The organism is Nostoc sp. (genome assembly GCF_036917615.1).
GTDB lineage: Bacteria > Cyanobacteriota > Cyanobacteriia > Cyanobacteriales > Nostocaceae > Nostoc.
Genome location: NZ_JBALCZ010000060.1, coordinates 57,672 through 115,342, shown reverse-complemented (window position 1 = coordinate 115,342; position 57,671 = coordinate 57,672). Strand labels below are relative to the sequence as shown.

At 43.0% G+C, this 57,671-nt stretch carries 54 protein-coding genes and 6 pseudogenes (2 of these 60 cut by a window edge); 30 read left to right on the top strand and 30 right to left on the bottom strand.

Going from position 1 to position 57,671, the window contains the following annotated elements:
* A protein-coding gene (locus V7K85_RS20985) for a HAMP domain-containing protein (protein WP_334816171.1) crosses the window boundary here: on the bottom strand, positions 1-4,360 show its 5' portion. It extends 2,282 nt beyond the left edge of the window; only the first 4,360 of its 6,642 coding nucleotides appear in the window; it begins with the start codon at positions 4,358-4,360; the stop codon falls past the left edge of the window.
* A gap of 264 nt (positions 4,361-4,624) precedes the next feature.
* Entirely contained in the window at positions 4,625-4,999 is a 375-nt protein-coding gene (locus V7K85_RS20980) for a hypothetical protein (protein WP_334816169.1), read from the bottom strand.
* Between the two features lie 109 nt (positions 5,000-5,108).
* On the opposite strand from V7K85_RS20980, the gene V7K85_RS20975 reads away from it, so the two are divergent.
* Positions 5,109-5,300 (top strand): hypothetical protein, encoded by a 192-nt coding sequence (locus V7K85_RS20975; RefSeq protein WP_334816167.1) that lies wholly within the window; start codon positions 5,109-5,111, stop codon positions 5,298-5,300.
* A 99-nt stretch (positions 5,301-5,399) separates the two neighbouring features.
* Here the strand turns inward: V7K85_RS20975 and V7K85_RS20970 are convergent, their stop codons facing one another.
* The 3 genes from V7K85_RS20970 to bchH are packed head-to-tail and all read right to left on the bottom strand — an operon-like array spanning position 5,400 to position 9,587.
* Positions 5,400-5,585, bottom strand: coding sequence for a type II toxin-antitoxin system HicA family toxin (locus V7K85_RS20970; protein ID WP_334816165.1), 186 nt, complete (start codon positions 5,583-5,585; stop codon positions 5,400-5,402).
* Positions 5,585-5,806: a type II toxin-antitoxin system HicB family antitoxin gene (locus V7K85_RS20965; protein ID WP_334816163.1), complete on the bottom strand. Its 222-nt coding sequence runs from the start codon at positions 5,804-5,806 to the stop codon at positions 5,585-5,587. The genes V7K85_RS20970 and V7K85_RS20965 overlap by 1 nt, the downstream gene beginning before the upstream one ends.
* Positions 5,807-5,855: 49 nt before the next feature.
* Entirely contained in the window at positions 5,856-9,587 is a 3,732-nt protein-coding gene (gene bchH / locus V7K85_RS20960; RefSeq protein WP_334816161.1) for a magnesium chelatase subunit H, read from the bottom strand.
* Positions 9,588-10,127: 540 nt separating this feature from the next.
* On the opposite strand from bchH, the gene V7K85_RS20955 reads away from it, so the two are divergent.
* Positions 10,128-11,069 (top strand): N-acetylmuramoyl-L-alanine amidase, encoded by a 942-nt coding sequence (locus V7K85_RS20955; protein ID WP_334816159.1) that lies wholly within the window; start codon positions 10,128-10,130, stop codon positions 11,067-11,069.
* A gap of 1,309 nt (positions 11,070-12,378) precedes the next feature.
* Here V7K85_RS20955 and V7K85_RS20950 read toward each other — a convergent pair.
* Positions 12,379-12,666 carry a hypothetical protein gene (locus tag V7K85_RS20950; RefSeq protein ID WP_334816157.1) on the bottom strand — a complete coding sequence of 96 codons (288 nt, stop codon included), beginning with the start codon at positions 12,664-12,666 and terminating at the stop codon, positions 12,379-12,381.
* A 130-nt stretch (positions 12,667-12,796) separates the two neighbouring features.
* On the opposite strand from V7K85_RS20950, the gene V7K85_RS20945 reads away from it, so the two are divergent.
* The 3 genes from V7K85_RS20945 to cysE all read left to right on the top strand — a co-directional run bounded on the left by V7K85_RS20945 (position 12,797) and on the right by cysE (position 14,714).
* Positions 12,797-12,955: a hypothetical protein gene (locus V7K85_RS20945; RefSeq protein ID WP_334816155.1), complete on the top strand. Its 159-nt coding sequence runs from the start codon at positions 12,797-12,799 to the stop codon at positions 12,953-12,955.
* Positions 12,956-13,319: 364 nt separating this feature from the next.
* Positions 13,320-13,811 (top strand): hypothetical protein, encoded by a 492-nt coding sequence (locus tag V7K85_RS20940; RefSeq protein ID WP_334816153.1) that lies wholly within the window; start codon positions 13,320-13,322, stop codon positions 13,809-13,811.
* A 138-nt stretch (positions 13,812-13,949) separates the two neighbouring features.
* Positions 13,950-14,714, top strand: coding sequence for a serine O-acetyltransferase (gene cysE, locus V7K85_RS20935; RefSeq protein ID WP_334816151.1), 765 nt, complete (start codon positions 13,950-13,952; stop codon positions 14,712-14,714).
* Positions 14,715-14,938: 224 nt separating this feature from the next.
* On the opposite strand, the gene V7K85_RS20930 is transcribed toward cysE, so the two are convergent.
* Positions 14,939-15,523 carry an Npun_F5749 family FMN-dependent PPOX-type flavoprotein gene (locus tag V7K85_RS20930; RefSeq protein ID WP_334816149.1) on the bottom strand — a complete coding sequence of 195 codons (585 nt, stop codon included), beginning with the start codon at positions 15,521-15,523 and terminating at the stop codon, positions 14,939-14,941.
* Positions 15,524-15,671: 148 nt separating this feature from the next.
* Positions 15,672-16,139: a transposase gene (locus V7K85_RS20925; protein WP_334816306.1), complete on the bottom strand. Its 468-nt coding sequence runs from the start codon at positions 16,137-16,139 to the stop codon at positions 15,672-15,674.
* Positions 16,140-16,257: 118 nt separating this feature from the next.
* Between V7K85_RS20925 and V7K85_RS20920 the strand changes: the two genes are divergently transcribed.
* A complete protein-coding gene (locus V7K85_RS20920; RefSeq protein ID WP_334816147.1) occupies positions 16,258-16,380 on the top strand; it encodes a hypothetical protein in 123 nt (40 codons plus the stop codon).
* Positions 16,381-16,399: 19 nt separating this feature from the next.
* On the opposite strand, the gene V7K85_RS20915 is transcribed toward V7K85_RS20920, so the two are convergent.
* Entirely contained in the window at positions 16,400-16,636 is a 237-nt protein-coding gene (locus tag V7K85_RS20915; RefSeq protein WP_334816145.1) for a hypothetical protein, read from the bottom strand.
* 209 nt (positions 16,637-16,845) lie between these two features.
* On the opposite strand from V7K85_RS20915, the pseudogene V7K85_RS20910 reads away from it, so the two are divergent.
* Positions 16,846-17,214, top strand: a pseudogene (locus tag V7K85_RS20910) (Dethiobiotin synthetase).
* Positions 17,215-17,290: 76 nt separating this feature from the next.
* On the opposite strand, the pseudogene V7K85_RS20905 reads toward V7K85_RS20910, so the two are convergent.
* Positions 17,291-17,901 (bottom strand): annotated as a pseudogene (locus V7K85_RS20905) (hypothetical protein).
* A 207-nt stretch (positions 17,902-18,108) separates the two neighbouring features.
* Here V7K85_RS20905 and V7K85_RS20900 point away from each other — a divergent pair.
* The 3 genes from V7K85_RS20900 to V7K85_RS20890 all read left to right on the top strand — a co-directional run bounded on the left by V7K85_RS20900 (position 18,109) and on the right by V7K85_RS20890 (position 20,444).
* On the top strand, positions 18,109-19,272 hold the full coding sequence (locus V7K85_RS20900; RefSeq protein WP_334816143.1) for a PIN domain-containing protein: 1,164 nt from the start codon (positions 18,109-18,111) through the stop codon (positions 19,270-19,272).
* Between the two features lie 300 nt (positions 19,273-19,572).
* Complete coding sequence (locus V7K85_RS20895; protein ID WP_334816304.1) at positions 19,573-20,025, top strand: Panacea domain-containing protein; 453 nt, start codon at positions 19,573-19,575, stop codon at positions 20,023-20,025.
* An 11-nt stretch (positions 20,026-20,036) separates the two neighbouring features.
* Positions 20,037-20,444, top strand: a complete 408-nt coding sequence (locus V7K85_RS20890; protein WP_334816141.1) for a hypothetical protein — start codon at positions 20,037-20,039, stop codon at positions 20,442-20,444.
* Here the strand turns inward: V7K85_RS20890 and V7K85_RS20885 are convergent.
* Both V7K85_RS20885 and V7K85_RS20880 read right to left on the bottom strand, forming a co-directional pair.
* Positions 20,441-20,650: pseudogene (locus V7K85_RS20885) on the bottom strand (dehydrogenase); the annotation flags it as partial. The gene V7K85_RS20890 and the pseudogene V7K85_RS20885 overlap by 4 nt on opposite strands.
* Positions 20,651-20,792: 142 nt before the next feature.
* Positions 20,793-21,179 (bottom strand): hypothetical protein, encoded by a 387-nt coding sequence (locus V7K85_RS20880; RefSeq protein WP_334816139.1) that lies wholly within the window; start codon positions 21,177-21,179, stop codon positions 20,793-20,795.
* A 477-nt stretch (positions 21,180-21,656) separates the two neighbouring features.
* On the opposite strand from V7K85_RS20880, the gene V7K85_RS20875 reads away from it, so the two are divergent.
* The gene (locus V7K85_RS20875) at positions 21,657-23,561 is read left to right on the top strand and encodes a chloride channel protein (RefSeq protein ID WP_334816137.1); all 1,905 of its coding nucleotides are present in this window, start codon (positions 21,657-21,659) and stop codon (positions 23,559-23,561) included.
* 907 nt (positions 23,562-24,468) lie between these two features.
* Here the strand turns inward: V7K85_RS20875 and V7K85_RS20870 are convergent.
* Positions 24,469-24,882, bottom strand: a complete 414-nt coding sequence (locus V7K85_RS20870; protein ID WP_334816135.1) for an AbrB family transcriptional regulator — start codon at positions 24,880-24,882, stop codon at positions 24,469-24,471.
* 394 nt (positions 24,883-25,276) lie between these two features.
* Between V7K85_RS20870 and V7K85_RS20865 the strand changes: the two genes are divergently transcribed.
* The 11 genes from V7K85_RS20865 (at position 25,277) to V7K85_RS20815 (ending at position 33,646) form a co-directional block, all read left to right on the top strand.
* Entirely contained in the window at positions 25,277-25,717 is a 441-nt protein-coding gene (locus tag V7K85_RS20865; protein ID WP_334816133.1) for an Rrf2 family transcriptional regulator, read from the top strand.
* 281 nt (positions 25,718-25,998) lie between these two features.
* A complete protein-coding gene (cbiB, locus tag V7K85_RS20860) occupies positions 25,999-26,970 on the top strand; it encodes an adenosylcobinamide-phosphate synthase CbiB (protein ID WP_334816131.1) in 972 nt (323 codons plus the stop codon).
* Between the two features lie 100 nt (positions 26,971-27,070).
* A complete protein-coding gene (gene pyrR / locus V7K85_RS20855; protein ID WP_334816302.1) occupies positions 27,071-27,613 on the top strand; it encodes a bifunctional pyr operon transcriptional regulator/uracil phosphoribosyltransferase PyrR in 543 nt (180 codons plus the stop codon).
* 52 nt (positions 27,614-27,665) lie between these two features.
* Positions 27,666-27,887: a transposase gene (locus V7K85_RS20850; RefSeq protein ID WP_334816129.1), complete on the top strand. Its 222-nt coding sequence runs from the start codon at positions 27,666-27,668 to the stop codon at positions 27,885-27,887.
* Positions 27,888-28,542: 655 nt separating this feature from the next.
* Positions 28,543-28,788, top strand: a complete 246-nt coding sequence (psaC, locus tag V7K85_RS20845) for a photosystem I iron-sulfur center protein PsaC (protein ID WP_015175986.1) — start codon at positions 28,543-28,545, stop codon at positions 28,786-28,788.
* 451 nt (positions 28,789-29,239) lie between these two features.
* Positions 29,240-31,120 (top strand): glutamine--fructose-6-phosphate transaminase (isomerizing), encoded by a 1,881-nt coding sequence (gene glmS / locus V7K85_RS20840; protein WP_334816127.1) that lies wholly within the window; start codon positions 29,240-29,242, stop codon positions 31,118-31,120.
* Between the two features lie 314 nt (positions 31,121-31,434).
* Positions 31,435-31,602, top strand: coding sequence for a hypothetical protein (locus V7K85_RS20835; RefSeq protein ID WP_334816125.1), 168 nt, complete (start codon positions 31,435-31,437; stop codon positions 31,600-31,602).
* On the top strand, positions 31,602-32,171 hold the full coding sequence (locus V7K85_RS20830) for a hypothetical protein (protein ID WP_334816123.1): 570 nt from the start codon (positions 31,602-31,604) through the stop codon (positions 32,169-32,171). Before V7K85_RS20835 ends, V7K85_RS20830 begins: the two co-directional genes overlap by 1 nt.
* A complete protein-coding gene (locus tag V7K85_RS20825) occupies positions 32,165-32,821 on the top strand; it encodes a hypothetical protein (protein WP_334816121.1) in 657 nt (218 codons plus the stop codon). Before V7K85_RS20830 ends, V7K85_RS20825 begins: the two co-directional genes overlap by 7 nt.
* Positions 32,822-32,905: 84 nt before the next feature.
* Complete coding sequence (locus V7K85_RS20820) at positions 32,906-33,100, top strand: hypothetical protein (RefSeq protein ID WP_334816119.1); 195 nt, start codon at positions 32,906-32,908, stop codon at positions 33,098-33,100.
* Positions 33,101-33,304: 204 nt separating this feature from the next.
* Complete coding sequence (locus V7K85_RS20815) at positions 33,305-33,646, top strand: anti-phage BREX system Lon protease BrxL (RefSeq protein ID WP_334816117.1); 342 nt, start codon at positions 33,305-33,307, stop codon at positions 33,644-33,646.
* 167 nt (positions 33,647-33,813) lie between these two features.
* Here V7K85_RS20815 and V7K85_RS20810 read toward each other — a convergent pair whose 3' ends face one another.
* The 10 genes and pseudogenes from V7K85_RS20810 to prmA form a co-directional block, all read right to left on the bottom strand.
* A complete protein-coding gene (locus tag V7K85_RS20810) occupies positions 33,814-34,200 on the bottom strand; it encodes a type II toxin-antitoxin system VapC family toxin (RefSeq protein ID WP_334816115.1) in 387 nt (128 codons plus the stop codon).
* Positions 34,200-34,478, bottom strand: coding sequence for a type II toxin-antitoxin system Phd/YefM family antitoxin (locus tag V7K85_RS20805; RefSeq protein ID WP_334816113.1), 279 nt, complete (start codon positions 34,476-34,478; stop codon positions 34,200-34,202). Before V7K85_RS20805 ends, V7K85_RS20810 begins: the two co-directional genes overlap by 1 nt.
* Positions 34,479-34,617: 139 nt before the next feature.
* Positions 34,618-35,274: a DUF3883 domain-containing protein gene (locus tag V7K85_RS20800; protein ID WP_334816111.1), complete on the bottom strand. Its 657-nt coding sequence runs from the start codon at positions 35,272-35,274 to the stop codon at positions 34,618-34,620.
* Between the two features lie 78 nt (positions 35,275-35,352).
* Positions 35,353-35,529: pseudogene (locus V7K85_RS36600) on the bottom strand (type II toxin-antitoxin system RelE/ParE family toxin); the annotation flags it as partial.
* Between the two features lie 122 nt (positions 35,530-35,651).
* Positions 35,652-35,795 carry a hypothetical protein gene (locus V7K85_RS20795; RefSeq protein ID WP_334816109.1) on the bottom strand — a complete coding sequence of 48 codons (144 nt, stop codon included), beginning with the start codon at positions 35,793-35,795 and terminating at the stop codon, positions 35,652-35,654.
* Between the two features lie 506 nt (positions 35,796-36,301).
* Positions 36,302-37,507 (bottom strand): zinc-dependent alcohol dehydrogenase, encoded by a 1,206-nt coding sequence (locus V7K85_RS20790; RefSeq protein WP_334816107.1) that lies wholly within the window; start codon positions 37,505-37,507, stop codon positions 36,302-36,304.
* A 40-nt stretch (positions 37,508-37,547) separates the two neighbouring features.
* Entirely contained in the window at positions 37,548-38,030 is a 483-nt protein-coding gene (locus V7K85_RS20785; protein WP_334816105.1) for an SRPBCC family protein, read from the bottom strand.
* A gap of 110 nt (positions 38,031-38,140) precedes the next feature.
* On the bottom strand, positions 38,141-38,941 hold the full coding sequence (locus tag V7K85_RS20780) for an SDR family NAD(P)-dependent oxidoreductase (RefSeq protein ID WP_334816103.1): 801 nt from the start codon (positions 38,939-38,941) through the stop codon (positions 38,141-38,143).
* A 277-nt stretch (positions 38,942-39,218) separates the two neighbouring features.
* Entirely contained in the window at positions 39,219-39,344 is a 126-nt protein-coding gene (locus V7K85_RS20775) for a hypothetical protein (protein WP_334816102.1), read from the bottom strand.
* Positions 39,345-40,033: 689 nt separating this feature from the next.
* Positions 40,034-40,954: a 50S ribosomal protein L11 methyltransferase gene (gene prmA, locus V7K85_RS20770; RefSeq protein WP_334816100.1), complete on the bottom strand. Its 921-nt coding sequence runs from the start codon at positions 40,952-40,954 to the stop codon at positions 40,034-40,036.
* Positions 40,955-41,007: 53 nt separating this feature from the next.
* Between prmA and V7K85_RS20765 the strand changes: the two genes are divergently transcribed.
* On the top strand, positions 41,008-41,157 hold the full coding sequence (locus tag V7K85_RS20765) for a hypothetical protein (protein WP_334816098.1): 150 nt from the start codon (positions 41,008-41,010) through the stop codon (positions 41,155-41,157).
* Here V7K85_RS20765 and serA read toward each other — a convergent pair.
* A complete protein-coding gene (gene serA, locus V7K85_RS20760; RefSeq protein ID WP_334816096.1) occupies positions 41,154-42,734 on the bottom strand; it encodes a phosphoglycerate dehydrogenase in 1,581 nt (526 codons plus the stop codon). The genes V7K85_RS20765 and serA overlap by 4 nt on opposite strands.
* A gap of 669 nt (positions 42,735-43,403) precedes the next feature.
* Here serA and V7K85_RS20755 point away from each other — a divergent pair.
* The gene (locus tag V7K85_RS20755) at positions 43,404-44,186 is read left to right on the top strand and encodes a Uma2 family endonuclease (protein WP_334816094.1); all 783 of its coding nucleotides are present in this window, start codon (positions 43,404-43,406) and stop codon (positions 44,184-44,186) included.
* 104 nt (positions 44,187-44,290) lie between these two features.
* Here V7K85_RS20755 and V7K85_RS20750 read toward each other — a convergent pair whose 3' ends face one another.
* Positions 44,291-45,145, bottom strand: a complete 855-nt coding sequence (locus V7K85_RS20750) for a bifunctional class I SAM-dependent methyltransferase/HIT family protein (RefSeq protein ID WP_334816092.1) — start codon at positions 45,143-45,145, stop codon at positions 44,291-44,293.
* A gap of 78 nt (positions 45,146-45,223) precedes the next feature.
* Positions 45,224-45,964: a Uma2 family endonuclease gene (locus V7K85_RS20745; RefSeq protein WP_334816090.1), complete on the bottom strand. Its 741-nt coding sequence runs from the start codon at positions 45,962-45,964 to the stop codon at positions 45,224-45,226.
* 149 nt (positions 45,965-46,113) lie between these two features.
* Between V7K85_RS20745 and V7K85_RS20740 the strand changes: the two genes are divergently transcribed.
* The 3 genes and pseudogenes from V7K85_RS20740 (at position 46,114) to V7K85_RS20730 (ending at position 50,603) form a co-directional block, all read left to right on the top strand.
* A complete protein-coding gene (locus tag V7K85_RS20740; RefSeq protein ID WP_334816300.1) occupies positions 46,114-50,139 on the top strand; it encodes a HEAT repeat domain-containing protein in 4,026 nt (1,341 codons plus the stop codon).
* Positions 50,140-50,154: 15 nt separating this feature from the next.
* Positions 50,155-50,307: pseudogene (locus V7K85_RS20735) on the top strand (type II toxin-antitoxin system HicA family toxin); the annotation flags it as partial.
* 71 nt (positions 50,308-50,378) lie between these two features.
* Positions 50,379-50,603: a type II toxin-antitoxin system HicB family antitoxin gene (locus V7K85_RS20730; protein WP_334816086.1), complete on the top strand. Its 225-nt coding sequence runs from the start codon at positions 50,379-50,381 to the stop codon at positions 50,601-50,603.
* Between the two features lie 59 nt (positions 50,604-50,662).
* Here the strand turns inward: V7K85_RS20730 and V7K85_RS20725 are convergent, their stop codons facing one another.
* Positions 50,663-50,998 carry a XisI protein gene (locus V7K85_RS20725; RefSeq protein WP_334816084.1) on the bottom strand — a complete coding sequence of 112 codons (336 nt, stop codon included), beginning with the start codon at positions 50,996-50,998 and terminating at the stop codon, positions 50,663-50,665.
* A gap of 173 nt (positions 50,999-51,171) precedes the next feature.
* Here V7K85_RS20725 and V7K85_RS20720 point away from each other — a divergent pair.
* Positions 51,172-51,648, top strand: a pseudogene (locus tag V7K85_RS20720) (hypothetical protein).
* Positions 51,649-51,876: 228 nt separating this feature from the next.
* On the opposite strand, the gene glgB reads toward V7K85_RS20720, so the two are convergent.
* The 3 genes from glgB to V7K85_RS20705 form a co-directional block, all read right to left on the bottom strand.
* Complete coding sequence (gene glgB / locus V7K85_RS20715; protein WP_334816082.1) at positions 51,877-54,168, bottom strand: 1,4-alpha-glucan branching enzyme; 2,292 nt, start codon at positions 54,166-54,168, stop codon at positions 51,877-51,879.
* Positions 54,169-54,366: 198 nt separating this feature from the next.
* Complete coding sequence (locus V7K85_RS20710) at positions 54,367-54,699, bottom strand: hypothetical protein (protein WP_334816080.1); 333 nt, start codon at positions 54,697-54,699, stop codon at positions 54,367-54,369.
* Positions 54,700-55,185: 486 nt separating this feature from the next.
* Positions 55,186-55,410 carry a hypothetical protein gene (locus V7K85_RS20705; protein WP_334816078.1) on the bottom strand — a complete coding sequence of 75 codons (225 nt, stop codon included), beginning with the start codon at positions 55,408-55,410 and terminating at the stop codon, positions 55,186-55,188.
* Between the two features lie 503 nt (positions 55,411-55,913).
* Between V7K85_RS20705 and V7K85_RS20700 the strand changes: the two genes are divergently transcribed.
* Entirely contained in the window at positions 55,914-56,612 is a 699-nt protein-coding gene (locus tag V7K85_RS20700; RefSeq protein ID WP_334816076.1) for a hypothetical protein, read from the top strand.
* 82 nt (positions 56,613-56,694) lie between these two features.
* Positions 56,695-57,671: the 5' portion of a peptidoglycan D,D-transpeptidase FtsI family protein gene (locus V7K85_RS20695; RefSeq protein WP_334816074.1), read on the top strand. The gene runs 862 nt beyond the window's last position; the window shows 977 of its 1,839 coding nt (coding positions 1-977); the start codon lies at positions 56,695-56,697; its stop codon lies beyond the right edge, outside the window.

Sequence of the window (57,671 nt, the reverse complement as noted above, 5' to 3'; positions counted from 1 at the left end):
GGCGGAGTTCACTTTGCTGGGTTTGGAGTTCTTCAGCTAAAGATTGCGACTGCTTGAGTAATTCTTCAGTTCGCATGGATGCTGCGATCGTGTTCAGGACGATCGCTATACTTTCGGTAAGTTGGTCGAAGAATGTCAGATGAATTTCGCTAAAGCGACGGAAGGATGCTAATTCTATGACTGCTGTCACCTGTCCTTCAAAAAGTACAGGTAACACCACCGCATTAAGTGGAGTTGCTTCTCCTAAACCAGAGGAAATTCTGACATAATCACTTGGCACTTCCGTTAGCAGAATTCGCTCTTTTTCTAAAGCGCATTGTCCCACCAAACCTTCACCTAAGTGGAAGCGGTTAGCCAGATGTCTGCGTTCGCGGTAAGCGTAGCTACTAATTAGTTTCAAATACGGTGTATTTTCCCCATACTCCATCAGGAAGAATACGCCATGTTGCGCTCCTACCAAAGGTGCAAGTTCTGAGAGAATTAGTTTAGATACAGTTTCCAAGTCTCGCTGCCCTTGGAGCATTCGGGTAAACTTGGCTAAATTAGTTTTCAACCAGTCTTGTTCGGTGTTTTTCTGCGTTGTCTCCCGCAAATTAGCAATCATCTGGTTAATGTTGTCTTTGAGGATGGCAACTTCCCCTAGTGCCTCGACGGCAATTGAACGAGTTAAATCGCCCTTAGTTACAGCTGTAGCAACTTCTGCCAGCGATCGCAACTGAGTTGTAAGTGTAGCAGCGAGTTCATTTACATTATCTGTCAAATCTTTCCAAGTTCCAGCCGCCCCAGGTACTTTCGCTTGTCCACCCAACTTCCCTTCGATTCCCACTTCCCGCGCTACTGTGGTTACTTGATTGGCAAACGTCGCTAAGGTATCAATCATTTCGTTAATTGTCTCTGCCAAAGTTTCTATTTCTCCCTTGGCATCTAACATCAGTTTGCGTTTCAAGTCACCGTTAGCAACCGCCGTTACAACTCTGGCAATACCACGCACTTGTGCCGTCAAGTTCCCCGCCATTGAGTTAACGTTATCCGTCAAATCTTTCCAAGTCCCTGCAACACCTTTGACTTGCGCTTGTCCGCCCAACTTCCCTTCAGTTCCCACTTCCCGCGCCACCCGCGTTACTTCACTTGCAAAGGAACTGAGTTGATCAACCATCGTGTTGGTGGTGTTCTTCAAATCTAAAATTTCGCCTCTGGCATCGACGGTAATTTTCTTAGAAAGGTCGCCATTAGCTACCGCCTTTGTAACTTCCGCGATGTTGCGAACTTGTCCGGTGAGGTTCTCCGCCATCGAGTTAACGTTGTCTGTCAAATCTTTCCAAGTGCCTGCAACTCCTCTAACGTAAGCTTGCACGCCCAATTTACCTTCCGTTCCCACCTCACGGGCAACCCTTGTCACTTCCGATGCAAAAGAATTAAGTTGATCCACCATTGTGTTGATGGTGTTCTTGAGTTCCAAAATTTCGCCTTTAACATTGACAGTGATTTTCTTCGAGAGGTCACCGTTTGCCACAGCTGTGGTAACTTCGGCAATGTTTCGCACTTGCGCCGTCAAACTTCCCGCCATGAAGTTTACACTGTCGGTCAAGTCCTTCCAAGTGCCTGCGACACCTTTAACTTCTGCTTGTACACCCAGCTTCCCTTCAGTTCCCACCTCTCGCGCCACCCGCGTCACTTCACTTGCAAAGGAATTTAGTTGATCCACCATTGTGTTGACGGTGTTCTTCAACTCTAAAATTTCACCTTTGACATCAACGGAGATTTTCTTAGATAAGTCGCCATTAGCTACGGCGGTGGTGACGGCGGCAATGTTTCGTACCTGTGCCGTTAAGCTTCCCGCCATAAAGTTCACACTGTCAGTTAAATCTTTCCAAGTGCCAGCCACGCCGCGCACATCTGCTTGCACACCCAACTTACCTTCACTTCCCACCTCACGCGCAACTCTTGTGACTTCACTTGCAAAAGAGTTGAGTTGATCCACCATTATATTGATGGTATTTTTGAGTTCGAGAATTTCGCCTTTGACAGCTACAGTAATTTTCTTAGATAAGTCACCGTTAGCGATCGCAGTTGCAACTTCGGCAATGTTTCGCACTTGGTCGGTGAGGTTCCCCGCCATGAAATTTACGTTGTCGGTCAAGTCTTTCCAAGTACCTGCCACTCCTCTAACTTCTGCTTGTACACCCAGTTTGCCTTCTGTACCCACTTCACGGGCAACTCTTGTTACTTCTGATGCAAAGGAACTAAGTTGATCCACCATTGTATTAATAGTGTTTTTCAACTCCAAAATTTCGCCTTTGACAGCTACAGTAATTTTCTTAGAAAGGTCGCCTGTTGCAACGGCGGTAGTCACTTCGGCAATGTTTCGCACCTGTGCCGTTAAACTTCCCGCCATGAAATTCACACTATCAGTTAAGTCTTTCCAAGTGCCAGCTACACCGCGCACTTCTGCTTGCACGCCCAGTTTACCCTCACTCCCTACCTCACGCGCAACCCTTGTTACTTCTGATGCAAAGGAATTGAGTTGATCCACCATTGTATTAATGGTGTTTTTGAGTTCTAAAATTTCACCTTTGACATCAACAGTAATTTTCTTGGATAAGTCGCCTGTTGCTACAGCTGTAGTCACTTCCGCAATGTTGCGTACCTGTGCTGTTAAACTACCCGCCATGAAGTTTACGCTATCAGTTAAATCTTTCCAAGTGCCAGCCACGCCCTTAACATCGGCTTGCACACCCAGTTTGCCTTCTGTACCCACTTCACGGGCAACTCTTGTTACTTCTGATGCAAAGGAACTAAGTTGATCCACCATTATATTGATGGTATTCTTCAATTCGAGAATTTCACCTCTAACATCGACGGTAATTTTTTTAGATAGATCACCATTTGCGAGCGCAGTGGCAACTTCGGCAATATTTCGCACCTGTCCGGTGAGATTACCCGCCATTAAGTTAACGTTGTCAGTTAAATCTTTCCAAGTCCCCGCCACTCCCTGGACTTGCGCTTGCACGCCCAATTTTCCTTCAGTTCCCACCTCACGGGCAACTCTTGTCACTTCCGATGCAAAGGAATTAAGCTGAACCACCATCGTGTTGATCGTGTTTTTCAACTCCAGTATCTCGCCTTTGACATCGACAGTAATTTTCTTAGATAAATCACCATTCGCTACAGCCGTTGTCACTTCCGCAATATTTCGCACCTGTGCCGTCAAGCTTCCCGCCATGAAATTCACACTATCGGTAAGGTCTTTCCAAGTACCCGCTACCCCGCGAACTTCTGCTTTACCGCCCAATTTGCCTTCTGCACCCACCTCACGCGCAACTCTTGTTACTTCTGATGCAAAGGAATTAAGTTGATCCACCATGATATTGACGGTGTTTTTCAACTCTAAAATTTCGCCTTTAACATCGACAGTGATTTTCTTAGAAAGGTCGCCATTCGCTACCGCCGTTGTCACTTCCGCAATGTTACGGACTTGGGCAGTCAAATTCCCTGCCATCAAATTAACGTTTTCGGTGAGATCCTTCCAAGTCCCTGCGACTCCTTTCACTTCGGCTTGTACGCCCAACTTACCTTCAGTTCCCACCTCACGGGCAACTCGCGTCACTTCCGATGCAAAAGAATTAAGCTGATCCACCATCGTGTTGACAGTGTTTTTGAGTTCCAGAATTTCGCCTTTCACATTCACAGTGATTTTTTTGGATAAGTCACCGTTAGCGATCGCAGTGGCAACTTCGGCAATGTTGCGAACTTGTCCAGTGAGATTACCCGCCATCAAGTTAACGCTATCAGTCAAATCTTTCCAAGTGCCAGCGACACCTTGCACTTCGGCTTGAACACCTAATTTACCTTCAGTTCCCACTTCACGGGCAACCCGCGTTACTTCCGATGCAAAAGAACCGAGCCGATCCACCATCGTGTTGACAATATTAGCAGTTTGGAGAAACTCACCTTGGAGCGGTCTGCCGTCAATTTCTGTAGCGATCGTTTGTGATAAGTCACCATTGGCGACTGAGTGAATAACACGAGTAGTTTCAGTTATTGGTTGGACTAAATCTGTAATTAGAGTATTGACAAAAGTAACACAATCTGACCAGGAACCACGAACATCTCCCAGAGAGGCGCGTTCGGCAATTTTGCCTTCTTTGCCGACAACATTACTAATCCGTTGTAACTCTGCCGCCATCCGCTCATTTTGATTAATAATATCATTGAGCGTATCAGCTATTTTCCCCGCCACACCAGTATGGTCTATGGGCATGCGAGCCGAGAAGTCACCCTGTTTAACAGCATTCAGCGTTCTTAGTAGCTGATTTAAATCTAGATTGTCGCTGTCTCTAGTTAACTGTTCGGTTGCCATAGCCTTATCTCTAAAGAATTTTCTGGGTTTTCGTGTTTAAAAGAGGTTTTCTTAAAGCAATTCGTGACTCTATATTCCGGTTTGCACCCGTAATGCATACTAACTTCTAATGATAACTGGGGAAAGGCAAGGAGGCAGGGGGCAGGGGGGAGTTTGCTATGGGGTTTGTGCAGTGTCTCCCCTACTAGAGCTTGTTGTTACCAAAAAAGACGCAATGAACCAGCGCTGTAGGCGGGTTGGCTGCGTCTTTTTTATTATTGTTGATTAACTTGCAACTGCAACTGGCTTTCTGCGGGAAGGACGCTTGCGTTCTGATTTTTTCTTTAGTCCAACCGCTTGGGCTTGGTCACTATCTGACCCATATTGTCCGCGGATTACTTCTTTCATGGCTAATATAGCATTGTGAAATTCCCATTCTGCTAATCGCGCTGCATCAGTAGAAGCACGGTATAAAGTTAGTTTTTCTGTTTCGGCTTGTTGCTGCGTCAACATCGTCTGATAAGCTTGCTGTAACTTTGCTACAGAGGCATCAGCACGGCTTGTGTCATAAGTACTGATGGTTTGCAAACCGTGTAATGAAGTAATATCTTGACCAATGGATTGAGAGGGCAAACGGCGTGTTCTATCTTGGGTAGGCATATATGCATACTGTTGTAAGGGATAAGTTTAATGTGCCCATTACAACAAAAAAACTAACAGTGAATGAGATTTTTAGATAGAACAAAGTTAAGGAAACGTGGGCTAATTTTTGCAAGTCGATGCAATAGTATTGTTAGCCGAAACAATGCCATTGTTAGTTGATGCGATCGCATTGTTAGTCGAAACAATCGCATTGTTAGTCGATACAATCCCATTGTTAGTCGATACAATACCATTGTTAGTCGAAACAATCGCATTGTTAGTCGATACAATCCCATTGTCAATCGATACAATTAAGTAGGTGGTTGGGAAAATTTATAAGTAAGCCCCCCCCCACAAGATTAGATAATTTATTTGTTGGAAATGCCTTAGTGTGAAACGTGTTACGTACCCTACAACACTAGGGTGGGGAAATCTCCAAATCTTTGCAAATCTTGATAGCTAGAATATCAACAATCTCAGTATGTCTTGGAACTGCCGAGGTTCTGTTGTTTGATGGATTGTAATAAATCGTATGCCTTCCACCCTCCCGAAGAAACAAACAGCCGTTCTCTTCCAAATGGCGAATCAATTCACGTCTTTTCACTATAATTTGACAGTAATCTGTTCACGGACGACATCTTTACCGGAGAGTTGTTGCTCTGCAAGTTCCCGATTTGATATTAGAATTAACTCTATCGCTTCCCGTAGACTTATTCTCGCTTCTTCCAGCGTTCTCTCTTGGACATTAGCGCCGGGTAACTCCTGGACGTAGCCGATATACCAATCATCTATCTTTTCAAATACAGCAGTGAAAGAATTTTCCATATAATTTGCTATTGAATGTTACTAGATATCAAATGCTAACGTACCCAATCTAAACTGTAACACCCTCTAATTCCTCGTCTGTCAACTCATACAACTGGCGCAATTTATCTAACTTCTCACCATCAGCTTCCCAGAAACCGCGCCCATGCGCCTCCAACATTCTCCCTAAAATATTCCGAAAAGCTTCAGGATTTGCCTTGCGTAATTTATCCGCCATCTCTGCATCTAACGCATAAGTATCTGCGGCTTGGTCATAAACCCAATCATCGGTAAAATCGGCAGTACCACCCCAACCAATCAACGCCGTCATCCGTTGGGAAATTTCAAACGCACCACCAGAACCTTGATTCGCCATCGCTTGTGCCCATTTGGGATTTACCAACTTAGTGCGGTATTCCATTCGCAGCAAATCATCTAAATTGCGGGGTGTAGTATCTTTCGAGAAACTTTCAACAAAGCTGGTTGTAACCTTCTTACCGCGTTGTTTTTCTGCTGCCCTTTTCAAACCGCCAGTATTAGCGTAATATTCTTGAATATCAGTTAAACCATATTCTACCGAATCGATTTCTTGAACAATGCGATCGCTTGTTTTTAACAAAGTGTTCAACACTTCCGGTCTAGCTTGACCTTTATCTTCTCTCCCGTAGCTAAAAACATTGCGACTTTGCCAAGTATTACCTAACTCCTCACCAGATTCCCAGTTACCATCAACCACGCGATCGTTCACCAAAGAACCAAAATCACCCGCCGGATTAGAAAACAATCTCGCCGATGCATTTTCCACACCTTGGGCTTTTAAAGCTAAAGCGTGTTTCCTGATAAAATTCTGATCATCCGGTTCATCAGCATCAGCCGCCCGTTGAAATAAATCATCCAACAATTCGATGATATTTACAAAACTATCCCGGAAAATTCCAGACAAATTACCCAACACATCAACGCGGGGATGTCCAACCTCCGCCAACGGCTTTAATTCATAACGAACAACTCTACCAGTTCCTTCCTTAACAGGTTCAGCCCCCACCAACTCCAACAGAATCCCCAGAGATTCACCCTTAGTTTTAATCGCATCCAATCCCCATAACATTACCGCGATCGTTTCCGGATATTTCCCATATTCATCCAAATGCTGGGCAATAATTTTTTGAGCAATTTCTCGTCCCCGTTCATACGCAGCAGGTGAAGGCATCCGATAAGGATCTAAAGCATGAATATTTCTCCCCGTAGGCAAAACACCAGCCCCATCCCGCAACAAATCACCACCAGGCGCAGGCGGAATATACTCCCCATTCAACCCCCTTAACAAATTCGTTAACTCATCCGTAGATTGCATCAACAAATCCCTTATTACTCTTCCCTCCTCTTCTCTTTCTTCTTTGCGTTCTTTGCGCCTCTGCGGTTCGTTTTCTTCCTCATCTTGCCCAAAATAAGCCTCCAAATACGACCCCAACTCCTCCTCATTCGGTGCTTCCCCCAAAGTATGTAACCCCGAAGAAAACAACCGATTTTCTAAAACCTGCAAATATTCATACAACTCCACCAAATAATCATTAAAAGCATGAACACTAAACATCCGCATATTCTCTGGAGTAAACGCAATCCCCAACCTTTTAGCATCCTCAAACGGACAATCAGCATCCAACCCAGAGTCCACAATTTTTTTACAAATCCCTTCCTTAAGAACATAATTCTTTTGTGGATCTTCGCGATACTCCGAAATCAAATCCCGCAATGCCACCAATTCCTTATACAAACCTGCACGCCCATAAGGCGGTACATTATGAGAAATTAACACCCCATAACCCCGACGTTTTGCCAACATAGACTCAGACGGATTATTCGCCGCATATATATATAGATTAGGCAAATTTCCTAACAAAATATCCGACCAAGAATAACCCGTATTACCCAGCGGAGAACCAGGCAACCATTCCACCGTCCCATGCATTCCAAAATGAACTAAAGCATCAGCCTTAAACTCATTTTGCAGCCATTTATAATAAGCAGCATATTGCGGATGGGGTGTTAAATCTCGTTCAAACATTAAGCGCATCGGGTCACCTTGTATCCCCAAAGGTGGTTGTACACCTATCCACACATTTCCTAATTGCACACCACCAATCTGGAATTCATCGCCATAGGTTTTAATACCAGTCTCCGTGAGAGATTTCCATTGTTTCTCGATGCGGGAGGTTTGCAGATATCCCAACCATTTTTCTAAAGTGCGGACGTTGACAGTACTTGTGGGGTGGGCATCTTGCCCGCCATTGTCTAGGGGCAGGCGAGACGACTGCCCCACAAGAGGATTAGCATCATCCGCCTCTTTCAAAGAGCGAATCAATTCTTCCCCATCATCAGGCAAATCTCCGACGGTGTAACCTTGTTCTTTGAGTGCATGGAGAAACTTCAGCAAACTACGCGGGACATTTAATAATGCAGCCGTGCCGACAGCACCATAACCAGGAGGAAACCCATATAAAATAATTGCAATCTTGCGTTCCGATGCAGGTTTTTGTCGCAAAGCCACCCAACTTTTTACCCTACCAATTAATCGCTGCACGCGTTCGGGAACCAGATAAATATTTTCGCCCACCAAACCACCAAGGGGAACGGTATCAATAGCCCCATCCAATTCTGGTAACGCGTACAACACCACACTTTGCAATCCGCCGACACCTTGGCGCGTCCACGAGTGAATATCTTGAATTAGCAGTGGTGCAGCAACAATATAAGGTACATTCTTGGCAGTGAGGATGCGCTTCGCTACTTCCACCTGACGGCCTGCTTCCATTGAACCAGCCGGGCCACCCACCAGAGGAAAGCCAATCGTCGAAACGATCGCATCCACTTTTACTGCTTCACTAGATAATGAGGCAGTCTCTATATTACCTAGTTGTCGTTGCTGAATTTCATAGTCGGTTGTCATCAAATCTCGTACCGCCACATGTCCTTCCACGCCATTGATGAAAATAGGTAAAGGAATTAACCCGGCTGATTCAAAACTGCGAATCAGTTGCGGAATGTAAGGTTGTTTGGTGATGACGTGTTTGCGGTAGAGTAAAATCCCTACAACGAATTTTGTAGAGACGCGAAATTTCGCGTCTCTACAGTTGTGATACCATTCCAGAAACTCGCAGGGCGATTCAAAAAACCCTTGATAGTCGGGATGGAGTAATCCGATATTGGGGGTTTCGACTAGCGCGGGAATGTCGCCGACTTTTAAACCCAAGTATTTTTCTGCCAGTGTCCAGAATAATGAAGCGACGTTTTCTGGGCCACCAGCATTCCAGTAACCATAAATAATTAACCAGTTGCGTAAGTCTTGGACTTTTTGCACTGGCACATATTTCAGTAGTTTGGGGCCAATTTTTAAGAAGCTGATGTAACCAGCGAGTTTGTCTTCTTCTCGTCCGTTGCTAAATTTGTCGAGGATGAATTTAACTGGTTTGGGCATTCCTTTGGGTTTGTCGCCAATGGCAAAGTCACCCAGCTTGGTTAAACTCATCAATTCCAAGGCTGACTCAAACACCAGGCGGATAGGAATTTGGGCAATGCGATCGCGCAACCACACAACCTGGTCATAATCAAATAGCAGGCTACCGAAAAACACATCAGCGTCATGAAGTGCTGCTTCTACCTCGGTGCGTTTGTTGGTAAGATCGCGATCGCTAAATACCCGAATATCCAACTCAGGACAGCGAGAGTTAGCCAAAAAAGCTGCTTTCCTGTACAAGTCAGCGTTGAACGATTCAAACCCAGCAACCAAGACGATGCGTTTCATGCCTGTAAGCTACGAAATATTTCTTTACTTAAATTTTAAACGTGCTTTCAGGCTGATTGTTAAATATCTATCGACAGATTCCGGTCAGTAATTCCTTGAGGTAGGGCGTAAATCCAGCTACCATCTCAATTAAGCAGACAAGTTGCTCTGAGCAAGTCGTTAAAGGTAGGCAAACTGACGCCGTGCTGTACTAGGTACATTTGTCATGGCTTTCTACTTTTACAAAGCGTTATTATCTGAATCATGGAGGCAATTGCTGCATTTCAATTTATTGCAAAAATTAACTGGTTATTCTCGATTTTGATAAATTATAATTGTTGTATTTTTGGTGAAAATACGCCTTTAAATCAGCGGATTTTATCACATAAAATTTGCTGTTAAGGTTCGCACAAAAACTGATGTTGTCTACCAGCGTAGTAATCCTTAAAAGAAGGCGGTCATGGCCAACAAGTACTTAAATAAATTTATTAACAAAACTTTGTCACTATAATTGTAAGAGTTTTGAACTAGTGTAAAAATAAGTAAGTTGAGGATAAAATCATGAAATTCGGAATTGATAGCGGGCACAATTGTCCACCAGACACAGGAGCCAAAGGGATAAAATTTGAGGATAATTTAACTCTAGATGTAGGTAATAGAGTTATAGCCAAGTTGAGAGCTTTGGGGAATGAAGTCGTAGTATGTAGACCAAGTAGTGCTAGTACAGTTCGGGAATCGCTTTCAAAAAGATGTTCTACAGCGAATGGGAGTAAAGTAGATATTTACGTCTCGATTCATTTTAACTGCTTTAACGGACAAGCTAACGGCACAGAAGTATTTGCAACTAGCGATACAGGTAGAAAAATCGCTAAACCTGTATTAGATGAAATCGTCAAATTAGGATTTTTTAATCGCGGCATTAAGAGTGGTTCCCACTTGTTTGTTCTGAAAAATACAGATATGCCTTCGATTCTTGTAGAAGGTTGCTTTGTGGATTCCCAAAAAGATATGAATCTTTTTAATCCGGAAGCAATGGCTAATGCGATCGTCAAAGGCTTAACTGGTAAAGTGTCAAGTGTTCCTGTTAACCCTGTACCAGATGAAGAAGGCAATGTAGATACCACTATTCAAAGACTGCAAAAAGCCTTAAATCAACTCAAAATAACTGATAAAAATGGTAAGGCGCTAGTGGAAGATGGCTTCACCGGAGCTAACACCAAATCTGCCGTAGAAAAATTTCAGACTATTGTCGGGGTTCAGCCGACTGGAATTGCTGACTCAGCTACATGGAATGCCATAAATCTAATTTTGGCAAAACGAATACTCAGACCAAACCATGCTGGTAATGCAGTTATCAGATACTTGCAATACCGTCTAGGTGTTGAAAATGATGGCGTCTATGGGCCGCAGACAGAGGTTGCAATTAAGAACTTTCAAAAGCAAAATGGTTTAGATGCCGATGGGATTGTCGGGCCTGCTAGCTGGCAGAAATTAATTGGTTAGGTTGATGGCGAATTGCTCATCTGGATTATAAAACTATAGCGATCGCAAATGTAAATTCCTGCATCCTATAGCTAATTCCACTTGAGATAGGGGGGTCAGCTACTGAAGCTAAAATCCCCCTTTAAGGTTCTACATCTTGATGATCAAAATTGCTCCAAAAAAATTTGACATCAGGGTGGATAAAAGAATCAAGGTCAACCTATTGAGTAAGTAAAAGGGTTAAAACCCAAAAGACACACTAACACTTAACCATTAAGAGAATGACCATAAAATTCCCTCATAAAGCTTTTTCTTTGCTAACAGCAACCGCACACAGGCAAATAGCAATACAATAGTTTTTCAACAGTCGTTCAAAGTAAAAATTGCGATGCTTTTGTGAACTTTGCCGCTGTTAGAGACATGAATTACGAAGATAACCTCACCCAGCGCTATAGAATCAAAACAGGTCGTCGAGGACGGCAAGTCAATCAACTGCTGGAAAATAAATAAGCTGTTACTGAAGAATAATTTAGGAGTTAAGAGCAAAGCCGGAGACTGCGAAAGCTTCGGTTAGGAGGATGCAGTACGGTTTTGGGGAGCCAGTCCGTTGTGGTGAGTCCAGCGCTGTAGGCGGGTTTCCCGCCGTAGGCGACTGGCGTTAGCGCAGCCTCTTCTCTACGAGAGGCTATGCCAACGAGTCATCTTCCAAAGGGAGACGCCAAGGGCGAACGAGCGTCACCCGAAGGGAGGTTCCCTTCGTTGTACTCCTACGGAGAAGCAAGCTACGCGCAGCGTCTCCGACAGGAGAAGGAACTGGCGTGGTTTTCCCCATGAGCGCGACATCGCCTGAAGCCGTTAATCTAAAATAATCAAAATAAATAACCAGGGCGTAAGAAGTCACCTATGCTGCTGACAGGAATATGTTCAACTTAACCAGGTTTACGTTTGATAACTATCAATCGCACTTGGTCACAGGTAATTTCCTATCGCTCTGGTGCTTTTTTGACGGTGAAGTTTCGCCAAAAATATAAAAGTTAAGGGCTTTTCAAGCCTATAACAATTGTTACTACCTTGTTGTATAAGTGGACACAATTTTTCTATGTTTAAAATTTATTTCCGATGTCATATTCAGTTTTCCGGGCGTAGTTTTTTAAGTAGTAGACTGTTGCTTCCGTAAACAACAAAGTTATGCCGTAAGTGAAAGCAATAATTAGGAAAGCCGTGAGTCCTCGATCAATCCAATTAAGAATTCCCCCTGATCCTAGTTGACTCAGCGAGAGTTTTAGACTGGCAAGGATAAAAATAGCGATCGCAGGGATTTGTTAAGATACTAAGGATGAACAGGGCTGTATCTTTTTCTGGGCGACGAAGAAACGATCGCAGCAACTGCTTTGAGTATAAGCAACTTGACAGCAATGATCAGATAGATCTGCAGCGCAATGTACAGATATTCCGAAACCGTTGCTGGCAATTTGAGAAACTGGGCAGACAAAATGATCGCCCACAGCCAGATTCCATCGCTGATTCTGTGATTAAGGGAGCTAAAAAAAGCATCGGCAGTATTTTTTTCTAAGTTCTTGGCGCGAGTGTTCGCTACCTCCAGCCAATATTTCAGCAATTTCAGTGCGATGAATAATCATACTGTGTGCAAAACTTTTTCATAATTTTAGAGCGAGGAACGAGCGTCACTGCGAATTGCGAATTGTTCGGTCATATTTGATTTTTGAAATATAGGTAGGGTGTGTTAGATGAAAGTACGGCACCGTCCAAAGGCTTTGGTGCGTTACAGACTTCGTCCTAAGGCAACGCCAGTTGCTACAACGGATAGCGTCCCTTGCGCGTCTCGTAGAGAAGCGGTAGCGAGTCATCTCCCTACAGCCCTTTGGGCATCCTACGGCAGGCGCTAGCCTCTCACGAATGGGAGAAGGGGAGACGATGCCGCGCAACGAGCGTCGGGAATCTCCCTTCGGGTGACGCTCGTTCGCCCTTGGCGTCTCCCTTTGGGAGATGACTCGTTGGCATAGCCTCTCGTAGAAAAGAGGCTGCGCTAACGCCAGTCGCCTACAGCGCTGGACTCACCGCAACGCACTGGCTCCCCTAGATAATACTTAGATTTTTTCACGCAATCAAATCGGATTACTATATTAGTCCTATATATCTGTGTGGATGTGCATATTTTAATGTGGCACAACCAACTGAAATTTCACGGGAATTTTCTCAGTAGAATATGTATATATCACTACTAATTTAACAGCCTGTTGGAGGGCTATTATGAAATACTGTCGCCCCCGACTTCAGTTTAGTGTCGGCTGGTTGTTGGCTATATTTAGCGCCATCACAGCTACCCCTGTAATAGCAGAGACAGCAAATTTTGGTACTTTCAATTTATCAACAAACTTTGATCCAGCACAAGGAAGAGTGCAGGGGTTTACAGGTGGTTCTTACTCATTGTCTGCGATAAGTAACCGCGATCGCGATCAAAAAGCCTGTATTGGCTTTGCCGATCCTACTCCAGATCATATTATGGTTTTGGAAAAGGACTTTACCCAACTGACAATACAAGTTGATAGCAACAACAACGACACGACTTTACTCATCCAAGGCCCAGATAAAATGACGATTCGTTGCGGCGATGACACTGGCAAAAGTAAAGATGCTAGCGTTAGCGATCGCAACTGGAAAAGTGGCACCTATCGGATTTGGGTGGGTACATTTAATCCTGGGGTGAAGCGCGATTATACTCTGACGGTGGAGCAGCAGTGAAGTAGGGAGCAGGGGAAGCAGGGGGAGAACAACTAACCAATGCCTAATGCCCCATGCCCTATTCGCAATTTTCAGGTGTAACACTTGAGAGGATAATATGGGAGAGTAGCTTGTTGTGCTTTCCGAGGGTGCTATCTCGTGCTATCTACTCTGCGTGCTGACTTTCGTATCATATTTGAACGTGACCCAGCTGCCCGTAACTGGTTGGAAGTTTTATTTTGTTACCCTGGTTTGCAAGCCCTGCTATTCCATAGGCTGGCTCACTGGCTGTATACTGTTGGTCTTCCCTTTATTCCCCGCCTGATTTCTCACTTGGCTCGGTTTTTGACTGGAATTGAAATCCACCCGGGTGCAGCAATTGGGCAAAGTGTGTTTATTGACCACGGAATGGGTGTAGTAATTGGTGAAACTGCGATCGTGGGAGACTATACACTAATTTATCAAGGTGTCACCCTTGGGGGTACTGGTAAAGAATGTGGCAAGCGCCATCCAACTGTGGGTGAAAATGTCGTAGTTGGAGCTGGAGCGAAGGTGCTGGGCAATATCCAAGTTGGCGATAATGTCCGTATTGGCGCTGGGTCTGTTGTTCTAAGGGATGTTCCTTCAGACTGCACTGTAGTCGGCGTGCCTGGGCGGATTATATATCGTTCAGGAGTCCGGGTTGCACCTCTGGAACACAATAACTTACCAGATTCGGAAGCTGAAGTGATTCGTGCTTTAGTAGACCGGATTGAGGCGCTGGAAGAACAAATACAAACTCTTCAGCGCACCAACTCTTGTGGAAGAACTCCTGTATTGGTAGGTTGTGTAGCTTCTAACCATGCTGATTTATCACAAGATGCTCCTGTATGTAATCTTAGAGATAAGGCAATACAGCAGTTTCTAGATGGTGCGGGTATTTAAAGAAAGTTAGGAGTTAGGAGTGAGGAATAAAAATTATCTTTGCACCTTTCAACTCATGACTCCTAGCGCTGGGTAGGTTGGATTGAGAAACGTAGACGCCCGGAGGGCGGCTTCTTGGAGGGTAACCCAACATTTTTCGTGGTTTGTTGGGTTTCACTACCCTGCCTTAAACCGCCTCCGGCGTCTACGTTCAACCCAAGCGTATTGACTCCTACCGGACAAAATTAAGGATTAATTTCTTCACAAAACCATTCTTGATTTTCATCGCGGCGATAAAATCTTCTATTTTGTGGTTCGCCCCGCAATTCTAAGTGGTCTACCTGCACTGGGTCGAGTAACAGTAGGCAAAAATTAGGCAATGGTTGCACGGGGTCGGGTGCTGGTGGCTCAAAGGCTTCTAATTCCAAAACTCTAGGTTTACCAGGATGAGGCCAAGCAAGCTGTAAACGCGCCGCATCGCTCAATTCTTGCCACATGCTGATCCGGGCTGGCTGTAAATCCTGGTGAGAATCATTACCGCTGACCAGGGTCAAACAGCCAGTGATGCGGAATTGTTCTCGTGTATTGGGGAAGTACCAGCAAACTTCTGCCCAAGGTTGTTGCTGTATCTGGTCGGCTTTAGCACTACGAGTATCGCTAATAAATTTTAGCTGGTTTGTATCTTCCAGAAAGTTGCGAAAGACTAGGGTACGATTAGCGGGGCGACCGTTCGGCTGTACCGTTGCTAGTTGGAGGTAACGGGAATAAACAAGGCTATGGTTGCGATCGAGTGCATGAGCGATCGCACCTCGCCAAGGAGCAAGAGACATTATACAATTCTGTTGGTAATCTAACGCCAGGTATTCTTGAACATACTACCACTTCAATCCTCTTGGTTGAACGCCAGTGATTCCTAAAAGTATTTCTCTAGCGCCAAGAAGCTTTAAGAGTTGGCTGCTGTAAAATATGTATATGAACCTATCCCACTAATAATATTTTGTTAATCCAGATGTGTATGGTAGCGAGGTCAATGAATGCGTCAAAATAAACCTTTCGACGTTCCCATCTGACAACCAGACGACGATATTTGCGCTGATACCAAGCAAAACAGCGCTCCTGCTGGAATCTCGGAACAGAGATTTTGAGAGGTCTTCCCTTGTTTTTCTTGGTTTTCCAGACTCGTTTGGGAATTTGAGGACGAATACCTCGTCTACGTAGGTCAACACGCTTTTGTCTTGAGTTGTAACCTTTATCAGCAGCCAACACTTTAATTTGCTTACGTGGTCTCCCCCGTTTTAATGTTTTAAGTTTGACTTTATCCAACAGGGGTATGACCTGTTCTCGCTCGTTACCATTGGCTGGGGTAGTGCAATTAGCTAAGGGCATTCCATTACCTTCAGTCAGTGCATGAATGAGAACACCCTTACCTTTGCCACCATAGGCAATTTCTTCACCTCCTCCCTATACGTATTTACTTATCTTTACATAGCTTGATTTTTTACCTCGTTCTACTTAGTGGTAATAATCTGATGAATGCGATCGCTATTACTGTCAAACTCCACAGATGATCAATTTAGAGACTACTTTTGATGATCATGTTGCTGTGAACGGGCGATCGCAGTCAGCAATTCTAAGCGATCGCTCACCGATAACTTGTATATTTGACTTTTTCAATCTGGCAAACTGATAATTTTTCCTTTTACATGTCAAAGGATTTCAGAAATCGCAAACTCATCATTTCTAGCAGCAATTTCTGTTGGAATGTTTGGCTCACTAACCATCACTTCCAGTTGTTCTTCAGGATTTTTTGCATCAGCTAATTTATCTTTTGTGTACTCTCTTTCTCGGATTTGCCGAGCAATACTTTCTAGCAGCCAAAGTTGTTCTTCCACAGATAAGGCACGGACAGAGCGCTCAATTTCTAGTAAATTTGGTGAGATCATTTTGCTTTTGATTCCAAGCGGTGCGTATTTTTCAAAGATATGATATTCAGTCTATCTGGTTAACCTAGAGCATCGCAAATTCCCGATCATTTTCCCCACACCTATCTTTTCATAAATCAAATGAGATTGCTATAAATAATCAGAAGCCAGTTTGATGACTTTTTAATTAAATATTCCTGCTGAAGCGAAATGTACGCTAAACTGACTACATGAATTACCAAACAGCTTGGAAACTCCTCATAGATCAGACAATCACAACCGAGGAAAACCCAGATGCGCTGTTAACGCGGATGAAACAGGGGAAACCACCGATACCCGGTCAGATCACCTAGATTTTGTTGGCATTGAAAGTGGTGTTTGAAGCCCTCAAAGATGCAAAGAGCCTAGATCGAGAACTGGCTTTGACCTTTTATCAGTTAAGCATTAAAGCGCAACACCTATTTGCCGCAGGGCGTAAAGTCGGGGTTGATTATCCGCCACTACTGAAGGAAGATTTGCTACGAATTTCCTTAGCATCTGAAAGTATCTTTTCGGGTATATGGCAAACCCTAGCTCCTGTAGGGTTGGAAAAGCTTTAGAAAGTATGAGCTAGACCTGATAAGCCAGGCTTGGGACTGAGCCAATGTGCAGCGTCTTCTTGTGTATCTATCTCGATTAACGAATTTGCAGTTCCCTTTCTAACTTGCCTAAGTCAGTTTTGAGAAAAATAGTCATTTGACCGGTAAAAGCTTTGCCAGTCTTGGGTTGGGCGATTTCTACCCAATATACATAGCGATCGCCTACTCGTAGTTCTCCCTTTAAAGCTTCCCGAATCGGAGTTTGGGCAAAACGCGCCGAGTTAATTACCTTTTGGTTGGGATACTCATACACTACCTGAGCGCGATCGTAGTCTTGATAAATCTCCAAGCCATAAATCACCCGTAAAGATTCCTGGAGACGCGCAAATGTCATGCCGTTAATGGCATCATACATGGCAATGCGCTCACTCCGAATTCTGCTACGGTCTTTGGAAAATTCTACCCTACGGGAGGCAATACCGACGCTTGAAAAGTGAACCGTTGAGCAGCAGTATCAGTCTTTTGCACAAACAATTGCTCTCCACTCCTGGGGCGGAGTGTGGGATGTACTTTAATCCAGGTGCCTACTTCCTCTGTACTTTGCCCTGGTAAAGCATTAACTTGGGAATCAAAAAGCGTTCCTACGTACAGCCAAGGTGCTAGAGAAAAAGGCAAAATCAAACAGTTAAGCAGAGATTTTTTGAGCATTTTGCTGTTCAGGACTTTCATGGAAATTTCCCCATTAGGGAGTAACCATAGTCTTCCCGTTTTTCAGCAAGATTATTTCAAGCGTCAACCCAACTTAAGACATTAAGGATCTTACTTATCAACGCTCTATCATAGAAAAAGCCAAGAATGGAATCGTTATGAGCATTAGGTCATACTCCTTTAAATAAATGGTTCTGAGTTAAAGATATGGAGCTAGATGAACTTAAAAATATTGTTAGATCGGGGCAGTTTAGAGCTATTACCTTAGATACATCAATTTTTGACGCTCAGGGTTTGAGGCTAGAATCAGGACTACTTAAGCAATTAGAACAATTTCGAGATAGTTCTACAAGACTGATTCTTTCTGAAGTGGTCAAAGAGGAAACTTTATCACATTTAATAGAAAAAGCAAGGGACGCACAAAAGGAAATTGAAAAATCCTTAAAACAAGCTAAGGAGCATTGGCGGGTTGAAGATCAGAAGATCGAAGTCATTAAAAAAACAATTTTCGGCGAACATAAAGCACAGGAAATTGCGTCTGAGCGATTTAGTCAATTTGTAGAAGTTACATCCCTAGAGATAGTTGAAGCGCAAGACTATGTAATGATTGGTGATTTGATACAGAAATACTTTCAAGCTAAACCTCCATTCTCAGAGACAGGGAAAAAGAAGAATGAATTCCCTGATGCTATTGCTTTAATGTCATTGGAGACATGGGCTAATAAAAATCGAACTAAAATTATTGTTGTCACATCTGATAATGATTGGAAAAACTTCTGCAAACGTTCTGAAAGGCTTCTTGCTATCGACGATTTTGCAGGGGCTTTGGGATTATTTCAACTTCAAGATGCTGACGATATCTGTAGATACTTATCAGAAAGATATGAAAAATGCGAACTTGAAGATGTAAAAGAAGTTATTTCTAATGCTTTGGAATATAGAATAAGCGCTCTCGATATTTCTCCAGAGGCAGATTCCGCTTACGTTTATGAACATGAATCCACAGAAATAACCTTTAATGAATTTGAATTTAAATTCCTTCAGTCTCCTAATTTAATATTTAGACCAGTTAAGTTTGATGATGAAAGCTTAGTAGTTGAATCTAAATTGAGTGTTGATGTCAATGTTGAGTGCAGCTTTTCCTTTTCTGTATATGATTCTATCGATGGAGATGACGTTTCAATGGGGAGTAGTACTGCAAGTATTCAAACTAATTTGGATGTGGATATATTAGTTTCGTTCATAGGTGATTTGGATAAAGTCGGAGCAGAAGTTGAAGTTGAAGATGTTGAAATTGAGATTACAGTGCCTGATGTCGATTTTGGGATGATTGAGCCAGATTGGATGGATGATGAGGATTATGATTACTGAAAAGCGGCATTATCGGAAGCCCTTGATGTGGTTGCAAAGGTTTGCAAGTAACCCTTTAACAGAAACGTTAGGCTGCTTCAAGTTTTTTTTGAAGCGTACTTAGAAGATTATCTATATGGCGAGTCCACCAAAAGTTATTGAGAGTTTTACGATTCACTGGTTAGAAGCTTAAAGTAGTACAATTAAACTATATGAAGCAGGGAAATTCTTCATAGCTCTTGCTGTGATAACTCTGTAAGCTGATGTATGAAAGCGAATAAAGGCTAGCTATTATCTAGCAGGCTGAAGGGGGTGGTTGTAGTGTTGTCATGTTTTAACCTAGCAGATTACTTTATCTGGTTAGCAAATGAAACAGGCTCTTTTATCAGTAATCTAAAACTGCAAAAGCTTGTGTACTATGCTCAGGCTTGGCATCTTGCACTCAATGACACTCCTTTATTCCAAGAGGATTTTCAAGCCTGGATACATGGACCTGTAATACCTGCGTTGTACCAGAAGTATAAGCTTTTTGGATGGCAACCAATTTTAGAGGATGCTAACCCGGAATTACCTCAAGAGGTTCAAGAGTTTCTAGATGAGGTTGCACAAGAGTACTTTGCCTGCGATGCTTATGAACTAGAGCAGATGACTCATGCCGAGGCACCCTGGAATTTGGCTAGAGGAAATCTACCACCTGATGCACCTTCCAACGAAGTTATTCAGAAACAGTGGATGAAGGAGTACTACGGATCTCGTGCCGAAGAAAAGGATTAATAAGACTGAGGTTGCCAAAGACGGCATATCAGGTATTAAACCAACAAAGACTGAAGCCACCTCAAGGCATCAGCTTTTCGTTTAAATATTATCAAGACAGTAACAGCAAGTTTTCTTGTAGCGAAAAAGAAGTAATTTACTGGCTGACCTTGCTTGATCGGTTAAAAGCTCTATCTTGCCTAACGGCTCAAGAGTTGTTAGTGAATCGTAGCAGTACCCTTAGATGTCATGCCATCAAGTGGGAACATACCAGCGAGAGGGCATTTGGTTTGCCGAATGAAGAACAATTAGTTAACATACCATATCAGTTTTCCATCTCCTCAAATGAACATGGCAGGGTTCATGGGTTCTTTATTAACGAGATTTTCTACATTGTTTGGCTAGATCCAGATCATCTACTGTACCCCGCAAAAAATTAAGGAATCATCGCCACTTTAATCACCTGACGCGTTTTCATCTCACAAAACACCTGTTCTAAATCTTTTAATGGCCGCTGTTCACTAATAAATAACTCAAAAAGAACTTTGCGACTAGCTAACAGTAATAACGCCGATCGCATATACTCTAGTGTATTATAAAATACGCCTTTTATAGTAAGTTCGCTGTAGTGTAGCCGTTCTGTGTTGTTGCACCAGTACGTATATTTAAGCAAACATAATGTAAAACCGTGTCCTATTTGGGGCGAATAAGACACGGTTTCACAGAAGTATTTACTTATAATATTACAAAAATCAAAGTAAGATTTGATTTATACCAAAGCAATCCATTTACTGAGATTTGTTTCCTAGTTCATTAACTTTCTCTGTTGTGGGAGAAATTTGGCGATCGTAATTTGTCCTTTCTTGAGTCAAAGCGATCGCACTAAAGAAAATCGCACTTCCTACAGCCAGGGCCACCATAGGACGCTTCAGCAAGACAAAATCTCTGATAATCCTAGCTAAAGGTCGGCTTTGACGACGTAGCGCTGAAGAAATCATCAATTGTCTCCAAGTAAACGGATCACGGACATAATGACCGCTTTGACAAACTACTAGCCGTTCCTGGCAATAGGGACAGCAAAACAAGCCCATGCGCGTTTTTACTGGTTTAGGCGTAGCATTTCTTTGGCAAATTGGGCAAGTAACATAATGATTATCAAAGGTGTGTATATTCATTTACCTCGTCCGCCTAGTCCATTTACTCGCTCTATCTATAACAATAGATATATTGAATGCCGATCAATACTTAGCAGACTTCCAAGTATGGTCTAACATTAGGCATAAATCATACATACATTGTATTACTACCAAGGATGGCTCAATGGTCGTAACCTGAGTATAGCTAGATTTAGGCAAGGATGACTCCTAGTTAATGTTTGCAGGTGCGTCCACCCAGCCCACAAAAACTCTGTTCTCTCTAGAAAGAATAGTGTTGGCGCTGACTCGCACCCCACTAGCCCTCGTTAACCCTCAAATAATAATTGTCTCCCATTTAACCATTCTCTCCACAAAAATTTTGCACAATGACATTTTTTGCTCAGGCTTTATAAATCAAGCAAATAAAGTCTACTTGTCTGGTTGCTAAATAATGGCTCACAATGAGAAGTAACAGACAAAAATTTAAATTTTTTCTTACATTTACCCCGTCTCTTAATGACTCTCTTGCCTCCCACTCAGCTGAGGAAGGTAACGGAACAACCTGCCTTTCCTACACCTTCCGCTCGTTTAGCTCACCTAATTAATCGTTTTCAACCATCCCCAGAAACCGTTGTGCTATTTTTAGCCGTGCTCATTGGTGGTGGTACTGGTATGGGTGTAGTCACCTTTCACTATTTAATCCAGCTGATTCACCAGCTGATGCTGGAAAATTTAATGGGTCAAATCGGCGTCTGGGGTGCTTGGACTTTAGCCTGCGTTCCCACCCTTGGCGGCTTAATCGTTGGCTTGATGCGCTGGCGCACTCAAGACTTTGGCCCTGAACTTTCATCTCTTATCGCCGCCTCTCAAGGAACAGAGATTAAGCGACCACTACGACCAGTTACGAAGATGTTAGCCGCATCTGTTTCTTTGGGGAGCGGTGCTTCTTTGGGGCCAGAGGGACCGAGTGTAGAAATTGGCGCAAATTTTGGGATGTTGTTGTCTGTGATCCTCAATGTATCTCAAGAGCGACAACGTTTGCTGTTGGGTGCTGGCGCGGCGGCTGGACTTGCTGCTGGATTTAATGCTCCCATCGCTGGAGTATTTTTTGCCCTAGAGGTGGTGATGGGAGCTACATCTTTCGCTACTTCTGCTGTAAGTGTGGTGCTGCTAGCAGCGGTGGTAGCAGCATTAATTGCCCAAATTGGTTTGGGGGCACAACCTGCTTTTGATTTACCTGTTTACCAAGTCCGCAGTCCCTTGGAACTACCCCTTTACCTTGGCTTGGGTTTAGGGGCCAGCCTAGTTTCTCTGGCTTATACTGAATCAATTAGGGGAGCAAAAGCCTGCTTTGCTGGGAAGGTTCCAGGTTTTGACATTTTGGGACGAATTCCTGAGGCGATTCATCCAATTATTGGCGGTGTGATCATTGGCGTAGTTGCTTTGCACTTCCCGCAAATTCTGGGCGTCGGTTATGAAACTGTAGAAGCGATGCTTCAGGATGTGGAGTTTCCACTCTACCTGTTGGTGGTGCTGTTGGTGATGAAGCTACTGATGACTGCAATTAGTGCGGGTAGTGGTTTCATTGGCGGTTTGTTTGCACCAGCAATGTTTTTAGGTGCTTCTTTTGGGTCAGCTTACGCCAAAATTTTAGCTGTGGTATTCCCGGCAATTTGCGATCAGATGGCGGCTCCCCCAGCTTACGCAATGGTGGGAATGGCAGCAGTACTGGCTGCTAGTGTCAGAGCGCCGTTAACAGCTATTTTAATGCTGTTTGAATTAACCCGCGACTACCGCATTGTTTTACCGTTAATGGCAGCTGTGGGTTTGAGTGTTTGGCTAGTAGAAAGGATTAAACCAACTTTTAACTCTAACTCTAACCTACAACAGATTGGTCTTTCGGAATTGAAAGATGAAAAAGCGGAAATTGTGCAGCAAATTTTAGTAGAAGATGCTATGTACCCCTGTCCAAAAAAGCTACGTGCAACTCTTGGGGTGTTAGATGCAGCGGTGGAAATGATCCGCGATCGCGCCCGGAGTGCTTTAGTAATTGATGAAGCAGAGCAATTAGTTGGTATACTTTCTCTGGAAGATATTAACCGTGCCCTTGCTCTTTGGCAAACTTACCCAAATTCGCTAACTGAAATTCCAGATAATTTATCCAGTCAAACCCTCATAGACATTTGTACTACTGAAATCCTTTACGCATGGCAGGATGAACTATTATCTGAGGCTTTAGACCGCATGACTCTTCGAGGTTTGCATCAATTACCAGTGGTAGCACGAGACAAACCCGATCGCATTTTAGGTTTACTAGAAAGAGAGCAAATTGCATTAACCTGCAATTTAGCAGTTACGCGCAAGGCACTTCGCCACTATTTACCAGTCTTACCCACTACAGATATAGTTATTAATAATTAGTCAAAGGTCTATCAATTTTGAATTTGAGATTTGGGATTTTAGATTTATGTTAGCGAGTCTTGTCTGCAACACACTACGCATAGCAAGATCCCCGTAGGAGTACGAGCGTATGAGTAGATTTGTTCCACCTACAAGGGGTGTGGTATGAACCAAAAAAAATCCAAAATCCAAAATCCAAAATCCAAAATCCAAAATCCAAAATTCACATCGTCAAGGGTTAAAAAATCTTGGACTTTTGATTGATAACTCTTGAGTGCCAATTTTAGATTAGACCTCTTGCAAAAGGCCCTAACACCCCACCTCCTAACCCCTAAGAGCTTGCTCTTAGGGGAGACAAAGCGTAGCTTTGGCTGTTTGGGGTTTTTATTTTTGATTTATGCAAGAGGTCTATTGAAGAAAAGCCGATAGCGCAGCGTAAAGCCTTCTCTTTTCCTTTGGAGACGCTAACGAGAGGCTTGTCTGCGACACGCCTCTCGTTCGCCAACGGCATGGCAACTCTTAGAGACGCTGTTCGCGTTCGCTTAGTACAGAACACCACAAAAAGCGTATGGAATTCAATCATTCGTAGGTTGGGTAGAACGTAGACATCCCAAGGGTGGCTTCCCGGACGATAGTGAAACCCAACATTAAGTCTGAATATTTCCGAACCCCTTTTACGGTGACGTGTACTTAGAGCGAGTCAGACGCTCGCAGACTCGAAGAGGCTGCGCTACCCTTGCGTCTTTTAGGTTCATGCGGGACTAACGTCCCGCTACGCGCTTTCACCTCTTGTGGGTGACACAAATCCAAAATTCAAAATCTTCAAGCCCCATCTGTTTATGGGTGGGGTCAATCCAAAATCTAAAATCGTTCGACTGAGCGTAGCCGAAGTCTAAAATCTATTGACTTTGGACTCTTGACTATATTATTAAGCCGTGGCTTCTATGGCTTCATCATTTTCTTGATCTTCTGGATCTACCTGTCTCAGACGAATGTGCTTTTTGCCTAAAGTGATCAGAAACTCATCTCCTGGTTTAAGATTCATCTGTTTTGTATAAGCTGAACCTATAAGTAAGTTCCCATTCGATTGCACACTAATTCTATAGCTAGCACTACGTCCACCACGCCCATTCGGACTGGGTGTACTGTCCAACTGAATGCCTTCGGCATCAATTAGGGCATTTAAGAACTTCATCATATTAACGCGCTCTATACCGTTTTTGGTAACGGTATAGTAGCCACACTTTTTGGCTTTGTCTTCTTTGCTCTCGCTCTCTAGCTCTTTGACTTTTTTGAGCAGTTCATCACCGAGTAGGGGTTCAATTTTTTTCTGTTTAGGCATCAACTTAGGTCGAAAACGAATGTTTGAAGTGTTTGAATCGATTTTATTTTAGCTGACGTTGAGCTAATAGGAACATAATCCTTTAGTTTTTATCTCAACCTAGCCAAGTATATTACACTCATAGGCACAATTGTTATGTGATTAACAATATTGCCAAGACAATCTATTTCAGAGAATGCTGCCAATGCTGATAACTATATATATAGTTTGTAATTCACTGCTAGACTAGACAAGTTTTAAGTTTTCTAAACTAACGCTCAAAAGGTTGTTAACTTGCTGACAATGATAACTGAGTCACAAAATGATAAGTAAAACTGATCCCTAGTCAAAGATTAAGGGTCAAGGGTTAATATTTGGACTCTGGACTATTGACTAAACAACAAAGCTTGCCAAAATGAAACTAACTACCAGAGGGCATTACAGTGTGAAGGCGTTGCTAGATTTGAGTTTACAGCCAAGATATGGCCCTGTATCTGTGAGAGCGATAGCCAAACGCCAATATATTCCAGCTCCTTACCTGGAAAAACTACTAATAGAAATGCGTCGTGCGTCTTTAGTGAAATCAATTCGTGGTAGCATCGGTGGATACCAATTGGCAAGAGAGCCTGCACAAATATCTATAGGACAAATTTTAGAAGCAGTTGGCGAGACTAGCCATTTACCCCATCACACCCCAGCCCCTGCACAAGCTGAAGATTGGGTAACATTTAGCCTCTGGCAGAGACTCAACCAAAAGCTCAAAGAAGCTTTGTACAGTATTACTCTGGCAGACCTTTATTACGATGCTCGTAGCTGGCAAGCTTCCCTTGGGGAAGAAGCTAGTTTTGTGGTTTAGTCAATCAATTTTGGATTTTGGATTTTGGATTTTGGATTTTGGATTTTGGATTTTGGATTTTGGATTGACCACGTTAGCGTAGCGGGACGTTCGCGTTAGCGTCTTGCTACGGAAGTACGGGTACTGGGCTACTTGAGGATTTTGGATTTGTTCCGCCCACGCTTGGATAGGACAGGAACCAAAAAAATCTAAAATCTAAAATCTGAAATCTAAAATTGGCACGGTCAATCCAAAATCCAAAATCTAAAATCCAAAATTGGTTGACCCTTGACTCGTGATTTATGACTAATAGCATCTATATCTTAATAATTGCTGCACTTTTAGATTACTTAATTGGCGATCCTTGGAATTGGCCTCATCCAGTGCAAGTTATGGGGTGGGTAATTTCTAGGCTGACCAAATTTTCTCTGCAATTATGTCAAAATTCTCTAACACAACGCCTATCTGGAATTGTACTAGGTATTATCCTAATAATTGGTAGCGGTCTTGTTGGCTTTTTGATTATTCAAAGTGCCCGATGGGTTCATCCGTTGTTAGGAATTGTAATAGATAGCATTCTTTTGGCTAGTTGTTTTGCTGGCAGAAGTTTGCGAGCAGCAGCGGTGGCTGTTTTACAACCTTTAACAGCAGGAGATTTAGGTGAGGCTCGTAAGATTTTAAGTAATTACGTTGGTCGAGATACACAAAACCTCTCACAAGCAGAAATTTCACGAGCCGTTTTAGAAACGGTTGCAGAAAATGCCACCGATGGGGTAATGGCTCCGCTTTTTTATGCAATTGTTGGTGTCTTTGTGCCAGTTGTGGGGCCAACTCCCTTGGCTTTAGCATACAAAGCCAGCAGTACCCTTGATTCAATGGTGGGCTATCGGGAAGCACCCTATACTTATTTGGGATGGTTCTGTGCGCGGTTGGAAGATTGTTTGACTTGGCTACCTTGTCGGTTAACAGTCCTGACTCTGGCGTTGTTATCGGGTAAACCGATGCACCTTTGGCGAATTTGTCGTCGGGATGCAATTAACGATCCTAGTCCCAATTCTGGCTGGAGTGAGTGCGCCTATGCTGCTTTTTTGGGTGTGCAGATGGGGGGTACAAATTGGTATCGCGGGGTAGCTAAGTACAAACCACTGCTAGGAGATGCTATTTATCCCATTACTGCAACTTCTATTCAGAATGCTTTGCAACTGACTCGATATTGTTTTTTACTATGGTTAGGGATAGCGATCGCTATATTCTTAATACTCCCAAATAGGTAATGATAAATATAAAGTTAGGAGTTAGGAGTTAGGAGTTAAGAATAAAAACTTCTAACTCTTAACTCATCACTCCTAACTCATCATTCAGGGGTATCGGTTTATAGCTATGTCTGCCAAAGTAGTTGAAATTCTCTCATCAGAAGAAATCCGTCGTACCTTGACTCGCCTTGCCTCTCAAATTGTGGAAAGGACGCGTGATTTGTCTCAACTGGTGCTTCTTGGTATTTATACCAGGGGTGCGTTATTAGCCGAATTGTTGGCGCGTCAGATTGAGACACTGGAAGATGTAACCGTGTCAGTCGGCGCTTTGGACATTACATTTTATCGAGATGACCTCGACAAAATTGGATTGCGGACTCCAACAAAAAGCGAAATTCCTTTTGACCTTACGGGGAAAACAGTTGTACTTGTGGATGATGTTATTTTCAAAGGACGGACGATTCGCGCTGCTTTGAACGCAGTCAACGAGTACGGTAGACCAGAGGTGATTCGTTTAGCTGTGTTAGTAGACAGGGGTCATCGGGAATTACCAATTCACCCAGATTTTATTGGCAAGCAGTTGCCTACTGCCAAAGAAGAAATTGTCAAAGTTTATTTACAAAATTCCGATGGACGAGATGCAGTGGAGTTGATTAGTCATTAGAACCTATCCCACTAATACAAAAATGTGTTAATCTACTTCCGGCTGGAATTGGATGTATCGGTGGATGGCTGGACGTTTTGAAGGATTGAGTGACCTGGAATGGAAATTGTTTGAGGATATATTTCCCAAAGAGCCAGAAAAGCGTGGTAAAGGGATGCCTCATGCACCATACCGGAATGTATTAAATAGTCTGTTGTACATGCTGATTACTGGCTGTCGATGGTGTGATCTACCAGGTGGGGATATATGGGCATCGAAAAGCTCATCCCACTGATGGTTAAAACGGTGGCGTGAAGATGGAACATTTGAACACTTACAGGGACGTATATTAGCGATGGCTAATGATCAGGGACTAATCAACTGGAACTTTGGCGCGGTTGACGGGTCTTTTTCCCCCTGGAAAGGGAGGAGGTGAAAAAATTGCCTATTTGACCGAATTTTAGATTTTAAATTTTGGATAATGGAAAAGAAGATTCTTGCGTTCCATTATTTAAAAAGGTTTGAGAGCAAGCGAATTTATACTGGCTCCGCGAGAAGCAAGCTATGTGGAATAATTCTTTAAACCACATAGCTTGCATTAATTGACTTGCCCCTGACTTGATTGTTGGGGTCAATCTAAAATCCAAAATTGCTTAACGATATATACCATAGATAACTTCTGCATCTAGTCTTGTAGATTAAGTTTTGGTTCATTGGTATTTACGATTAAACCCTATTATGGTATATCAATGGGGTAAATACGCTCCGATGATCTTGCTAATTAATCGGGCAATAGGGACGATCTCGCAAAAACAACTTATCAAGGGTGCTCATTACATTGTTTGAAGTTATGTAGCCTTTTGATTACAGCCTATCAACCACTGCGGTAAACTATGCGTTGATTATGATTCTTTCGCAGAGAAGAACACTCGGAAGGAGCGGTTATTTCAATGTCTCATAGTGTAAAAATCTACGATACCTGCATTGGCTGTACCCAATGCGTCCGTGCTTGCCCTACTGATGTACTGGAGATGGTTCCTTGGGATGGCTGCAAAGCTGCTCAAATTGCCTCTTCGCCCCGTACAGAAGACTGCGTAGGCTGTAAGCGCTGCGAAACCGCTTGCCCCACCGACTTTTTGAGCATCCGGGTTTACCTGGGCGCTGAAACAACTCGCAGTATGGGTCTAGCTTACTAAAAAGCTCAGTGCTGAGTCACCGAACTTCTGATCGCGATGGGGGTCTACTGCCCAACTGTTCTTTCCAGAACGGTTGCCTTGATCTCCTTGGAACACAAGAAAGAGGCGTAAGCCTTTGCGCCTCTCGGCAGTGATACAGACCATCAAAGAAAGCCTCCGCACCCTGCGGGAAGCACGCTACAGAGTTCTCGCTGAGTTCTGAGTCCTGAGGCAAAAGAAGTAAATCAAAAAAACAATTTCTTGATTCTTCACTCAGCACGGGCTACGCCCCGCTACGCTAACGGAACTCAGAACTCAGTGCTCAAGAATTTTAAAGTTTCTTAATAGAAAGCACCTTTAGCAATACCTAGTGGTAGAGGGAGTAATTTACTCCCTTTTTTTTTGCAAAACGTCGAGTTTGTGCTAAAGACTATACTGGATTAAATTATCCTGAAAAAAAGCGGTGTGAACAATGTGCGGAATCGTTGGATATATAGGCACTCAAGCGGCGACAGACATTTTACTGGCTGGGCTGGAAAAACTAGAGTACAGGGGCTACGATTCTGCTGGAATCGCCACTATTTGGGAAGGTGAGGTTAATTGTGTGCGGGCAAAGGGCAAACTGCATAACTTGCGTTCTAAACTCGAACAAATAGAAACCCCTGCCCAAATTGGTATTGGTCACACACGCTGGGCAACTCATGGTAAACCAGAAGAGTACAACGCCCATCCCCACATGGATACGGCAAAGCGAGTGGCGGTGGTGCAAAATGGGATTATCGAAAATTACCGCGAGTTGCGCGAGGAACTCAAACAAAAAGGACACGAATTTCGTTCTGAAACCGATACAGAAGTAATCCCCCATCTCATAGCCGAATTTTTGAAGAATCTTCCCCCTTCATCTCCCTCATCTCGCTTCCTAGAGGCAATTCGCCAAACCGTTAACCACTTGCAGGGGGCATTTGCGATCGCAGTTATTTCTGCTGACTACCCCGATGAATTGATTGTTGTCCGCCAACAAGCACCTTTGGTAATTGGTTTTGGGCAAGGGGAGTTCTTTTGTGCGTCTGACACGCCAGCGATCGTTGCCTACACCCGTGCAGTGCTACCTCTGGAAAATGGCGAAATAGCCCGACTCACACCTTTGGGCGTTGAGATTTACAATTTTGCTGGCGACAGGTTGAAAAAACAACCCCGACTACTCAACTTCAATCCTGCAATGGTAGAAAAGCAGGGATTCAAACACTTCATGCTCAAAGAAATCCATGAGCAACCAGGGGTAGTGAGAGCTAGTTTAGACGCTTACTTTAATCCAGCCGAATCTACAGAATCGCCAATCAATCTTGGTTTACCTGCGGATTTATACAAGGATTTAGAACAAATTCAGATTGTCGCCTGTGGTACCAGTTGGCACGCAGCATTAATCGGAAAATATTTAATCGAACAACTAGCAGGAATTTCAACTCAGGTACATTACGCTTCTGAGTATCGCTATGCACCATCACCTGTGACGGCTAACACGTTGATCATTGGCGTTACCCAATCAGGTGAAACTGCTGATACCCTAGCAGCTTTAGCGATGGAAAAAGAACGTCGCCAGGGAAAAGAACCCAAATATCAAGCGCGACTACTGGGCATTACCAATCGCCCCGAAAGCAGCCTCGGTCATATGGTGCCGCATATTATTAGTACTCTAGCGGGAATTGAAATTGGGGTAGCGGCGACAAAAACTTTTACCGCCCAACTGATGGGATTTTATGCTTTGGCACTGGATTTAGCAGCTCGTCGTCAGACAGTTTCAAAAGATGCATTAGAGAAAATTATTAACGGGTTGCGGCAAATTCCCAAAGAAATTGAAGCAACTTTGGAAAGTCAAGAATGTTTAACTGAACAGCTAGCCCACGAATTCGCCGAAACCCAAGATTTCATTTTTGTGGGAAGAGGAATTAACTTCCCCATTGCTTTGGAAGGGGCGTTGAAATTAAAAGAAATTAGCTACATTCACGCCGAAGGGTATCCGGCTGGAGAGATGAAACATGGCCCGATCGCTCTTTTGGATGCGAAAGTACCAGTAGTTGCGATCGCAATACCTGGTAGTGTTTACGAAAAAGTTATTTCTAATGCCCAGGAAGCAAAAGCCAGAGATTCTCGCTTAATTGGCGTGACTCCAGTTAAAGATGGCGAAGCTGGGGAAATTTTTAACGATCTGCTTCCTGTCTCTCATGTAGAAGAATTACTTTCTCCGATTCTGACAGTGGTTCCCTTGCAATTATTGGCTTATCATATTGCCGCCCTTCGCGGTTTGGATGTCGATCAGCCTCGTAACCTTGCTAAAAGTGTCACTGTAGAATAATTTATACTATTTAATCAATAATTATACTGCGACTTACCTGATATTATTGTTGGATAGTTAAATTTTAGCACATCCAGCAATTTTTTTTGAGGTCATGTCTGGCACAAGGGGCTATATGTCTATACAATCTCAAAATGATTGATGTTGGGTTTTTAGTTGGGCTTAAACCTTGAATAAATCGATTTTTATACTAAAGCGATGCTAAAAACAAATTTATGGTTATTAGAGGAGTAACATTTAGCCCTCTTCTGTCACTTTCCGAGTATTCTGAATAAAAGGATTAAAAGAAAAAACTCTGGAAGGTAAGTAGGGCAATGGATGTAGAATTCCAAATCTTGAAACATTTAGCAAGAGATGCCCATCCAACAGTTGCGATCGCCCACGGACTGGAAGAAGTTTACCAACCAGCTAACCCAGAAAATTCCCAACCCAAAACAACCAAAGGCAAAAGCCGTAAAAAGACGACACAGGAGCCAGTATAATGAGCGTCTCAGACTTTGTTCGCCGACAATTACACCGCATATTGGAACAGCACCGCATAGTCGTTTGGTACGATAGCGATCGCACTTTTGCTGATTTTATTCAATCCTTCCAAGCTGACTCTTGTGTAGTCGTATCTACTGTTGAGTCTATTTTGAACTCCCGTCGTCAAGCTGAAGCCATCTACCGCCAGATGAACGAGTCTGATGACTTAGCCAAAGCTGGGTTGAATCTCCTCATTTACGTACCCCGCCAGCATGGAACAATAGAAGATGAGAAGCGGCAAGATCCGTTTGAAGTTTTCGCATGGGCTGGTATGGCGTTTGGCGACAAAGAAGCAGAACAGTTAGAATCTCTTGCCAGACAAGCAATACCAGAACGGGCTATAGAGATTACTCGGCTATTTGCCCAAGGCAGTCCAACGCTATCGATGTTAGACAATTTACAGTTCCATCACCGTTCGCCTTTACTGTTAGAGGCGCTAGGTACTGACTCACCATCAGAAGCGATCGCCTTAGTCCTCTGCTTAGATGAAAAATCACAACGTATTGATTCCATTAAAGGTTGTTAAAAGAATTTTTGCAGTTATTGGCAACGGAGATTGGCTTTAAACCTCTATCAAAAGCCAAATCCTGGGCAGAAATCAGAAAGCAACTCGGTCAGTATCTGCTGTTCAACGAGTTTGCCCTCGACCTGCCTTGTAAACGTACGCTCAGACTGGTAGAATCAGGCGGAGAGCTAATTCCTGTCTTAGGTGAGAGGAAACTGGAAGAGTCCAAGCACCGGATGCGACTGCTACAGGAAAAATACGGCGATCGCTTCAAAGATATCGAACCGGAAGATATTTTCAGCAAAAAAGTAAATGCCTTGGGCAAGCAGTTAGCCTCTGTGAATTTATTAGTTGTCCGCACCAAAGACCCTGACCGCATTGCTGAAAGTATTGGCAACATGAAAGCCCGAAAATATCTTTCGGATGTAGTCGGTGAAATGGTAAATATAATTCGTCGATTATCTACAATTGGGTTCACCCATTTTGTCATTGGTGCAGATCATGGTCACGTCCTAATTGACGAAATACCATTAGGAGATGTAATTCCCAAACCAGGGGGTGAGTGGTTGAAAACTAAGCGCAGGAATTTGCTTGGGCAATTTATATCTGGCGAATCTTCAAGTGTAGTTATCTTCAAAACTGAGCAGGTTGGTATCCAAGGAGATGCCTAAGACCTCTGTGTTGCCAAAGGCTTTAAAGTTTTTCAACAAGTTGAAGGTTACTTCCACGAAGGCATAAGCTTGCAGGAGGCGATCGTGCCATTGGTAATTTTGCGATCGCAAGGTAAGATTACAGCTCAGAGTAAGGCGAATATTTTCCTGCATTATAAGTACGATTACTTTGCCAATAAAGTAATCAATCTGCGAGTCTGCTATGAATATTTGCTACCAGAAGCAATACAAGTCCGCATCGAAGCTTACGATGGCTCAACAGTAAAAGCAAGCGGGTAGGTAAAGCAACCGACTGCGATGCTAGAGACGAACGAACTGGTGAAATCATACTCCAGCCCAATCAAGAAACTTCGGTTCCTATCTTACTGGAGTCTGACGACATTTCATGCTCCAAAATTGAAATGCGAGCAATTGACCCACAAACTGGCGTAATTTGGGCAAAGTTAGAACTAGAAAATCGCTTACTAGATTAAGAATGAACTCATGTTTCAAGATGCGCTAGACCAAAAAGTTAATCAAACATTTCCAGGAAAGGTAGTACGTAAGGACTTGCTACATCAAATCAAGGGTGGGGAAAATGTACCATCCTATGCACTGGAATATCTTCTGGGAAAATACTGCGCCTCAGATGATGAAGATGAAATCTGCATTGGCATTCAGGCTGTCAAAGAAAGACTACAAAGCAACTACTTCCGCCACGATGAAGCTAACAAAGCCCAAGCGCTAGTAGAACAACGGGGGCGACATCGATTTATAGACCGTATACAAGTTCGTTGTCCTGTAATTGCTCTCACCAAAAGCATCCCTTTTTACTTGGATAACTAGCTATCCAATAAAGTAGGCAGACTTAAGAGCGATTACTCTCACAAAATTGCGATGGTCGCTTTGCGAACCGCCGCAGGCATCGCACCAAAAAACAATCAGCAAATGAAGTAAACCTGTAGCAGTTATTCTAGAGAAAGCTAGAGTTCTGAAATTTTGGCATATTTGAGCTAACCGAAATCATCAGATAATAATGGCACATCATAAAATTTAAACTTTTGGTCTACTGTAATTATTGTTAAACCTTCTATCAAAGCTTGAGCAATTAACATCCTATCAAAAGGATCTTTATGGTGTAGAGGCAAATCAGCAACCTTTATTCCATGTGCCAATGTCATAGACAAAACCTCAAACCGACTGAACCGCAAAGCCTCCTCCAAATTACCAGGAGCAATTAACTTTCCTAAAGACTGTTTAATTGAAATTTTCCAAGCACTAATCGCACTGACGAAAATTAAATTTTCAGGATTAATAATTACCTCTCGTACCTGATCTGACAATTTAGAATCATTTTCTAAAAACCACAATAAAATATGAGTATCTAACAAAAAACTCACTATTCATCCCCATAAAATGCTGCAACTACTTCTTCTGAAGTCTCATCAAAATCATCAACAATCTTAACTTGTCCCTGCCAAAAACCTGCAACTCTTGGCTTGAAGGCATCATTTAAATCAGCTTTAGGAACTGTAGGCTCAGGTTGAGCTAAAGGCAAAATTTTTGCCAAAGGGACACCCTGATGAATTAGGGTAATTTCAACATGATTTTGGATATCTGACAATAAATCAGCTAAATTATCAGATAAGTCAGCAATATCAAAAGTTTTTGGTGACATTTTGCTTATGCCCTACTGATTACCAGTATTATAACCAATAAAATCTACCCTCACTGAAGATGAAATTGAATAGTATTGGAGGATGAAGAATGATTAAAAAATATAAAGAGTGTAATAGTTCATACGGTAAATAATTATTTTAAATCGGCTCAGTTCCCTGTTGCCACAACTCCAGCCAATCATAATTAACACTAGTCACAGCAAAATCTGGTTCTTTATGGAACGGACGCCGTAAATAGTGAATAGAACAATTACTTTCCATATCTTCTGCTAAAGGCACTTGCACCAATGCCAAAATTAAATTATCTGGCTTGTTTAGAGCAATAATAATTTCATTCTTCGTCACTGTCACAGTTTTAGCACCTGTAATTCGCCCTTTCACTTCAATAAATCGCAACTGTCCTGTTTCTGGAATGCGCGACTCAATATCATAGCCGCACTTCTGATGACTCACATCTATTGGTTCATACCCTAAATTGCGTTCTGCTTCCATCACAGCCGTCGTTGCTGCCTTACGCCTAGAGCCATTTAGATTTGTCCGTGCATCTTGTATGGAATGTTCTAGATAAACTAAGGCGCGGGTTTCTTCGCTGGAATCATTTTCATCCACTAAGATAGTGCCTTGTTTCAACAAATCCCGGTGTCGTTCCAAAGTCAAGTCAATTGTGGCATCCAGTAGAGAATGTCCAGAACAGATGAAGGCAGCTAGGGGTTTCCCAGAAATGCTGATCAAATCTTTTTCAAAGCAGATGCGTTCGTAGAACTTCCGAGGCGATTGCTTACAAAGGTCAAACAATGCACTTCTTAAAATAGGCGATCACCATTTTCAGGTTAGATACCAAACCGAAAAAATAGTTTGTAATCTAGCGGAGATTTAATCATCAAGTTCGCTAGATAAATCAGAAAGTTTAAGCTGCCTAGATGAATGAAAAATAGTTAAAATATTTACTTCATTATTATTTACTAAATAAACAATCCGGTAACTACCAAAGATAATTTCCCTAATATTCTCTTTACTTATTTCCGGCACTATACGTCCTGAATATGGAAAATTTTCTAGACGTTATACAGATAAAAATACTTTATTCACAAATATCTGAGCAAAACTTGGCGCATCTCGCGCAATAAAATCACCTATTGCTTATAAATCAGTTAAAGCCTGATTTGTCCAGTTTATTCGTACCATGTCTTAATTTGTTTTTTAGCTTCTTCATGTGGCACGATATTACCAGCATCGACTTGTTGTAAACCTTGATTCACTTTATATAGAAAATAAAGACGCTCCATTACTTCTTCAAAAGTAACATTCTGTGGCATTTCTTCACTACCTTAAGAACTTGGTATTTTACGTTAACATTTGCTGTCATTTCAATTACTCATCATATATTTTTACTACCAAAGCTTTGTTATTCTAGCAGTTTTTAGATTTTATAATAAATTATATAAGATGCGATCGCATACATCACCAACCAAAATTACTGATTTGGCTTTGTCTGGGGAGCGATCACCATTGAATCTTGTAGTAAATAGTTCCAAACCCTTACAAGGCTAGCTTTTGAGGAATTGTACAACTTTTTTATTTATCAATATGACGAATTTTGGGAAAATTGTACAACTTTATTTTTATAAATCGCGTGAATGCCAACGGTAATATAGGGGTTACAAACTGCAAAATTGTACAACTTTTTTATACTTTTACAGGACAAACGTAGTCAGAAAAAACTTTGATTTTGACACTCATGGCATATTCCTCTGAATACACTGCTCAGATCAACGGCAAATAAGTACTACCGTTGATCACAGTGTTATGTAGAGCCTAAGTTTCAAGCAGCCTGACCCGGCTTGAGCACGATCTTGATGCAGTTGTCCTGTTTATGCTTGAAGATTTCGTAGCCGTGGGGGGCTTGCTCTAGCGGCAGACTGTGGGTGATGACGAACGAGGGGTCAATATCGCCGTTTTGAACGTGATCGAGTAGCGTCTGCAAATACCGATGCACGTGGGTTTGTCCTGTTTTCATGGTTAAACCTTTGTTCATGAAAGCACCCATCGGCATCTTGTCTACAAAGCCCGTGTAAACACCGGGAACCGACACCGTACCGCCTTTACGACAAGCAACAATCGCTTGACGCAATACATTGGGTCGATCGGTTTCCATTCGTACTGCTTGCTTTGCCTTATCATAGAAGCCTTCCAAACCCATGCCGTGAGCTTCCATTCCCACCGCATCCATAACCGAATCGGGACCCAGACCCCCAGTCATTTCTTTGAGGGCTTCACCCACCTCGGTTTCTTCATAGTTCAAAACTTCTGCTCCCCCATCTTTTGCCATCTGGAGCCGTTCGGGAACGCGATCAATGGCAATGACGCGCCCAGCACCCAGCATGAAGGCACTTCTAATCGCAAACTGCCCAACTGGACCGCAACCCCAAATCGCAACTGTATCTCCTGGTTGGATGTCACAATTTTCTGCTGCCATATAACCAGTAGGGAAAATATCAGTAAAAAATAGGACTTTTTCATCTGCCAGTCCATCGGGAATCTTGAATAACCCGACATCGGCAAAGGGAACGCGGGCATATTCCGCTTGACCTCCAGCATAGCCCCCCGTCAAATGGGAGTAACCGTAAAGACCTGATGGAGAATGACCCATCATTTTTTCCGCCATCCAAGCGTTGGGGTTGGAGTTATCGCACAGCGACCATAAATCCCGATTGCAAAAGAAACACGAGCCGCAGGAAATGGTAAAGGGGACAACGACGCGATCGCCAATGGCAAGGGCTTTGCCTTTGTTATGGATATTTCCATTTTTAAAAGCACTGCCTAGTTCAACGATCTCTCCCATGAATTCATGCCCCAAGATGTCCCCCGGTTTCATTGTGGGGTTGAAGCCGTCATACAGATGCAAATCAGAGCCGCAGATCGCCGTTGAGGTGATTTTCACGATCGCATCACGCGGATTAATGATTTTGGGATCGGGTACGGTTTCGACTTCTACCTTGTTGGTTCCTTGCCAGCAAACTGCTCTCATTGCTTTTCCTCTTTTGATAAGTTTTTAATTGTTATTAGGCTTAGTCGTGTCCTTTGGGTTGACTTTCAGTTGTCGCAATCTCGCCTGTTTCCATCAGCATTTTGAAGCGGCCTAAATCATCTCCTAGCTGCTGTTCGGGTGCTTCGCCAAAGAGTTTGGCAATTGCATCTCCAATCGCTCCACCCGGTGGATTGTATTCCGTGATGACTTTGACCTCAGTGCCGCGATCGTTGAGTGCCGACTTGAAGCGGACAGAACCAGAGTTCGCAATATCTGCGCCTTCAACTGAAGTCCAACTAATCAATTCGTTTTCGCGGTCTTCAACGATGTCTGCATCCCATTCAACGCTTGTGCCTAACGGCCCGCTAGTTATCCAGTGAGATCGCTTGTCGTTATATACCTTCACGTCTTTGAGATGCTTCGTAAAACGGGGCAAGTTCTCAAAGTTATGCCAAAAGCGGTATAGTTCCTCTGCTGGCTTGTTGATCGTTACAGTTTTTTCAACCTTAATGCGTTGATTCATAACAATTGTCTGATTGAGATACTGTCTTTTCTTGTTGATACTGAGGTGAGCGAGCAATGGTCATGCTGTGAGCTTGAGAAGACGTAAGAGCTTAAAGCGATTACAGCAGCTTACTTATTGTCCGATCCGGGTTCATTGAGCTTGCGGTTCAGTTCAGCAGTGACCATATCAGGCAAAAATTGGCTGACAGTGCCCTGAATCTTCGTCTTAAGCGATTCTGCAAGTACACTATCCTTACCTGCCATCAGAGCCTCAAACTCCTGCTTGGCGACAAGGGCTGGGTCATCCTTTTTGTCCGAACCCACTTTCGTGTCGTCCAGTTCTGCACGGTGGAAGAAGTTGGTTTCAGTAGCTCCGGGCATGAGTGCGGTGACGGTAACACCAGTGTCCTTCAATTCGTTGCGGATTGCTTCTGAGAAGGAGTGAACGAATGCCTTGGATGCTGCATAAACTGCTTGAAACGGACTGGGCATCTGAGAGACAATTGATGAGGTAAAGAGAATTCTGCCCTTCTTGCGATCAACCATGTCTTTCACGACTCGTTTGGCAAGATGAACCGTTGAGGCGATGTTTAGCTCAATCAGATTGAGTTCTTCCTGCAAATCGGTCTTGATAAACTCGCCGCCAACACCGACACCTGCGTTGATAGCGATCGCATCCACGGGTTGCCCGATCGCCTTAATCTTGTCGTAAAGCTTCTCAACTCCATCATAGGTAGCGAGATCGGTTTGCACCGTCTCGACCTTAGCACCCAACTCCTTAAAGGCAACAGCTGCCTCATTGATGCTTGAACCAGTAGACGTAACTAAGAGATCAAAGCCGTTTTGGGCAAATTGTTTTGCAAGTTCGTAACCGATGCCGCTGGAAGCACCGGTCACGACAGCTAAGGGGCGGGTCAATGAACTATCCATGATGTTTTACTCCTTTCAAATGCTTTTACTTTTTCTACTCCAAACTACAGATGGAGTTGCCTGTGCTGAATCAGTGTTTCAACCCTTTAAAGACATTTTGAATGATGTCTTATTAGAGCCGATCAAAATTCTGCATTTGCCATTGCACAGCGGTTCCATACTTCATTTGCTCGTTGCGCTTATCCATCAAATCCCAAGCGCAGTCCGGCTGCCGCAGCGCTTACTGCCTGCTTTGCTTTGTCATCGACGACTCCTATGCCAAAGAATTTATCTCACGTTAGGGTAGTTGGTTGTCCTGAAGGTAATAGGTAATAATGTTCAAACAGGTGCTATGACAATCTAGGCAAGTTTGAATAAACTGCTGCATCTGTGGATTTACTTGGTGCAGTTGAGCCTGGGTCATGACATTTATCTCCTAACTTATTTCATCTTAGGAAGACACTTGATTAATCACCTCTAGCTTAAGGGTGTTTGTAGCGATCGCCTATCTCTGTTGAAGGGCTGATTACGTATTAGGTCTAGTTGTGTGCTTAGGACTCGTGCAAAAATAACTTACCAGCAATTTTGCTGGTGATAATAATTATCACTACCATCCAGAAATGGATTTTTAATAAGCTGAAAAACATCTAATTTGTATAACCGTAAACATAACTATTGTGGGGTGAGCAACATGAGCGCCCTAATTATGCAAGTTCAATGTAGAACAGCTTAAATGAGATCGGGTGATTTTTTGCCGCAGTAGAACTTCTCAAGTTAATCTTGCACTAATTTAATTAGCTTAAACCCTTACGAGTAAAGGGTTTATAAAATTATTTAACCGGATTATTTATTTACAGCTGTATCTGTCTAGAATCACAAACACAATTTATAGCGATCGCACACCCAGCAAACTCAAGTTGTTAATCTGAACTTTGCACTTGGATGTAATAGCCACTGAATCTGTGAGCAAATATTCCTAAATCCTTACAGGGAAAACGTTTGCGAAATTGTACGACTTTATTTTTTGAGATTAACGTAAATCTGAAGGTAAATAAAAGGGTTACAGACGTTTAAATTGGATGACTTTTTTATTTGTTTACAATATCCACTAGGTTAAGAACGCCGGACATTCAAGCAACACCATTCTTTGCGTTTCCACAGGGTAGCAACGATCCAACCATTTTCTTCTAAGGCGTCAGCAACAGCTTTAGATTGTTCCAGTAAAATACCACTAAAGATAGCCCAAGTCTCAGGTTTAGCGATCGCACTCATTTGGGGAACCAATTCAATAATCACATTAGCCAAAATATTGCATACAATGCCGTCCACTGGTTGAGAAACTAGTTTTGTCAAAACGTCTACACTTCCCTGTGCAGGTAGTAAACGTTCTGGACTAATATCGTTCAGGACACCATTACTGATAGTTGATTGCACCGCCAAAGGGTCAGTATCTACTGCATAGACTTTCTCGGCTCCCAATAGCAGCGCCCCAATAGAAAGGATACCAGAACCACAGCCAATATCCGCAATTACCAGATGTTCATGTTTGTTACTAGTACCCACAAACGACTGAGGAAGTTTACTCAGCCGCATTTCTAGGGATTCCAAACATAGCTGAGTGGTAGCATGGTTCCCCGTACCAAATGCTACACCAGGGTCAAGACGAATCACTAACCGTTCCGTTGTTTCTGGTAATGGTAGCCACGCGGGGTTGATTAGGAAGCGATCGCCTATTTCTTGCGGATGCCAATATTGTTTCCAGCTAGTTGCCCAATCTTCCTCATCAATTAACTGCCATTGCAGTGAGGGAGATGAAAGTCCTACACAGAGGGCATCTTGACGCAGCCACAGCGACAGCGCTGCCAAATCTAGTAGCTGTGTTTGAATTGTCGACAAGTAAGCTCTTACTAAAGATGAATTTCCTTTGTTTTCACTAGCTGTACCACGACAGCCAAAATCTTCCAGTCGCCAAAAGATAGAATCTTCTAGGTCTGGCTCACATGAAATCTGTAGTTCCCACCAGGTGTTTGCCATATAATTTTAGATTTTAGATTTTAGATTTTAGATTGGGGACTTGGTAACGGTTAATGATCAATGCGAAAAACAATGAGCAATTAGCCATTACCAATCCAAAATCCGTCTTGGAAAGTTCTGAGCGGGTAGCGCAGCCTTTTCAAGTCCGTGAGCGTCGGAAGCCGACCCTCAGACTTTCCGCAAAATCCGAAATCCAAAATTAAAGTGTTACCGTATACGCATCCCGAATACCAGGGACTTTAATAATCTCGCCCAAAATGCCCTCAGGTAAGGGGTCATCTATACTCAAAGCCATTACCGCATCACCACGGACGATTTTACGACCTACTTGCATACTGGCAATATTCACATTAAAACTGCCGAGTAGGGAACCAAGTTTGCCGATAATCCCCGGCATATCGCGGTGCAGGGTAAACAACATATATTTGCTGGGTGGGACGTTAATCGGGAAACCGTCAACATCAGTCAGATGGATTTCCCGCTCACCCAACAAAGCGCCTGTGACAGAATGAGTACCTAAAGTACCCGTGGCTTCTAGATGCAGTGTGCCGGCATAGTCTCTAATTGAAGCATCACGGGTTTCAATCACCCGAATTCCGCGTTCTTTAGCTTCTATGCTGGCATTTACGTAATTTACCCGTTCCCGCAAAGCTTGGTAAAGTAATCCTTTGAGGGCAGCTACTACCAAAGGCTGACTTTTGTTGGTCGCGAGTTCCCCTTGCAGTCGAATATTGAGTACTTCCACCCGTCCGCCAGCTAGTTGTCCCACCAGATTACCTAGAGTTTCTGCTAGTTGCATGTAGGGTTTGAGTTCTTCCAACACATCGGGGCCGAGTCCAGGAATGTTGACTGCTGAACGTGCTGGTAGTCCTAGAAGTACATCCCGAATTTGTTCGGCAACATCAATAGCCACATTTACTTGAGCTTCCGCGGTGGATGCTCCCAAATGAGGGGTGAGGATGATTTCTTTGCCTAGCGATCGCAACTCAGATTCACCCAGTGGTTCTGACTCAAACACATCCAAGGCTGCACCCCCGATTTTACCCGCTTTCAGAGCTGCTGCTAAAGCTACTTCATCAATGATCCCACCACGAGCGCAGTTGATAATCCGGGCTGTGGGTTTCATTTTTGCCAAGGTTGTGGCATTGATTAAGTGGGTGGTTTCTGGGGTTTTCGGGATGTGTAGGGTGATATAGTCTGCTTGCTGGAAGAGTAAATCTAGCTCTACTAACTGACAGCCAATTTGTTCGGCTCGGTCTGTGGAGATAAAAGGGTCATAAGCTAGGAGTTTCATCCCCATTGTCCTAGCTACAGCCGCAACATGGGAGCCAATTTTACCCAAACCGACAACGCCGAGAGTTTTTTTGTAGACTTCCGCGCCGACAAAGCTATTGCGATCCCACGCACCCCGTTTCACCGAAGCGTTAGCATCAGGGATGTGGCGAGACAAAGCCAAAATCATCGCTAGCGCATGTTCGGCGGCGGCAATTGTATTTCCCTCTGGAGAATTGACTACCACAATTCCCCGGCGTGTGGCAGCGGGAACATCCACATTATCCACACCCACACCAGCACGACCGATGATTTTTAGCTGGGTGCCGGCTTCAATGATTTCTTGAGTGACGCGTGTACTAGAGCGAATCATCAGCGCGTCATACTCACTAATAATTTCGAGCAGTTGGGCTGGTTTTAGACCTAGTTTGACATCAACGGTAGCAACTTGCGAAAGAATGTCAATTCCAGCTTGGTCAATAGAATCTGAGACAAGAACCTTAGACATGATTATTTCATTTAAAGCTACAGGTTTTGCTGCACAAGACTTTTTAGTTTAGTCTTTATCTGTGGCAATTGAGTAAAAATTATTCGTTTTAATATCAACTTAACCTTGACTTACGCTACGTGCTGATGGTATCGAGCGTGAATTGCTCCCGGTGGGTACTGCCTCCTAAGTATTTGAACATGAGTGCCTGTTTGCGCCACCCTGTCGCTAAATATAAAGCATGAATAGCACTAAGCACCTATATATTTATTAATAGTTAAGAGTTACCAAAATTTTATCGGCTTAAGCAACTTCCTTGGTGGAGAAGAAACGCCTGCATTCTTGACTGGGCTGCAATTTTAGCTGAGGCAATGCTCTGCACAACCACCAAACGAGCTAGTAACTATTATATCTGTCGAATCTTGGCTGTTTCTCAATACCACAAGTGGTATCCCTTAGTCAAAGTAAAACATTCCATCAAGATAATCGCTCAGATAAAAGCTTTGTTCGTAGTGAGCGATAAATAGCTCTACTATATAAGGTTATCAAGAGTTAGAGCCATTTAGTACGAGCAGTTAATGTATGTGCCTCAGCAAACACCCCGTTGTAGACATCGCTAGCAAAGAAATCGCTATAATTCTGGTGAGCCAAATAGAGTGAAATATCGTTTGAGTTTTGGGGAAACCAGCCATGTTAGAGTACAACTTGCCAAGGTACTTGCCTTCAGCCGAGGAACTACCGGACTCTGATGAAACGCCTGTGGATAATGAACTGCAAGAATTGATACCAGGCTTGCTGAAGGCGATTCTGCTGATACTTTGGGCAGAACGCATGGACTGGCTCTTTGCCATAGATATGGGTATTTATTATCACCCCGATAAATCACCCATTGTGCCAGATGGCTTTTTGAGTTTAGGGGTAGAGCGGTTTTATGATGAGGAACTGCGTCCCAGTTATGTGCTGTGGGATGAAAATGTTGTACCTATTTTCGTGCTAGAAGTAGTTTCCCAAAATTATCGCAAGGAATACACTACTAAATTAGATGAATATGCGGCTTTGGGTGTACTTTACTACGTGATTTATTCCTCTCGTCGCCGCCGCAAACCGCATCTGGAAGTACATAAGTTAGTTAATGGTAGGTATGAATTGCAAAAGCGAAACCCCGTTTGGCTACCAGAAATTGGCTTAGGAATTGGTTGCGAAAGGGGAAATTATTGCGGTGTAACGCGGGAATGGATGTATTGGTATGATGAGCAAGGACAACGGTATCTCACGCCCGCAGAACAAATAAAACAAGAAACACAACGCGCTCAACAAGAAACACAACGCGCTCAACAAGAAACACAACGCGCTCAACAAGAAACACAACGCGCTCAACAAGAAACACAACGCGCTGAAGTTGCAGAACAACGGGTGCAACAATTAGCAGAACAATTAAGAGCGCTGGGAATCGATCCAGATAATGTCGGTTAACTGAATATTTTGCAATATTTTCAACAAGACTGAAAAATCAGGTTTTTCAGATTTATGTATTTGCTATAGATTCGGGTTTGCTACTGGAAGCTGTCAGTAAAAAACTATTGCCTTTTAGGAATAACGTTCCTGATTCCACTTTTAGCGCCAACAGTATCACCTTTGTAACGAGGGATGATATGAATACTGGCGTGCATAATATTTTGACCGGCGGCTCGATTGATATTCATTCCTATATTAAAACCATCAGGTTCAAATTCTGTTTTGAGAATTTCTTGTACTTTGTTCACCATAAGCCAGCAAGCGGATTGCTCTTTCAATGGTAGTTCAAAATAACTGCTAACATGACGTTTAGGAATAATCAAGATATGTCCTTTACTTATAGGATAACCATCAAAAATAGCATAAGCAGTTGCTGATTCAGTTAATAATTTTAGACTTTTATGAGGATTACAGAATATGCAATAATTAGATGAATTTCGCTGATGATTATAGTGAACATACTCATATAATTCTCGATGTTCATCTAAGCAAAGTGAAGCAAAGGGAAGTTTGACAATACACTGATAAGTAGGTTTTTTATGGACATAATGTTCTCGAAACCCTTCTTTTCTCAGATCCCTTCTTACAGCATAATAAGCTTTGCCTCCTGGTTTTAATAAGTGTGATATTTCCATAAGAACATTAGTTTGTTCTTCAGTAAATAAAACATTTAAAACATAAAAGCAAATTATGGTATCAAATTTGTTATCAGGATATTGTGGAAAATAATAGGGGTCATAGCCTGTTATATCACAACCTTTTTGGCGCAATATTTTAACATCATTACCAAAGCCACAACCAAAGTCTAGTATTTTGCCTTGTAGAAGGTTTTGATTTAATAAAAGCTGTGCAGGAAATGACAGATAACTTCTTTCGATCGCAGTAAGATGGCTGAACTGATTTTTTTGCTGTTTCATGGAATTTTGGTGCTGATGTCCCAAAATTATTATTCCCAGCATCCCTTTAGGTTATGCGATGTCTACGACGGGCTACGCCTACGCATCAGGGTCAACACCTAGCTCGCGCAACTTAGCTGCTAATATATCAGCACGCTGCCGTTCTTGTTCAGCACGTTGGCTTTCCTGTTGGGCTTGTTCGCTGCTCCACAACAGCAAATTTCCTTCTGTATCCCACCACCGCAGCCAATTCATGGTTTGGCATAATCTTTCACCTTGCCAAATTCCGAGAAATAACTCTAACTCAGGAATCCAGTAACGTCCATTAGCGTCTGCTTGCTGCAAAGTATATTGTCCATTTTGCAAGCAGCGTAGTTCTATGCTTGGTTCGTAAGGATCGTAGGTTACGTAGGTTGGAACTTGGAGAATCTTTTCGTAATAATAGAGTTTACCGTAGGGTGGAGTTGAGCGGACTGATAGTTCTCCACCTTCTGTGTCTGAGAGAAATTCCATCACTACAGTCACAGCAGCGCCTTCTAAATTTTGGGTATAGCTGCGACGAACTACATTTGTTCCTACAGACTGGACTTGAGGGACATAAAACCAGTCTGGTGCTTTAACGACAATTTTTTTGTTGACTGTGGCTACAAGTCCAAAATTAGAGCCAATCAGCATCTGGGGTTGGATGCGTCCTGTGCTTCCCAAAGCATCGGTAAGCGCAGCAGCGATCGCAGGTTGTTGAATATTTTCCACTGGATCGTCAGGTAAAATGAAGTCGCCTGGGAGTGCTTCCCAAGTAACAATTGGTTCTTTTTGGATGGGGTTAACTTGTAGAACCATAAAAATACTCCTAATATCAATGCACAGTATATTAGTTATTTTTAACAAATCTTCAACCAGCATCGCTCTTAAGTTAAAAACTCAGAAATCTGGAAATATTTCTCTTGCGACTGTATATACTCGTAGTCAAGCACTTAACAGGCGTGAGTATGATAGTCGAGTGGTTCACTCTCTGGATAGGTCAAAAAACGGTTGGATTTCTTGTCAAAACTATTATCAGCGAAGAGTTTGTCAAGGATTTAGTCAAGGACTACGCCAAAGATTTTTTCAAATATATCTTTAATAATACTGTAACCGCGCCTTTTAAGCGAGAACCCCTGGAGAAAGCTGTTGTCATGGCTGTAACAGAATTTTTGCAACTGATGCAGCAGGATTTAGATGATAGTGAACTCGCTGAAGATGAAATCAAAAAGTATGAGCAGCCGCTAAATAAATTTCTGAAGTATCCAGAAGTCAAAGAAATTTTTGGAACTGCTTTTAAAGATGACTCTCAAGCTATAGACACCAAGAAATTAGAAGTAATTTGGTATGATATTAATGCTTCATTCCCGTTACCGGATGATTTTAACTGGAAACGGATTGCCAGGAAATATCTGCAAAAGGTTAAAGAGATTATTTTAGAAGTTCCTGAACTACGAGAGATTCTGGATTCCCGAAATTTAGACAAAATCCGAGATAACACAACAGAGATAGCCGGGATTATTCCTGATTTTGATTTAGAAAGATACCAAGAAGCTATTAAAGAAACTTATAGCAATCTTAATTTAGACAGTTTAGATACGAGTACTTATGATTATCGAGATAAACTCAAAGTCTGGGATATATTCATAGCACAAAATGTCCGCGAAATTCACCAAGTTATTCCCCGAATTCACGAACTGCCGAAAGAACATCTCCGAAAATTGCGAGAAACTAACGAACTGGAAGCTGAAGTTGAGTTAGAAGAATTAGAACGCTACAAACGAGTTTATTTAGAACAACCGAAACGTTCTGTAGTGGATATTGTAAATGAGCAGCAGACTTATAAATATATCGTGATTCTGGGCGACCCTGGTTCCGGGAAATCTACTTTATTAAAATACTTGGCATTAAATTGGGCTAGGAGTTCTCTGAATAATTCTTTTTCTCTACCGATTCCTGTGCTGATTGAGTTACGCACTTATATGCGGCGGCGGGAGGATAAAGAGTGTGATAATTTTCTCGAATTTTTTCATAAATGTAGTGGTGCGATTTCTCACCTCAACCAACATCAACTGCACGAGCAGCTAAAGAGTGGTAAGGCTTTGGTGATGTTCGATGGTTTGGATGAGGTATTTGATCCTGCTCAACGAGAAGATGTAATTATTGATATTCATCGCTTCACTAATGAATATCGTGATGTGCAGGTTATTGTCACTTCTCGCGTGATTGGCTACAAACCCCAACGTTTGAGAGATGCTGAGTTTCACCACTTTATATTGCAAGATTTAGAACCAGAACAAATTCAGGATTTTATTTACCGCTGGCATGAGTTAACTTTTCTCGATACAGCGGATAAAGTTAGAAAACGGGAACGGCTGCAAATAGGGATTGACACTTCACAATCTATTGCAGAATTAGCAGGAAATCCTCTGTTGTTGACGATGATGGCGATTCTGAATCGGAATCAGGAATTGCCAAGAGATAGAGCCGAACTTTATTATCAAGCATCGCGGGTACTGCTGCATCAATGGGATGTGGAACGTGCTTTGCAAGAAGATAAGAGGTTAGATCCTAAAACTATTGATTATAAAGATAAGCAAGCGATGTTGCGTCAGGTTGCCTATCATATGCAAACGGGCGATAAAGGTTTGGCTGGCAATTTGATTAGTGCAGGTGATTTAGAGAAGATTTTGACTGACTATCTCAAAAGTCTAGAAGTCAGTCAAGCTAGAGAACTTGCGCGGGTGATGATTAATCAACTGCGAACTCGCAACTTTATTTTATGTTTCTTGGGTGCAGATTACTATGCTTTTGTGCATCGGACTTTTTTAGAATATTTCTGTGCTTGGGAGTTTGTCTGGCAGTTTGAGAAGGAACGCAGTATTACAATTGAGGATCTCAACACTGAAGTTTTTGGCAAACACTGGCAAGATGAAACTTGGCATGAGGTGTTGCTGTTAATTGCGGGAATGATTGATGTTAAGTTTGTTGGTGAAATTCTTGATTACTTAATGGTGCAAGATGGCGAAGAGAAAAAGTTTATCAACTTGTTTTTAGCGGCTGGGTGTCTTGCAGAAGTGAGAAATCGCTCGGTGATTGTGTCAACGGCTAATAAATTGCTTGACAAACTCAAAGACTTAACTAAATATGACCTCTGGTACTATTATGAATCCTATGATGATGAAGAAGAAACTGAGCTAGTTCAGGAAATTCGCACTCAAGCAGTTGCAACAGTCGCCACGATTTGGAAAGATAACAGCGATACCTTACACTGGCTCAAAGACCGTGCTAGTGCTGATGATGAAAATGTGCGATATGCAGCCATTGAAGCATTAGTCAGCAATTTCAAAGATGACCCAGACACCCGCTCATTTCTCAAAAACTGCGCCACTGCTGATGATGATGAAAATGTGCGATATGCAGCCATCGAAGCATTAGTCAGCAATTTCAAAGATGATCCAGACACCCGCTCATTTCTCAAAGACCGCGCCAGTGCTGATGATGATGAAAATGTGCGATATGCAGCCATCGAAGCATTAGTCAGTAATTTCAAAGATGACCCAGACACCCGTTCGTTTGTCAAAGACTGCGCCACTGCTAATAATGAATGGGATGTGCGAGGTGCAGCCATCCAAGCATTAGCCAGCAATTTCAAAGATTACCCAGACACCCGCTCGATTCTCAAAGAAATCACCACTGCTGATGATGAAACTGTGCGATATGCAGCCATCGAAGCATTAGCCATCCATTTCAAAGATGACCTAGACACCCACTCGATTCTCAAAGACCGTGCCACTGCTGATGAATCTAGGAATGTGCGACGTGTAGCCATCGAAGCATTAGCCAGCAATTCCAAAGATCACCCAGACACCCACTCGTTTCTCAAAGACCGCGCCACTGCTGATGATGAAACTGTGCGACGTGTAGTCATCCAAGCATTAGCCAGTAATTTCAAAGATCACCCAGACACGCACTCGTTTCTCAAAGACCGCGCCACTGCTGATGATGATGAAAATGTGCGATATGCAGCCATCGAAGCATTAGCCAGCAATTTCAAAGATCATCCAGATACCCACTCGTTTCTCAAAGACCGCGCCACTGCTGATGATAAAACTGTGCGATATGCAGCCATCCAAGCATTAGCCAGCAATTTCAAAGATCACCTAGACACCCACTCGATTCTCAAAGACTGCGCCACTGCTGATGAATCTAGGAATGTGCGACGTGTAGCCATCGAAGCATTAGCCAGCAATTTCAAAGATCACCTAGACACCCACTCGTTTCTCAAAGACCGCGCCACTGCTGATGATGATGAAACTGTGCGACGTGTAGCCATCCAAGCATTAGCCAGCAATTTCAAAGATCACCTAGACACCCACTCGTTTCTCAAAGACCGCGCCACTGCTGATGATAAAACTGTGCGATATGCAGCCATCCAAGCATTAGCCAGCAATTTCAAAGATGACCCAGACACCCACTCGGTTCTCAAAGACTGCGCCACTGCTGATAATGAATGGTATGTGCGATATGTAGCCATCGAAGCATTAGCCAGCAATTTCAAAGATGACCCAGACACCTGCTCGTTTCTCAGAGAACACGCCACAGATGAGAATGATGAGGATGTGCGATATGTAGCCATCGAAGCATTAGCCAGCAATTTCAAAGATGACCCGGACACGCGCTCGTTTCTCAGAGAACTCGCCACAGATGATAATGATGGGGATGTGCGATATGTAGCCATCGAAGCATTAGCCAAATACTTCAGAAATCAGCCTGAGTTGTTTGAAATTTACTACAACTGCGCTGTCAATGACTCCTTTGAGCGTGAGCAAGACTATGAAACCAACCCTCGGCGCATTGCATTGGAGATAATTATTAAGCAATTTCCTCAGCATCCTCAGACTTTACCACTGTTACGCGACAAAGCAGAGAATGACCCAGATGAGCAAGTGCGGAAATTTGCTCAAGAGAAGTTAAAGCAGTGGGAAGAGTAAATGTAAGCTGAGTATATGCCCAAGAAAATTAGAGAACTCAAAAGCTTGTTGCTACAAGCAGGGTTTACATACCGTCCTGGGAAAGGTAGCCACACTAATTGGTATCATCTCCTGCTATCTGGGAGAGTTACTATATCAGGTAAAGACGGGAATGATGCTAAAGCTTACTAAGACAAAGATATTAATAATGCACTTCAACGGTTAGAAGAAATTAAAAAGGCTCAAGAGGAAGAACAAGAATGAATTCTCACTACACAATAATTATTCAGTGGTCTGATGAAGACGAGTGTTTTGTTGTGAGTCTTCCAGAATGGGGAAAGTTTTGTCATACTCACGGAGATACTTACGAAGAAGCTTTCAAAAATGCTCAAGAAGTTTTAGAAATGCTGATTGAATCATCTTTGGCTGACGGTCAACCTCTACCAGAGCCAAAAACACTAGAAAAGTCGTTAAAAGTAGCATAACTTTAAAAAAGCGCTCCCTTGACATCTACCCAAATAATCTAAAGTTCTAGCTCGTTGGTTTAACCAACAGCATAATCTGTAAATTGTCGTTTAAACGGTGAATGAAAGCCGACGACTATATCCTGCTTGGGTATACCTAAATTCGCTAAGTCTTCTCCGACTTCATTTTCTGTACCGTTATGTTGCAGCCAAACTTTACCATCTTTAATATCTATATGTAAAAAACAACCATAAACACGGCGCTGATTTTTCCAACCGACATTCACGAGTTGATAGTGGTGATGTTCTGTGTCAAAAATTAATTGAGTTTCAATTTCGGGATCTTGACTAGCAATTGCAGCATATTCTTGGAGAAGTTGTTGAATTATTTTTTCATATTGTGTTAGTTTATCCATTCGACAATATCCTCCGCCACAGGCTGATAAGTAATCAATTTAAGTTGATATGTTTTGATAATACTTTTATACTAAAAATTCTAATCAAAAGATGTACCCTTGCATTTACTCTGGGAATCATATACTTAGCAAATCTTGCTACTGACTCTCTAGTATCCCCAGGTAATTATACGATGGCTAATCAAAAGATTGCAGGCACTCTTTCGCCAGAAGATATCCAAGAAATTAAAGCAGCGCTACAAATAATCGAACAAAAGATGCCCTTTCTGATTGCTTTAACTGCCCAAGAACGCCGCAAGTTATTCAAAATGGGCGATAAAAGCCTAGCCTTTGTGAACAATAGCGTCAATGCTGCTCAGTCTAACCCTGAGATTTTCCCAGCCAGCTTTGATATTGACGAATTTATCTAGGGTTATCAACTAGCTACCACACTCAGCGAACTTTTAATCTTAATTCAGCAGCTCAATGAACAAGTAGATGATACCCTGTTAGCTGTCGGTAGCGAAGCGATGCTCGGCAGTTTGACAGTTTATGATTACGTCAAGACAGCAGCGAAAAAGACTCCAGGCTTAAAAACTGTAGCAGAACTGTTGAGCGATCGCTTTAAAGCTATTAATAAAGGCAGAACTGCAAAAACTTCCGGCTCTTGATAAATTAATACTTGTGAATGAGTCTTTTAGCTCCATTCATCCACCTTTGATACTCGCGTTACCCTTCCCCAACCCTCCTCTTGACAAGTCGAATTACCCCCCTTAATCCCCCCTTGTAAAGGGGGAAAATGATAAATCTGGTTTCCTCCCCTTGTAAAGGGGAGGGTTAGGGAGGGGTAGTTTTATTATCGCCCTTTTAACTGAGTGGGCAATACCCACCCCAAATTGTTATCCCATCACCTCAGCAGTCTTCTCCTTATCCAACTTGAGAATCAGCACACCTAAAGGTGGCAAACACAAATCCAGCGAATAGGGATGACTGTGCAAAGACCAATCATCCGTCCACTTACCACCTAAGTTGCCCATATTGCTGCCGCCATATTTACGCGCATCACTATTGAACAACTCAGTATAAAATCCCTTTTGCGGTACACCGATGCGGTAGTGAGAATAGGGTTGCGGTGTAAAATTGCAAATCACGATCGCAAAATCATCAGAATCCTTGTCACGACGCATGAAGGAAACTACACTATGGCGATTATCGCTACAGTCAATCCACTCAAACCCCGCTTGGGCAAAATCCTGGGTGTACAAAACTGGTTCAGAACGGTAGAGATGGTTCAATTCCTGGAAAAACGTTTTTAACTGTTGGTGGGCTTCATCCTGCAATAAATACCATTGCAAATCTGTCCAATCATTCCACTCACTCCACTGCCCAAACTCCATGCTCATAAACATGGTTTTCTTGCCTGGGTGAGCAAACATATAGGTAAATAAACAACGCACATTTGCTAACTTCTGCCATGTATCTCCCGGCATTTTACCGATGATATTGCTCTTGCCATGCACCACTTCATCGTGAGACAGGGCCAGCATGAAGTTCTCGCTGTGGTTGTACCACATACTAAAGGTGATATTGTTTTGGTGGAACTGACGGAACCAAGGGTCCATGCTGAAGTAATCCAGCATATCGTGCATCCAGCCCATATCCCACTTCAAGTTAAAGCCCAGTCCGCCTGTGTAGGTGGGCCAAGATACCATTGGCCAGGAAGTCGATTCTTCAGCAATTGAGAGAACACCGGGGAAATAGCTGAAGATCATGTGATTTACCTGACGCAGAAAATCTGCTGCTTCTAGGTTTTCTCTGCCGCCATACTGGTTGGGCAGCCATTCTCCTGGTTCGCGGCAATAGTCGTTATAGAGCATCGAGGCAACAGCATCGACACGAACCCCGTCAATGTGGTACTTGTCAAACCAAAAGAGGGCATTTGCTGCTAGGAAATTACAAACTTCATGACGACCGTAATTGAACACCAAAGTACCCCATCCTTTATGTTCACCTTTGCGGGGGTCAGAGTGTTCGTATAGGTGGCTACCATCAAAGAAAGCTAAACCATGTCCATCTTTGGGGAAGTGACCAGGAACCCAATCTACAATTACCCCTATATCATTTTGGTGACATTTGTCAATAAAATACATGAAATCTTCGGGGCTGCCAAAACGGGAGGTGGGGGCATAATACCCAGTTACTTGATAACCCCAAGAACCATCAAAGGGATGCTCCGCAATGGGTAGCAATTCTATATGGGTGTATCCCAAATCTTTGGCATAGGGAATGAGTTTGTCTGCCAGTTCCCGGTAGGTAAGGAAGCGTGCGCCCGGCTTCAGTCCAGAAACGACAACTACAGGTTCGGTTTCACCATTTGGCAGTTTAGCAGGTTCGGCACTCGAACCGTGTAACCAAGAGCCTAAATGCACTTCGTAGACTGAAACTGGCTCTTTAAGGGGGTCAGTGCGACGCCGCTTTTCCATCCAGTCTTCGTCATCCCAACTATAAGCATTTAAATCAGTGACAATGGATGCAGTTTTCGGGCGGACTTCCTGCTGGAAACCGTAGGGATCGGATTTTTCGTAAATGTGCCCTTCAAAATTTTTGATTTCATATTTGTAATGCTCTCCCACACCGATTTCAGGAATAAATAATTCCCAAATTCCCGTGGGGCCTTTACGCATCTGGTGTTTGCGCCCATCCCAGAGGTTGAAATCTCCCAGCAATGAAACATTACGGGCGTTAGGTGCCCAAACAGCAAAATAAACGCCCTTAACGCCGCCTATTTCCGTGGGGTGCGCTCCCAGTTTCTCGTAAATCCGGTGATGGTTGCCTTCACTAAACAAATGCAAGTCAAAGTCTGTCAAGTTGGGAGAACGGAAAGCGTAAGGGTCATAGGTGACACGCTCATTTTCCCCTTCTTTAATGCGTAACTGGTAGTTTGCCAGTTCTGGAGTGTCAATCGTGCATTCAAAAAAATGGGGATGATGCACTGTTTGCATTGGGTATTCCTTGCGTTCTTCAGGAAGAACAACCCATGCTGCACTTGCATTTGGTAGGTAGGCCCGCACAGCCCAGACAGTTTTGCCATCTTGTTCTATGGGATGAGAACCTAGTATTTCAAAGGGATCGTTATGCTGATTCCAAACGATACGGTTAACCTGTTCAGAGGCGATCGTGGTCATGGACATGAGGCTACCTAAATGAAATAACGTGATTGACTAAAATCTACTTTTTTAACATCTATATATATTTATATATTCTTTACATTTATTTGTAATCTTGTCGCCACCGTTATCGTACCTCAGAATAAGTCATCAATCTTTTTGGGGCATGGGGCAAACAGGGGATGGGGGAAAGCTCTTGACTTTTGACCCTTGAGTAATTTATCAAAAATTTAAAAATGGGAAAAACTGCAATAATGTTTTACGTAGGCGAAGCAAGAAAATCTGTTCTCGAATTTTGGGGTCTAGTTTTGGTGGCGGGGCTTCTTGCAGCTGCGCTTGCAATTGGACGTATTCGGCAGCTGTTAGGAATTTCCCATCAATAGGCGATCGCGCTTCTATAATAATCTTTGTGCGTAATATTTCTTCTGGTGTATCATCTGGTGGCGGTAATGCTATTACTGCTGATCCCGAATAGCTACTTAATCCAACCAACGTTGCACTAATCACAATTAAGCCTACTAATTGTATCGTCTTTCTCGCTTTAACTCTCCCCATCTCCTGAACCGCGTTCACAACGCAGGATGAAAATCTGTTTTTACCATGCCCAATGCCCCATGCCCAAAATTACAAATTTTCTCAATAAAAATCTGGCAATATCAAGGGACATCACCAGGTCTCTCCTGATATGGAATAGACTACAGGGAATGCTCAAGAGCAATTGCCAGCGATCGCGATGAATTGTTTTGCCCTCTCAAAACTCAGGAGTCTAAGCTATTTCAAATACCAACATAGGGAAGTACATTGCCCACAAGATGGCTTAGATTTACATAACTAAACTCCCTTGGACTTGGAACAAGGTTCGGTCAAACGAGAATTTTAGTCGGACACTTGGTTGAGGACGTAACCCTCATCACCAGTGTCCTCTATTTGCTGCCCTACTTAGCTGATATTTGAGCAAACTTTAGGCTCTGATACACCAACAGAAAGATGCAGGTTTTTACGTGAACTTTGAGCAGGATTTAGACTAAAGCTTAGGATGCCTTATTTAGGACTAGCAGTGGAATTAGCACTGGGACTAACACTGGGACTAGGTGTGGAAGTAGATGGTGTAGTAGCAGCAGGGCTAGGAGTAGTAGGTGCATCAGTTGGTTCACCTGTTGCAGCGGGAGTAGTAGTAGTAGTACCACCACCACCACCACCTTCACAGGCTCCGAGAATTGCAGCCAGACTTAACATTAGAGCCAAACCAAAGATTTTTGTTTTCATAACTCCTCTTTCACCAATTGTGGCTAGAACAATTTTTCGCCTGTTGAATACGATACCGTATTTATTGCTTTTTTTTAAATGCTGCAAGATTACATACTCAAAAAACAATCCTTTGGGGTATTTTTTTGGGATTACATATCATACAGCCATCTGATTAGTTTCTTTTAACTCAGTTGCAAAACGGAAATTACCAAGTTTTCTAGCAAACCGAGATATCATAGCAAAAAATTAGATTTTTTTCATGGAGTATTGCATCTTGCTGCCCCGCGTTGCCATACTTTAGGTGCGATACCTAAAGGGCAAGCTGTCCAGTTGCTAATCGCTGATTGCAAACATTGCAATATCTAGAGGATGCATACATTGGTACAGCTACCTATCAGAACAGTTAAAAGGGTGTAGTCTGTTATGTGTGCTTGTTGCACAGAAGGCGATTTTTACCTAAGCAAAAACAGACAATCAAGAAAATCAATCTAAAGTACAATATTTCCCATCTAAAAAAAATTATGGTAGTTGCTCGTAAATCTGCTGTTTCTACAAGAGGTAATTGGTTCCGGCGAGATTCTATCCTTTCTTTAGGGAGGCGACGCTCTGCGCGTATGGAGTCAGCAGCACGGAGCGCTTCTACACCAGCTACCCAAGCCGCACTAGTATCCTCTCAAAGACAACAGCGTTCATCGAAAAATCCAGCGGTTTCTCCTACAAATGAGGCAGTTATAGCCAAATCGGTGAAAGAGTTGGGTAGACAACAAGTGCCAAATCTCAATCAGCAGTCGAGTGCGAACCAGAAGACTTCGGGGGAAGGTTTTCTTCGCCTTCCGATAATGTCTAATTCTGGAGCGGCATCTTTGTGGTTGCTGCGCTTGTATACCTTTCATCGTTATTCGACAGTTTTGGCGTTTTTGTTAGTAGCATCGACACTTGCTATGTATGGCTGGACAGTATATTCCCAAGAGCTTTGGAGTCAGTCATATCGCAGACTGCAAAACCTCCAACGTCATGAGCGGCTGCTAACGACAACCAACGCGACGCTGACAAATAAAATGGCTGAGGAAGCAGAACAACCAACAGCAGGGCTGGTATCGCCGACTCCTCAAGGGATGATTTTCTTACCTCCAGCATCTCATAGTCCTAAGCCAGCATCATCTAAGACAACGCCAAATTCTGAAATGCAACAGCAAACACTCTCGCCACTAGGATACTAATCTTTAAGAGTCATTAGTCATTAGTCATTTGTCATTGGGACTCAGACTTGTGGCAAATAACAAAAGACAAAGGACCAACCCAATGCAGAAGTCACCAAGCAAAACAAAATTCAGAAAGTTTCGGAATGCAGCATTCACAAGGCGACAAAAGGATTATAAACGAGGGTTTTTGGGAAAATTAGCCTCTAATATCCAAGACCAAACATCTAACACCAAGTCCCGACTATTCATAGTATGGGGCGTATTAATGGCATCAGGGTTGGGGTTGGGTATCAACTTGTATAACCTACAAATTGTCAAGGGGCCAAAATTAACAGAGCAGGCGCGAAACCAGCAAATGGTGAATTTGCGACCTTTTATGCCCCGTCGCCCGGTGGTAGATCGCAATAGTAATCTGTTGGCGATTGACCGTCCTGTATATACTTTATACGCTCATCCCAAGCTGTTTGATAAGTCTAATGAAGATATGGCAGAGCGACTTGCCCCAATATTGGCAAAAGATCCTGCTGAATTGGTAAAAACTTTTCAAAGCAAAAGAAGTGGAATTATACTTGCCCCAGACTTCCCGGAAGAAATGATCGATCGCGTCATCTCTTTGCGCTTAAATGGCTTGGAGTGGATTCAAAAATACTCCCGATATTATCCGCCAGATGATTTGGTTGCGGATGTAGTGGGCTATGTGAATGTTGACCGTCGTGGTCAAGCAGGTGTGGAATACTCTCAAGAGAAGTTTCTAGAACGTCCTGTGCAAACGGTGCGGCTCAGTCGGTCGGGTAATGGGGCGCTGATGCCGGATCATGCGCCCGAAGGTTTTCTGCATTTTGATGATTTGCAACTGCAACTCACTATCGATAGCCGTCTGCAACGAATTGCGCGGGTTGCGCTCAAACAACAGATGGAAAAGTTTGACGCCAAACGTGGAGCGGTAATTGTCATGGATGCGTTGGATGGTTCCTTACTCGCTCTCGTTTCTCAACCTACCTATAACCCTAATGAATATGCTAAAGCTAATATTTCGCTATTTAAAAACTGGACGGTGGCGGATCTTTATGAACCCGG

Excerpts from the sequence above, each read along its gene's own strand:
- glgB (WP_334816082.1), bottom strand. The coding sequence starts at position 54,168 with ATGTCCATGACCACGATCGCCTCTGAACAGGTTAACCGTATCGTTTGG.
- V7K85_RS20785 (WP_334816105.1), bottom strand. The coding sequence starts at position 38,030 with ATGAATCAACGCATTAAGGTTGAAAAAACTGTAACGATCAACAAGCCA.
- V7K85_RS20710 (WP_334816080.1), bottom strand. The coding sequence starts at position 54,699 with ATGGGGAGAGTTAAAGCGAGAAAGACGATACAATTAGTAGGCTTAATT.
- bchH (WP_334816161.1), bottom strand. The coding sequence starts at position 9,587 with ATGAAACGCATCGTCTTGGTTGCTGGGTTTGAATCGTTCAACGCTGAC.
- V7K85_RS20835 (WP_334816125.1), top strand. The coding sequence starts at position 31,435 with ATGGATGTAGAATTCCAAATCTTGAAACATTTAGCAAGAGATGCCCAT.
- V7K85_RS20745 (WP_334816090.1), bottom strand. The coding sequence starts at position 45,964 with ATGGTTCTACAAGTTAACCCCATCCAAAAAGAACCAATTGTTACTTGG.
- V7K85_RS20780 (WP_334816103.1), bottom strand. The coding sequence starts at position 38,941 with ATGGATAGTTCATTGACCCGCCCCTTAGCTGTCGTGACCGGTGCTTCC.
- V7K85_RS20795 (WP_334816109.1), bottom strand. The coding sequence starts at position 35,795 with ATGCCACAGAATGTTACTTTTGAAGAAGTAATGGAGCGTCTTTATTTT.
- V7K85_RS20980 (WP_334816169.1), bottom strand. The coding sequence starts at position 4,999 with ATGCCTACCCAAGATAGAACACGCCGTTTGCCCTCTCAATCCATTGGT.
- V7K85_RS20805 (WP_334816113.1), bottom strand. The coding sequence starts at position 34,478 with ATGTCACCAAAAACTTTTGATATTGCTGACTTATCTGATAATTTAGCT.
- cbiB (WP_334816131.1), top strand. The coding sequence starts at position 25,999 with ATGACTAATAGCATCTATATCTTAATAATTGCTGCACTTTTAGATTAC.
- V7K85_RS20875 (WP_334816137.1), top strand. The coding sequence starts at position 21,657 with ATGACTCTCTTGCCTCCCACTCAGCTGAGGAAGGTAACGGAACAACCT.
- V7K85_RS20920 (WP_334816147.1), top strand. The coding sequence starts at position 16,258 with ATGATCAATTTAGAGACTACTTTTGATGATCATGTTGCTGTGAACGGG.
- V7K85_RS20765 (WP_334816098.1), top strand. The coding sequence starts at position 41,008 with ATGATCAATGCGAAAAACAATGAGCAATTAGCCATTACCAATCCAAAA.
- V7K85_RS20700 (WP_334816076.1), top strand. The coding sequence starts at position 55,914 with ATGGTAGTTGCTCGTAAATCTGCTGTTTCTACAAGAGGTAATTGGTTC.
- V7K85_RS20730 (WP_334816086.1), top strand. The coding sequence starts at position 50,379 with ATGAATTCTCACTACACAATAATTATTCAGTGGTCTGATGAAGACGAG.
- prmA (WP_334816100.1), bottom strand. The coding sequence starts at position 40,954 with ATGGCAAACACCTGGTGGGAACTACAGATTTCATGTGAGCCAGACCTA.
- V7K85_RS20850 (WP_334816129.1), top strand. The coding sequence starts at position 27,666 with ATGTATCGGTGGATGGCTGGACGTTTTGAAGGATTGAGTGACCTGGAA.
- V7K85_RS20755 (WP_334816094.1), top strand. The coding sequence starts at position 43,404 with ATGTTAGAGTACAACTTGCCAAGGTACTTGCCTTCAGCCGAGGAACTA.
- V7K85_RS20830 (WP_334816123.1), top strand. The coding sequence starts at position 31,602 with ATGAGCGTCTCAGACTTTGTTCGCCGACAATTACACCGCATATTGGAA.
- V7K85_RS20900 (WP_334816143.1), top strand. The coding sequence starts at position 18,109 with ATGGAGCTAGATGAACTTAAAAATATTGTTAGATCGGGGCAGTTTAGA.
- psaC (WP_015175986.1), top strand. The coding sequence starts at position 28,543 with ATGTCTCATAGTGTAAAAATCTACGATACCTGCATTGGCTGTACCCAA.
- V7K85_RS20725 (WP_334816084.1), bottom strand. The coding sequence starts at position 50,998 with ATGGATAAACTAACACAATATGAAAAAATAATTCAACAACTTCTCCAA.
- serA (WP_334816096.1), bottom strand. The coding sequence starts at position 42,734 with ATGTCTAAGGTTCTTGTCTCAGATTCTATTGACCAAGCTGGAATTGAC.
- V7K85_RS20965 (WP_334816163.1), bottom strand. The coding sequence starts at position 5,806 with ATGGAAAATTCTTTCACTGCTGTATTTGAAAAGATAGATGATTGGTAT.
- V7K85_RS20880 (WP_334816139.1), bottom strand. The coding sequence starts at position 21,179 with ATGAATATACACACCTTTGATAATCATTATGTTACTTGCCCAATTTGC.
- V7K85_RS20705 (WP_334816078.1), bottom strand. The coding sequence starts at position 55,410 with ATGAAAACAAAAATCTTTGGTTTGGCTCTAATGTTAAGTCTGGCTGCA.
- V7K85_RS20815 (WP_334816117.1), top strand. The coding sequence starts at position 33,305 with ATGTTTCAAGATGCGCTAGACCAAAAAGTTAATCAAACATTTCCAGGA.
- glmS (WP_334816127.1), top strand. The coding sequence starts at position 29,240 with ATGTGCGGAATCGTTGGATATATAGGCACTCAAGCGGCGACAGACATT.
- V7K85_RS20790 (WP_334816107.1), bottom strand. The coding sequence starts at position 37,507 with ATGAGAGCAGTTTGCTGGCAAGGAACCAACAAGGTAGAAGTCGAAACC.
- V7K85_RS20940 (WP_334816153.1), top strand. The coding sequence starts at position 13,320 with ATGAAATACTGTCGCCCCCGACTTCAGTTTAGTGTCGGCTGGTTGTTG.
- V7K85_RS20775 (WP_334816102.1), bottom strand. The coding sequence starts at position 39,344 with ATGACCCAGGCTCAACTGCACCAAGTAAATCCACAGATGCAGCAGTTT.
- V7K85_RS20915 (WP_334816145.1), bottom strand. The coding sequence starts at position 16,636 with ATGATCTCACCAAATTTACTAGAAATTGAGCGCTCTGTCCGTGCCTTA.
- V7K85_RS20740 (WP_334816300.1), top strand. The coding sequence starts at position 46,114 with ATGATAGTCGAGTGGTTCACTCTCTGGATAGGTCAAAAAACGGTTGGA.
- V7K85_RS20865 (WP_334816133.1), top strand. The coding sequence starts at position 25,277 with ATGAAACTAACTACCAGAGGGCATTACAGTGTGAAGGCGTTGCTAGAT.
- V7K85_RS20870 (WP_334816135.1), bottom strand. The coding sequence starts at position 24,882 with ATGCCTAAACAGAAAAAAATTGAACCCCTACTCGGTGATGAACTGCTC.
- V7K85_RS20945 (WP_334816155.1), top strand. The coding sequence starts at position 12,797 with ATGAAAGTACGGCACCGTCCAAAGGCTTTGGTGCGTTACAGACTTCGT.
- V7K85_RS20955 (WP_334816159.1), top strand. The coding sequence starts at position 10,128 with ATGAAATTCGGAATTGATAGCGGGCACAATTGTCCACCAGACACAGGA.
- V7K85_RS20750 (WP_334816092.1), bottom strand. The coding sequence starts at position 45,145 with ATGAAACAGCAAAAAAATCAGTTCAGCCATCTTACTGCGATCGAAAGA.
- V7K85_RS20930 (WP_334816149.1), bottom strand. The coding sequence starts at position 15,523 with ATGTCTCTTGCTCCTTGGCGAGGTGCGATCGCTCATGCACTCGATCGC.